The organism is Cryobacterium cheniae (assembly GCF_004403395.1).
In the GTDB taxonomy this organism is placed as follows: domain Bacteria; phylum Actinomycetota; class Actinomycetes; order Actinomycetales; family Microbacteriaceae; genus Cryobacterium; species Cryobacterium cheniae.
In genome coordinates, this window is record NZ_SOGN01000058.1 from 1 (window position 1) to 49,080 (window position 49,080).

Sequence of the window (49,080 nt, forward strand, 5' to 3'; positions counted from 1 at the left end):
CAGGCGTCGCAGGCACCGCCGGGGTCGCCGCCGGGCGGCCGACCGGGCCGCCACCCGGGCGCGACTCCTGGCGCGACCACCGCCCCGGCGCCGGCTTCAGCGCGATCGTTCTCGGGTTGGCGCTGCTCTTGGGCGCCGTGGCCGCCGGAGTGTGGTCGGGCGGCGACTGGTCGGATGCCGCGCTGCTGGTCGGCCTGGCCGTGACGTTGGGCGTTCTGGCCCTCGGCATCATCGTGTCGGGCGTCCGCGGTAAGCAGAGCGGCGCCCTGGGTGGGTTCGCTTTCCTCGCGGCGGTGGCCCTGGTGTTTCTGGGCCTGTTCCCGAGCGGCACCGTGTTCTTTCCGGTCGGGGTCCCGGTCTGGACGGTCAGCGCCGACGCCGCCGCTGCCGCCGCTCCGGGCTACGCCGTGCTCTCCGGCCGGGCGACCATCGATCTCAGGGAACTCGACGCTGCGGCGGCTGAGGACCGCGCGATCGACGTCTGGATGGGCGTGGGCGTCACCGAGCTGATCCTGCCCGGCGACCGGCCGGTGCAGGTGGAGACGAACGCGCTGGCCGGCGGGATCGATTACGTGGGCGGTGCGGCCGCCGTGCAACAGGGCGGCGTCTTCTTCCACGATTCGCGCACCTTCAACGCCGACGGCGACACCCGCGCCGTGGCCCGCATCCGCGTCTGGACGGTGCTCGGCCAGGTTACCGTCGTCGGCCCCTCCCGTCTGGAACCCTCATGACAGAGACCCCCGATCCGAACCCGCCGACGGACCGGCCGCCGCACCAGCCACTCGCCGAACCGCACCGGCTGTCAGGCAATCAGCCGGTCGACTCTCCGCCCACGGATGCCGTCACCGCGGTCACCTCCGCCACCTCCGTCACTGCGGCACCCGACCCCCCGCCCGCCGAGGCCGCGGCACCCGGGGCCGATGGTCCCGAGGTGGAGGTCGAGACCACCGATGCCGCCACGGCGCACATCGTCGCCAATCCGAGTCCCATCCCCGACTACGCGATGGAGCCGCCCATCCAGCGGCCCGACGCGGAAGCGGGATCCGACACCGCAGACCCGGCAGCGAACCGGCGATACCTGGTCGACGCCGGCCTCACGGTTCCCTTCACTCCGGAACCGACGCATCCGCTCGCCCCGGAACCGACGCATCCGCTCGCGCCCGTAACCGCGTACCCGGTCGCGCCCGTGCCCGGGCACCCGGCGGCATCCGTGCGGCCCCGCCGCCGCCCCCTGTTCGGCACGATCGCCTGGGGCATCATCCTGCTCGCCCTGGCCGGATACGTGCTGCTCGGGGTGCTGGTGCCGGCTCCCGCCGATCCCACGCTCTGGCTGCTCGGCGGCGTGGTCGTGATCGGGCTCCTGCTGATCGTCGTCGGCGTCATCGCGGCGCTCCGCCGAGCCGACTGACGCGCCCACCCGAGGCCGCACCCCCGTGGGAGGGCTCAGCCAAGCTCGCGAGAGCGGGTGAATCGTCGGTCTGGACACCCCAAACCGACGATTCACCCGCTCTCGCGAAAAGAAAGGGGGCGGCGCGGCGAGACGAGGGGCGGGCGATCGGGCCTAGGCGTCGAGGCCGACGAGCACGGGCTCGGGCTGCAGGATGACCCCGAACTCGGACTGTACGAGAGCCCCCACCAGCCGCGCGAGCTGAGCGACCTCGTCGGCGGTGGCCCCGCCGGTGTTGGTCAGCGCAAGAGTGTGCTTGCTGGAGATCGCGGCGCGGGAACCCGGCAGCCGGAAGCCGCGCGCGATCCCGGAGTGCTCGATCAGCCAGGCGGCGCTCAGCTTCACGAGCAGCGCGGGCCGCTCCCCAGGGATCGGGCCGACGCCGGCGTACTCCTCCAGCGGGATCACCCGGTCGGGCAGCTCCTGGTCGCCGAGCGGCCAGCGGGGCACGGCGTCCGGCAGGGTGCGCGAGAACGCCAGCGACACGATCGGGTTGGTGAAGAAGGAGCCGGCGCTGCGGGTGTCGGCGTCGGTTGGGTCGAGCACCATGCCCTTCGCGGCACGGAGGGCCAGCACGGCGTCCCGCAGTTGCGTGAGCGGCACCCGGTCGCCCAGCCGCACGCCGAGCGCGGTCGCGAGCTGCGGGTAGGCCACCGGCCGGCTGAGCGCGCCGCCGGGAACGGATGCCTCGCTCCGCGTGTCGTGCAGGTTCAGTTCGACCGCGATCACCAGGCCGCGGAGCCCCTGTTTCAGGGCCGAAGTGCGGTAGCCCAGCTCGAGCTCGCCGGCCTCCATCCGTCGCCGTTCGCCGGTCTCGTAATCGAGGAAGTCGATGGCCGCCAGGCTGTTGCCGAGCTCCTGGCCGTAGGCGCCGATGTTCTGCACCGGGGATGCCCCGGTCGAACCGGGGATTCCGGACAGCGCCTCGATGCCGGACCAGCCCTGAGCCACGGTATGGGCCACCAGCTCGTCCCAGGGCTCACCGGCCTGCACCCGCAGCACCAACGGGTCCGGGTCAGACGAAGGGCCGGAGGAGGCAGACGGAGAGACGATGCTCATCCCGCGGGTCAGCACCCGGATCACCGTGCCGTCGAAGCCCTCGTCGGCCACGATCGTGTTGGAGCCGCCGCCGAGCAGGAGCCACTCGTCACCCGACGCCCAGACGGACAGGGTCTGGTCGACCAGGTCCTGCTCGGTGGTAGGCGACACCATCCGGGCGGCGGGACCGCCCACGCCCATCGTGGTCAGGTCGGCGAAGGTCGGTGCGGGGGTGGTGGGGCTCGTCATCGGGAATCGCCGTTCAGGCCAGGTGCACGCGGGCCTGTGCCTTGCCCAGCACAGTCACCTCGCCCGACGAAACGGTGAGGTCGATGCGGGCGACGCCGGCATCCGTGTCGATCGCCCCGACCCGGGCGACCACGGTCACGACCGCTTCCCCGTCGGCCGGAACCAGCACGGGGCGGGTGAACCGCACCTGGAAGTCCACGATGCGGCCGGGGTCGCCGGCCCAGTCGACGACCGGCTGCACGGCGAAGCCCATAGTCAGCATGCCGTGCGCGAGCACGCCGGGCAGTCCCACCGACACGGCCACGTCGTCGCGGTAGTGGATGGGGTTGAAGTCCCCGGATGCCCCGGCGTAGTGCACGAGGGAATCGCGCGTGAGCGGGAAAGCGCCCTCCGCGACGACGTCCCCGACGGTCAGGTCGGCGAGGCGCGGCGCGGGTGCGGGCGTGGCGATGACGGTCATTCGTCTCCCCTGACGACGAGGGTGGAGGTCGCGGTCACGACGTGCGCGCCGGAGGCGTCGACGATGGTCGACACGGCCGTCACCATGGAGTGACCGCCGAGGCTCTTCACACCGGCCACGGCCAGCGTGGCGGTGAGCTCGTCACCGGCCACGATCGGGCGGGTGAAGCTGAACCGCTGGTCGCCGTGCACGACCCGGGTGAAGTCGATGCCGGCATCCGGTTCGGCCAGCAGTTGCGCCAGGGTGGCCTCCTGAACGACCACGGCGAATGTGGGCGGGGCGACGACGTCGGCGTAGCCTGCGGCGCGCGCGGCCTCCGGGTCGAGGTTGATCGGGTTCGTGGCGAAGACCGCGCGGGAGAACTCGCGCACCTTCTCCCGGCCGACGAGGTAGGGGGCGACGGGCGGGAAGACCCGGCCCTGCAGTTCGGGGTTGACAGACACAGGCCGAGTTTACCGGCCCGGGCCGGGGGCGGCGCTATCGGGCAGACTGGCCGGTGTGAAGATCAAGCGCGTGCGTCTGGGTGACCCTGAGGTGGCCCCGCTCCTGACCGACCTGGCGCGGGAGTACGAGGAGCGCTACGGGGACGGCGACTCCGTGCTCGACGTGCCGGCGGATGCCTTCGACTCGCCGGGCGGCGCCTTCCTCGTGCTCCTCGACGGGGGCGTGACCGTGGCCGGCGGCGGCATCCGTCGCCTGAATGAGACGACCGGGGAGGTGAAACGGATGTGGACCAACCCGGCCTACCGCCGGCAGGGCCACGCCGTGGCCCTGCTCGCCGCCCTCGAGGAGGTGGCGCAGCAACTCGGCTACCGGCATCTCCGCCTGGAGACGGGCCACGCGCAACCGGAGGCGCTCGCCCTCTATCGCCGCCTCGGCTACCGGGAGATCGGCAACTATGGGATCTACCCGAACGCGACCGGGTTCGAGCGCACTCTCGCCGCCCCGGAGCGCCTCTCCTGACAGCCCGGCATTGGCCTGCGACACGCCCGCTTGCTAGCGTAGAGACGTCATGCCTAACAAATTAGAGCCACACCCCGACCTTCCCATCGACCTGCCCACGGCCGAACGCATCCATGCGGCCGTCGCACACTATGGCGAACAGGCCGTCATCGACAATTCCGTGGCGCTGCTGCGCGCCAAGAACGCCGGCAAGGACTTCCTCCTCTACGCCGGTGGACGCCACGCCCTCGGCATCCTCGAAGGTGCCCCTGCCCTTTACTGGCCCGAGCTGTGGGGCGCCCGCGCCCTGCTCTACGTCTGGGGCGAATCGGCCGCGCCGTACATCGTCGTCGGCCTGAACAACCAGGCCTGGCGGGTGCGGGAGATGTGCGCCAAGGTCGTGCTGCTGCGCGGCCTCGAGGTGGCGCCCAAGCTGGTGCGCCTGACCACCGACGAGGTTCCGCGCGTGCGCGCCGCGGCCCTGCACGCGCTGGCAGCCCAGGGCACCGCGGACCATCTCGCCACCATCGTGCAGCGACTGCGCGACCCCGACAAAGAGGTGCGCCGCGCGGCCCAGCAGGCCCGCGACCTGCTCAACGAGCGCTGGAACCTTGTTGTCGATAAGGGTCAGGGCATCGAGCAGACCCACGGCACCCGGCACACCCACCCGAGCGAATAACCGAGGCCCGGCACCAAGACATACACACGCGGCATCGATACGGGGGGTCCGGATGTTCCATCGCTTTGTGGCCATGGGCGACAGCTTCACCGAAGGCCTCGGCGACGACCTGCCGGGCGGCCAGGTGCGCGGCTGGGCCGACCTGGTCGCGCTGGGCCTCGCCGCGGCATCCGCCCACCCGGTCTCCTACGCCAACCTCGCCGTGCGCGGCCGGCTGCTCGGCCCGATCGTGGCGGAGCAGCTGGAGCCCGCGCTCGCGCTCGGCCCCGACCTGCTCAGCATCTGCGGCGGCGGCAACGACCTGATGCGGCCGCGGGTCGAGATCCCCTACGTCGTCGGCCTGATGCGGCAGGTCGTCGACCGGGCCGAGGAGCAGGGCGTGCACGTGCTGGTGCTCAGCGGCGGCAATCCGTCGCACCACCTGCCGCTCGGCAACCTGATGCGCCGGCGTGGCGACCAGCTGGCCGATGCCGCGCTCGCCGCCTTCGACCGGCCGGGCGTCACCCTCGTCGACAACTGGGCCGACTCCGAGCTGGAGCACAAGCGGTTCTGGTCGGTCGACAAGCTGCACCTCAACGCCCTCGGGCACACCCGCGTGGCCACCAACGTGCTGTCCGACCTGGGGGTGCCGGTTCCGGTCGAGTGGCTGGATGCGCCCGCCGCGGCCGACGAGCAGGTGCAGGGCACGGCCGCCTACTACCGCGAGTTCGTGCTGCCGTGGATCGGCCGCCGGCTCACCGGACGCTCCTCCGGCGACGGCCGCGCGCCGAAGCGGCCCGATCTCGAGCCCGTCGACGCCGCCTGATTTGAGACCCCTCAGGGCACGGATTGACGGCGATCGATAGCCGAAGGTAGATTACATCGACAGTCATCAATGTATTTAGGTCTCAGTCGAGGGAGAACGCCATGAGCGAGAACAGCAACCCGGTGCGTGAAGAGGTGCGGGCCCGCTACGCGAGCGCGGCCCTCTCGGTCACGAACGAGGGGCGCCGGTCGCTGCTGGCTGATGTGCCTGCCGCAGCCAGCAGCTACTGCTGCGGCACAGATGCCACAAGCGGCGCCACCGGTGCCTCGTCGTCCGCCTGTTGCGGCACCGACGACACCGCCCCAGCCGCGGCGTTGGCCACGGATGCCTCCCGCGACTGCTGCGCACCGGCTCCCCTCGACGAGAGCCTGGTCTTCGGCTCCGCCCTCTACGACGACGCGTCGACCGCGGGCCTCCCGGGCGCGGCCCTGCTGGCCAGCCTCGGCTGCGGCAACCCCACTGCGGTCGCCGACCTGCAGGCCGGAGAGACCGTGCTCGACCTCGGCTCGGGCGGAGGCATCGACGTGCTCCTCTCCGCCCGCCGGGTCGGCCCCACCGGGTTCGCCTACGGCCTCGACATGACCGACGAGATGCTCGACCTGGCCCGGCACAATGCGGGCGCCGCTCAGGCGGAGAACGTCGAGTTCCTGAAGGGCACAATCGAGGAGATCCCGCTGCCCTCCGGCAGTGTCGACGTCGTCATCTCCAACTGCGTGATCAACCTGTCGACCGACAAACCGGCCGTCTTCGGGGAAATGTTCCGCGTGCTTCGGCGCGGCGGCCGCGCCGGGGTGTCCGACGTCGTGGCCGAGAACCACCTCGCGCCCGCCCAGCGGGCCGAGCGCGGCTCCCACGTCGGCTGCATCGCCGGCGCCCTGTCGATCGCGGAGTACGAGGTCCTCCTCGGCGACGCGGGCTTCGAGCAGGTGAGCGTCACCCTGACCCACGAGGTGACCGACGGGATGCACGGCGCCATCGTGCGGGCGGTCAAGCCGGCGCAGGCCGACTAGTCAGTCGTCGGCACGCGCAGCAGGGCGCCCTCCTGCCGGCAGGTCGCGGCCGCGATCAGCATGGCGTCGGCCAGCAGGGCCTGCCAGCCCGCGGCATCCGTGGGCACGCCCCGCGTCAGCATGGTCTGCACGGTCGATGCGAGAGTGGCATCGCCCGCACCCATGGTGTCGACGACGGCGCCGGGAAGCACCGCGATCGGCTCTCCGACCAGCAGGTCGGCACCTTGGGCGACGGATGCCCCCGCGCGCCCGGCCGTGGCCAGCACCGTCTGCGTGCCGGCGGCCAGCAGCCGCTCCCGCAGGTCCTCGAGGGTGCTGCGGTAGAGCAGCTCGGCGTCCTCGTCTCCGACCTTCGTGAGCAGGCTCCGGGCAGCGAGACGTTCGAAGTTCCGCGCGAACAGGTCGCCGTCGGCGAGCATGCCCGAGCGGGGGTTCGGGTCGATCACGAGGCGTCGTTCCGGGTCCGCGACCGCGGCGATGAAGGCATCCGTCTGGGCCGTGTCGTCGAACGGGAAGCAGCTCACGACCACGAGGCGGGCGTCGTCGAGGGCCGCCCGCTCGGCCGGGCCGAACTCGATCCGGCGCTTCTTCGCGGCCTCGTTGAACGCGTAGGTGGGCTCGCCGTCGGTGCGGTCGGAGGTGGCGCGCGAGCTGCCGAACGGGCCGGGAGTGGCCACCAGGGTCACATCGTGGGCGGCAAGGAATTCGCGCAGGACCAGCCCGTCGGCGTCGTCGCCGACCATGGCGATCAGAGTGGTCGGCACGCCGAGCACGGCCAGTCCGACGGCCACATTGAGGGCGGCTCCGCCGGGGAACTCCAGGCGCGACCCGGGGCTCAGCATCTCGTCGATGAGTGCGTCGCCGACCACGACCACGCGGTACTGCTCCGTCACGTTCTGCTCCGTCATGCGGCCTGACTCCCTTGTGCCTGCCAACAACCCCGTCGCACCAAGCCTAGGGCGCGGGCGCCAGTGTTCGCCCGTCCGCGCCCGCCATCGCCCCGCTTTCCCCCCCGGATCAGACGCCAGGGCATTTGTCCAGCCCCTTCCTCCCGGCGCGGGGCGGTCGTATGCTACCCCACAGGCGGGGCAGCTCCCCGAACACCAGTCCTTAGTCCCTGATTGCAGGGTCCGTATGAGACCGGAGCGAAGCACCCCTCGTCGGGGGCAGGACATCATCGGGGTGGCCTGCCCCCACACCCCGGCACGTACAGTCGGATCATGGATGCCAACGCACCGCCCCCGTGGATCTCCGCCGACGAGATCTTCGCCCGCGTCGGCTTCGAGGCCGCGGCCCGCGCCATCCAGGCCGCCGTGCGGGCCGGACTCGACCCGGCGGGTGACTGGCCCCGCGGCATCCTGCCCCTCGACCAGGGCCAGCTGCTGCTCATGCCGTCCCGGTCTGCGGAGTTCGTGGGCGTCAAGGTCGCCACCGTCGCACCGGGCAACCCGCAGCTCGGCCGCCAGCGCATCCAGGGCATCTACCTGCTGATGGATGCCGCCACGCTCAGCCCGGTCGCCCTGCTCGACGGCATCGCACTGACGACCCTGCGCACCCCGGCGGTGTCGGCGGCCGTCGCCGACCTGCTCGCGCCCGCCGACGTGGAGCACCTCGTGGTGTTCGGCTCGGGACCCCAGGCGTGGGGCCATGTCGCGGCGATGCGCGCCATCCGCCGGATCCGCCGGGTCACAGTGGTCGGCCGGCACCCGGGCCGCGCCGAGGCGCTTGCTGAGCGGGTGCGGGCCGCCGGGCAGCCCGCGCAGACCGGTACCCCCGACGCCGTGCGCGACGCGCAGCTCATCGTCTGCGCCACCACCGCTCGCACCCCGCTGTTCGACGGATCCCTGGTCCCTCGGGACTCCTGCACGGTGGCAGTCGGTTCGCATGAGCCCGACGCCCGGGAGCTTCCCGGCGCGCTGATCGGGCGCGCGCAGGTCGTCGTCGAAGACAGCCAGGTTGTGCTGCGGGAGGGCGGCGACGTGCTGATCCCGATCCGGGAGGGCGTGATCGACGCCGGTTCCCTGGTGACGATGCGGGACATCCTCACCGGCACGGTCGCCGTCGACAACACCCGCCCCCGCGTGTTCACCAGCTCCGGCATGTCCTGGCAGGACCTGGTGGTCGCCACCGCTGTCTTCCGCCCGGAGGGCCGCGGGTAGCGTCGAACCAAATCGACGGTGATTTTCTGCTGAAGGCGGTTTTTCAGAGGGTTTGGCACCGTTACGGGCAAAATCTCCGTCGAATTCGTTCAGGACTCGGCAAGCCCGGGCTCGCCGAACCGCGGGCAGACCGGGCTCAGTCGACGACGGCGGGCGACGGATGCGCCGGGGCCGGCGCCGCAGGCACGGCCGTCACCGCCTGCAGCCGGTGCCCTTGCTCCACCCGCTGCCCCCACGAGGTGCCGGCGATGATCAGCCCGGCCCCGAGCACCGCCACCAGGCCGAGGCTCTCGCTGCCGAGGCTCACCCCCACGAGCACCGCCCAGACCGGCTCGGTGCCCATCAGCAGGCTGGCCCGAGCGGCGGACGTGTGCCGGATCGCCCAGGTCTGGGCCAGGAACGCGAAAACGCTGCAGGCCAGCCCGAGATAGAGCACCCCGAGCCAGGCCGCCGGGCCGAAGGCGCCGATCGCTCGCAGCGTGCCCGGCGCATCCGCTGCCAGGAAGACGACGGCACCCACGGCGGCCTGCACCAGCGTGATCGTGAGCGTGCCGGGCCGGCGGCCGGCGCCGTCAGCGCGGGTCAGGCGGCCGACCATGGTGACGTGCAGGGCGCGCACGAGCGCCGCCGCGAGCATGAGCAGGTCGCCCGGATTCGGGGCGCGGAAACCGTTGCCGGAGACGAGCAGCGCCACTCCGACGACCGCGAGCACCGCAGCCACGAAGAATGAGCGCGGCAGCCAGTTGCGTGCCGCGACCGACTCGAGAATCGGGGTGAGGATGATCGTCAGGCTGATGATCAGGCCGGCGTTCGTTGCCGAGGTCACGGCCACGCCGGCCGTCTCCAGCCAGAGGATCGCCGCCTGCGTGAGCCCGAGCAGGCCACCCACGGCCAGCTCGGCGCGGGTCGGCCGCCGGGGCCGGCTCAGCGCCCAGATCAGCAGCAGCGCGAGCGCGGCCACGAGGAAGCGCAGCGCCAGCACGGCGCCCACGCTCGCCTGCTCGGTGAGCACCTTGGCGGCGAGGTAGCTGCCGCCCCAGACCAGCGCGACGAGCAGCAGGACGGCGTCGATGCGGTAGCGTCCGAGCCGCGGGAGAAAGGTCATGGGCCCATGCTGCCGGGCGGCATCCGTGAAGTCCAAATCACGTCGCAACAGGGCGTGATCCTCCCCAAGCCCTCCTCCGCCAGGCATCCCCCACCGCGAGAGCGGGTGAATCGTCGTTATGAGGTGCTCGAACCGACGATTCACCCGCGCTCGCTCAGAGCACGCTCTTGGGGAGCCGGTGCACCGTCACTGCCCCGACGGCGGTGAACGGATGCAGCGGGTCGGGCGCGACGGCACCCGTCGGTCCACCGAGACGCGAGTGTCCCACAGCGCTCATGACCGCATAGGCATCACCGGCCTCCCACCCCTGGTCCTCGACGAGGAACGCAAACATGTCCTCATAGCCGCGCATGATGCTCTCCTGCACCGGGTCACCCAGCCCCACGAAGATCCACTCCTCGCCGGTTTCAACCCGCGGCGCCCTGAGCGCCATTCCTTTCACCAGGTCGATGCTGACCACGGCGATCCCCTCCGCCTCGATCGCCACGAAGGAGGACTCCCCCTCGGCCATGATCGCGTGGATGTCACCGATGGACAGGTAGGCGCCCTTGACCATCACCGGCAGGTAGACCGTCGAACCAGGACGGCAATCCGTGACATCCATGTTTCCGCCCTGGGGGTAGGACGGCATGATCGTCGAATTCGTGCCCGCTGCGGGCGCCGTGCCGATGCACCCGATCATCGGCAGCGGCGCGAAGACGTGGCGGTCCGTGACGTGCACGCCGGCCGAGTCGATGGGCACCCGCCGGGTGAACATGCCTTTCCCCATGACGTTCTGCAGGGCGCCCGATCCCGGCAGACTCACCGACCAGCCCCAGTCCTTCAGCTGGATCTCGTGGATCGTGACCGCGAGGGCGTCACCGGGCTCGGCCCCTTCGACATAGACCGGGCCCGTCACCGGGTTGATCTGCACCGTGAGCCGGTCCATGTCGTGATGCGCGTGCAGCTGCTCGTACACCTCGTCGCTGGTTTCGAAGCCGATCCGCTCACCGGTGCCCGGAGAGATGCGCAGGGCCGGCGGACGGTCGGCCGAGAAGCCCGGCTGGCCATGGCTCTTGTCCAGAAAGTGGTCCATGGTCTACAGCCCCGCCCGCTCGCCGGTGGCAGGTACCGCGAGCGGGACGGCGGCAGATTCGCCGTCCAGAGCGGTCTTGCGTCCTGTGTGCCGGTAGTAGAGGAAGACGGCGGCCCCGAGCACGAGCCAGATCAGGCCACCGATCTTGGCCAGCGGACTCGCGTTGAGCAGCACGTAACCGATGATCAGGAAGCCGATGACCGGCACCACCAGGTGCAGCAGGTAGTTCGTCGACTTCTTGCGCACGATGTAGTGCACGATCACAGAGAGGTGCAGCAGCATGAAGCCGAAGAGGGCACCGAAGTTGACCAGCGCCGCGATGAGGTCGATCTGGCCCACGAAGAACAGCACGAGAACGGCGGAGAGACCGGAGACGAGGAGGACCGCGTTCCGGGGAACCTGTCGGCTGCTGATCTCGCTGAGGAACTTCGGCAGCTGGCGGTCCCGGCTCATCGAGAACAGCAACCGGGACGTCGCGGCCTGAGCGGCCATGGCGTTCGCGATTCCGATGGCCAGCACGTTCACCACGAAGAAGGCTGTGGCCCACCCGCTGTTGGAGGCAGCCTCGACGACGGTGAAGAACGCGTTGCCGGCCTCACTGTCGCTGAAGGATGCTCGCCCCGCCGAGAGGGCGCTCGCCAGCCAGGTCTGCACAATGAAGAGCAGTGCGACGATGAGAAGAGCCGTGATCATGGCCTTCCCCGCGGAGTTGCGTCCACCGGTCGATTCCTCGGCCATCGTGGAGATGCCGTCGAAGCCGAGGAAACTCAGCACGGCGATCGAGAGAGCGGATGCGATCAGTGGCCCGGTCACCGCGCTTGCGTCCCAGAGCGGGAGGATGGTGAATTCAGCGCCGGGGACCGAGCCGTTGGTCAGCGCGGTGACGGCGATGATCACGAAGATCACGACGAACGTGAGCTCGATCGCGAGGAAAACCCGGTTCATCCGCTTGATGGAGGTGATCCCGAGCAGGTTGATCGCGGTGTTGATCCCGACGAAGAGGAGTGCCCACACCCAGCGCGGGGAGTCAGGGAAGATCCCGATCATCGACTCGGCGGCGAACACATAGAGCAAGGTGGGAACGAGCAGGTAGTCGAGCAGGATGGCCCAGCCGGCGAAGAATCCCGCCGTGGGATGGATGCCCCGGCCGACGTAGGAGAAGACCGAACCGGCCAGGGGAATCGATTTCGCCATCTGGGCGTAAGCCAGCGCCGTGAAGATCATGGCAATCAGGCCGATCAGGTAGACCAGCGGCACCATGCCCGCCGACGCGTTGTAGACCGTTCCGAAGATGGCCCAGGGGGCGATCGGAACCATGAAGATCAAACCGTAGATCAACAGGTCGGTGGTGGAGACGGAACGTTTCAGCTGCTGCTTGTAGCCGAAGGACTCCAGCTGCTCCTGCGCGTTGAGTTCGGGCGAGCTCGGGGATGCGGTCATCGGGGTGCTCTTTCTCTTGGAGAAGGGATAGTGGGCGTCAGAGGGAGGGTGAAGAGTCGTGCCGGGCCAGGAACGCGGCGATGACGGAGCGAAACGCCTCGGGCTGCTCCAGATGGGTGCAGTGGCTGGCACCGGCGAAGACGTGGCTGGCCACTGTGGGAATGCGGTCGAGAAAAGGTCTCCAGGTGGCCGGGGTTGCCTCATCGAATTCGCCGGCCACCACGAGCGTCGGCGCCTCGATCTGATCGAGCCGGTCGATGATGCTCCAGGAGCGGAGTGTGCCGACCACGTGGAACTCGTTGGGCCCGTTCATGGTGTGGTAGACCGTGGGTTCGGCCTCCATCTGGGCGACGCTGCGCTGGAAGTCATCCGGTACCGGTGTGACGCGGCAGACGTGGCGCTCGTAGAAGACCTCGGCCGCAGCGAGATAGTCGGGGTGCGTCACGGTGCCCTGAGTCTCATGCCGGCTGAGCGTCGCCTGCACTTCCACCGGCAGCAGTGCACGCAGTCCAGCAGCGCCCTCGGCCCACAGAGCCATAGAGGCCGGAGAGTTGCAGATGGACAGGCTACGCAGACCTGCGGGCCGGTGCGTGGCGATCTCAGCGCCGAGCATCCCACCCCAGGACTGGCCAAGGAGGTGGTAGTCGGCCAGTCCCAGTGCGGCGACGAGATTCTCGAACTCGTCGACGAACAGCTGGGGTGTCCAGAAGTCCTCTGCGGCGTCGGGCAGGTGCGTGCTGTTGCCACAGCCGAGCTGGTCGTAGTGGATGACGGTGCGTCCGCTGTCGGCGAGCTCGTCGAGGTTGAGCAGGTAGTCGTGGGCCATTCCCGGCCCTCCGTGCAGCACGATCAGGGGCAGGGCTCCGGCCCGCGGCTCGTCGGGTGCGGTGATACGAACCCAGGTTTCCCACGCGCAGAATGGCACGGACCGGGTACTGATTTCAGGCATTGGTCTCTCTCCCGATTCACGACCGCGTATAGACGGTGACCAATAGCATGGCGGAGTAAAGGTCTCGCAACAAGACCATTTTTTGTGTCTTAATATAGGCGTTACAAGCCGGACACGTTCTTCCCACCCGTGTGGGGGCCAGCGGCAAGGAGAGAACGGACCATCATGGGCGATCCACGGCAAGCCCCAGCGGCCGGCCGACCGCTTCCCAGGCCGACATCGGGACCGGACCCCGTGGGTTCTTTGGCTACCCCGCTTGCCGCGGTCTCGCGGGCAGACGAAATCACCGACCGCCTGATCACGGCCATTGCGATCGGTGAGTACCTGCCGGGCGCCCGGTTGCCGTCCGAGCGGGAGCTGGCAGCCTCTCTCCGCGTCGGCCGCATGACGGTTCGCGCCGCAATCGCCACATTGGTCAGCCAGGGACTGTTGGAGACCCAGCGCGGCCGCGGCGGCGGTTCATTCGTCCGTGAGCAGTGGACCTCGTCGTCGAAAGCGTCAGTTCACCGCACTCTGTCGGCGCGCTGGGAAGTCCTCCGCGATACCTGCGAGGCGGTGAGCCATCTCCAGGGCACAATCGCGCGAGCTGCCGCAGAGAAACGCACCGATGCGGATGTCACGTTGCTGCAGCAGCGTCTGGCCGCATTCCGGGAGGCCGAGTCGGGCCCGCAGTCCCAGCGGGCGGATGAGCTGTTACATATCGCGATCTGCGCGGCCGCTCACAATGACACCCTGCAGTCCGTGTTGTTCGAGTTGGAATCCCGGGTCAGTATCGCTGCCCCGGCGCACCTCTGGGGCTCGACCGCGGGAATGCGGGCGATGGAGCTGCGGGCCCTCGCTGACCACGAGAACCTCATCGATGCGATCTGCTCTCGGCGGCCCGACGATGCCAGCGCGATCGCCCTGGAGCACGCCCGCATCGACCTCGAGCTTCTCGAAGAGGCCCTGCAGCGAGCCGGCGCCCCCGACGCCTGAATGCGAGCGGGCGTGAGCGACGGATGCGACGAAGCCGCCACCTCACTGCTCGACGAGCTGCTCCCACTCCCGCTGCACATCGCGCGTGAACAACAACTGCTTGACCATGACGGGAATCTCCCACACCAACCAGATCGGGACCAGCAGGAACGGCCACGGGCCGGCGGGGGTCTGCAACAGACCGACCACGGCGATGAAGATCGCCAGCGGAATTTTGACCACGGCATCGACCCCCTGAGTGCCGCTCGGTGGAAGGAATTGATTATCGACCGTTGACGCTCCGGGGGCACGCATCCGCAACGGCGACGACCCAGGAAACAGCAGAGAAAGTGCCTACCCGCGATCTCGGGCCGCGATCCGCTCGAGCTCGTCCCCGATGCCGATGTCGGCCACGACGATCCGCCCGGTCAGGTTCGCCGCGGGTTCCCGGAGCAGGCCGGGCTTGCAGCCGCCGAACGTCACCGTCAGGTCCGCGGGCAGCACGGTGGGGTCCGGCACGGCGCCGTCGTCGACACCGATCCCACTGGGCAGGTCCACCGCGATTACCCGGGGCACGGCATCGCCGTGCAGCACGGGCAGGATGGCGGCCACCACCTCCCGGGCACGCCCACGGAGTGCCGGGCTGGCGCTCGTGCCGGTGCCGAGGATGCCGTCCAGGATCACAGCGGATGCCCGGGCGGCGCCGGCGAGTGCGGCATCCGTCACATCGAGGGGCAGCAGCGCCGCCCCTGCCGCCAGGGCGGCGAGGAGTCCGCCCTCATACAACCGGGCCGCCGTGGGCACGATGGCCACCCGGGCACCCTGCGCGGCGAGCAGCGCCGCCGCGTGCAGGGCGTCGCCGCCGTTGTTCCCCGCGCCGGCCAGCACCAGCACCCGCGCGCCCGGCACTCCCCCGCGCTCCTCGAGCAGCGCCGCGGTCTCCCCGGCGAGCGCGACCGACGCCCGCTCCATCAGCGGCACGCCGGCCGCCAGGAAGGGAGCTTCGGCCTCGCGCATCTGGGCGGCGGTGTAGGTCTTCACGTCGTCAGGGTACGCCCGCGGCACCCCTCCCGGAGGCGCCGTCGACCCGAGCCGGAAGCCACCTGGTACCCGGCTCCCCGTTCCAAAGCGCCCGACAGGGATTTCCGAGAGTCCCTGTCGGGCGTGCTCGGACAGGCGTAGCATCCGCTAGGACCCCGCTCCAACCCGACTCCACACAGAGGAGACCCACATGAACGGACGCATCACCAGCGGCATTGTCGCCGCCATTCTCGTCGCAACCGGCATCGTCGCCGTCGCCGCCCCGGCCCAGGCGAACGCCACCTGCACGTACACGATCGGCTTCTACAAGAACAAGGGTGCCGCCCTCGTGCCGACCGGCATGTTCTACGACTCGGGCCTGACCCGGGCCCATATCCTCAGCAGTCCCAGTCTCGGCAACGAGTACACCATCGCCGCGAAGCAGTTCATCGCCGCCGGCCTCAACGGCACGCCCGGCGAGACCGGCTTCAACGTTCCCGGCGTGAGCGCTGAGGTCGCCGCGGCCTACCACACGCTCGAGTGGTACTTCGAGGGTACGCCCACGTCCCGCGAGGCGGTCCTCGCGGCTGCCACCGTGCTGGACGAGTACAACAACGGACTGCGGGACCTGCCGCACTGCTAATCGCCCTTCGTCAGCCGGGCCTGCCCTCAAGTGGCGGGCCCGGCTGTTCGCTGTCCTGAGGCCACCACGACGGCAGAGAGTCGAGACGCGGGTCCGACGTACTGGCCGACAGGCACCTCGGAAAAAACGAAAGGCCCCGTGACCGGTAAAATTCCTGGTCAAAGGGCCTTTATGTGTAGCGGGAGCGGGAATTGAACCCGCGACACCACGATTATGAGCCGTGTGCTCTAACCAACTGAGCTACCCCGCCACGACCTGTCGGCTGCAAGAGCTTCCAAGCCAGAGCCCCCTGTGGGAATCGGACCCACTACCTCTTCCTTACCAAGGAAGTGCTCTACCAATGAGCTAAGGGGGCGAAGCATCCGCTTGAACGGAAACTAAGCCAAATTTCGGCAACCGGTAAATATTATCACCAAGTTGGCCTGCCCGATGACCGTGGGGCGCGATCGGGCACCACAATCCCCGGCAGCGACCAGGCGGTGAAGCTCGGGCCATCCGTTTCCAGACGGATGCGTCCGCCCGCCACACTCAGGGCGGCGTCCCCCAGGAGCAGGGCCGGCATCCCCGCCACGGCCCCGGCCGGCAGGGTCACCGTGCCTGCGGTACGGGCCGCGACCAGCAGCACCGACTCGTCCGCGCACTCGCGCACGTAGACGAGCACATCCGCGCCCACGTGCACCCAGCGCATCCCGCCGCCGTTCAGGGCAGGGTGGGCGGTGCGCAGGTGGATCAGTGCGGCATACAGGTCGATCGTGGCTGCCACCTCCGGGTCGCCGGCCGTGTCCCAGGGCATGGGTGTGCGCGAGCCCTCGCCGTCGTCGCCGACCAGACCGAATTCGTCGCCGGCGAAGACGACCGGGATGCCCGGCAGGGTGGCGCTCAGCCCGAAGCCCACGCCCACTCCCCCGTTGATCGCGTGGGTTCGAAACCTCGGCGTGTCGTGCGTGTCGAGGGCGTTCATCGTGGCCAGGCGGGTTCGCCAGGGGTAGCCGGCCGTGAACCGGAGGTGGGCGTCCACGAACGCCCGCCCGTCACACTGCGGGATGGTGCCGTAGGGCAGCCCGAAGAACGAGGAGGGGCTCTCCGACTTCGAGAGCCAGCTCCACACCGGGCGGGTGAAGGTCGTATACGTCATCGCGCCGTGCCAGCCGTCGCCCTGGAAATCGCCCGAGGCGTCGTTGGTCGATTCGCCGAGCAGGATCGTGTCAGGATTCTCCGCGATCATGGTGCGACGGATGGTCTGCCGCACCTCCGCATTCAGGTCCTCCCCCTGCAGGCGGCCGGTCATGTTCGCCACATCGATGCGCCAGCCGTCGAGGTGGTACGGGGCCCGCAGCCACTTCGCGACCACCGAGTCCGGTCCCTCGATGAACCGGCGGCGCAGCTCCGGCGAGGTCCAGTTGAACTTAGGCAGGCTGGGCACGTCGAGCCAGGACTCGTAGTGTTCGTGCTGTTCGTCGAGCCAGTAATAGAAGGCGCTCTCGGCCGCGGCCGGGTTATGCCGCGCGGCCCGGAACCACTCGTGCCGGTCGCCGGAGTGGTTCGCGGTGAGGTCGCCGATCACCTTGAAGCCCCGCTCGTGGGCGGCTTCGACCAGCCGGACCAGTGCCGCGTCGCCGCCCAGCGCGGGGTCGACCTCGTCGAAGCTCTGCGCGTCGTAGCGGTGGCTCGAGCCGGCCGGGAAAACGGGTGTCAGGTACAGCATGGTGACGCCGAGCCGTTCGAGGTGGTCCAGGTGCAGCCCGATGCCGTCGAGGTCACCACCGTAGAACTGGTGCGAGCGGGCCGGCTGGACCGTCTCCACCGGGTCGCCCCATGCCGCGGGGATGCCCCAGGCCGGTTTCTCGCGCAGCGCGGCGGCCGGGGAGCGCCCGAAGCGGTCCGGGAAGATCTGGTACATCACGGTCGCGGCGGCCCAGTCCGGCGGTGCCGGGTAGCTGAGCAGCTTGAAGTCCTCCGCGTCGAGGGTCTCGAAGTCATGCGCCCCCGCGGCGTTCAGCCACCAGTGGCCGCCGTCGGCCCGGCTGATCAGGAACCGGTAGCCGTTGACCGGGTTCAGGATCTCGACCTCGGCCTCCCACCACTGCCAGCCGTCCGCCGTGCCGAGCAGTTGGGCCAGTCGAAAGCGGGGTTCCCGGTCGGGCGTCGAGCGCACGTGCACGGATGCGACGGCGCCCCACGCCTCCGGCACCCGTACCCGCACGCGCACCGTGTCGCCCGGCCGCGGCGCCTGGTCGGAGACGTACAGGGCCGATCCGTCGTGGTGCGGGAGCATGCGCGCCTTACTTCACCGATCCGGCGGTCAGGCCGCCGACGATGTACTTCTGCAGCCACAGGAACAGGGCCATCACGGGCAGGGCCGCGAGCACGGCGCCGGCCGCGAAGACCGAGTAGTTAGTGGAGAATTTCTGAGACACGAACTGGTAGAGGCCCACCGCGAGGGTCTGATTCTCCGGGCTGATCAGCACGATGCTCGCGATGACGAACTCGTTCGTCGTGCCGATGAAGGAGAGGAGGCCGACGACCGCCAAAATGGGTGCGACCAGTCGAAGGATGATCGTGAAGAAGATGCGAGCGTGTCCAGCACCGTCCAACTTGGCGGCCTCGTCGATCGAAGCGGGAATCGTGTTGAAAAATCCGTACATCAGGTAGGTGTTCACCCCAAGAGCCCCGCCGAGGTAGACCATGATCAGGCCGACCTGCGAGTCCAGTCCGATCGCCGGGAAAATATCGGAGATGCCGTTCAGCAGCAGGAAGATGGCCACGACAGCGAGCAGCTGCGGAAACATCTGCAACAGTACGAGCGTGAGCAGTCCCCCCCGGCGACCGAAAAAACGCATCCGGGAGAAGGAATATGCCGCAAGGGCCCCCAAGAACACCGTGCCGATCGAGGTGATCACTCCGATGATCAGGGTATTGCCGTACCAGGCGGCGTATGGCTGTTGGGGCAGGTTGAAGAGCGTCACAAAGCTGCCGAGGCTCACCTTACTGAAGAGCCCATTTGCCGTGATCAGGGTGCCACCGGGTTGCAACGCTGCCGAGAGCACGTAGACAAGGGGGAACGCCGAGAACACGGCCATGACCACGCCGATCAGGTGGCGCCATCCCGTTGCTTTGAACCAGCGCTTGAACTGGAATGACGACTTTCGCGCCACGATGCGGTCGCTTGTCTCCCGATTGTTGACCTGCATGTCAGTTCAGCTCCTCTAGTGCCTTGGTCTGCCTAAAGCTGATGATCGACACGACCGCGACCAGCAGGAAAATGATGATGGAGAACGCACTCGCCAATCCGTAGTCGCGGTTCGCACCGACGAAGGCGACCTTGTAGACCATCGAGATGAGGATGTCGGTCGCACCGACATTCACTCCCGCGGTAACGTCTCTCGGCCCGCCATTGGTGAGCATGTAGATGAGGTTGAAGTTGTTGAAGTTGAACGCGAACGACGAGATGAGCAGCGGGGCCACCGACACGAGCAGCAGCGGCAGCTTGATCAGCCGGAACACCTGCCAGGGCCGCGCCCCGTCGACCGTTGCCGCCTCCTGCAACTCGCCGGGAATCGACTGAAGAGCACCCGTGCAGACCAGGAACATGTAGGGGAAGCCGAGCCACAGGTTCACGAAGATGATGCTGAATTTTGCCAGCCATTCGTTTGTGAGCCAGGGTATTTCCGCCCCGCCGAACAGCACCTGGTTGACGAAGCCGAACTGCGGGTTGAGCAGCCCCGCCCAGACCAGCGCGGACAGGAATGCCGGGAACGCGTAGGGAAGAATCAAGATGACGCGGTAGACGTTGCGTCCGCGCATCCGCAGGTCATTGAAGACCAGCGCCAGGAAGAGCCCGAGCGCGAACGTGGTGGCGACAGAAAGGAAAGCGAAGGCGAAGGTCCACAGGGTCACGTTGATCAGCGGTCCCCGAATGGAATCCGTGCCGAACGCACGGGCAAAGTTATCGAATCCGACCTCAACCTTCCAGCCGGGGCGCAGTTCGGTACCGTCCTCTGCGGCGAACGCCCCGACCGTACGGTCCTCGGCGTAGACGACGTTCGTCGTGGTGTTCGTCATCGTTCTCGCGGCCTCGTCGTAGACCAGATCGGACAGGTAGAGATAGGCCTTTGAGCCGTCCGGGGTGCGGAGCACCCCCTCGTTCGGGTCGTCGGTGAGCGGCACCGAGAGGGCCGCGATGACCTCTTGATTGGCAGCGATGTCGCTGAACTTGAGCGAGGTGTAGCCGGGAAGTGCGGTGGCGACGCCGTCGGCATCCGTCTCGGCATCGGTGACTTCACGCAGGGGCGCGTCGGCACTGCCGACGCTGATCCGGCCGTCAGGGTCGGTGACGAGGAGACTGTAGGCACCCAGTTGCTCGATCACGGTGATGTCATACGCGACCGAGTCCGGCACTCGCTGTTGCGCGGAGGCGATGAGTGATGCGACCGCGTCCTCCCTGGTGCTGTTGTGCCCGGTGCCGTAGTTCGTGAAAGCGATGTAGCCGGAATAGCCCACAACAAAGATTTGGAAGATCACAAGGAAGATCAGGCCGGGGGTGAGGTACTTGGCCGGCAGGGCGTTTTTACTGAAGTAGATCCAGTTGACGATCAGAGTGACTGCCAGAACGAGTCCGAAGACGACCCAGTCCTGCTTCAGGAAGAGCACGAAGAGGGCGTAGACGCTGATCGCGTCGACAATACCGAGGAGCAGAATTTTCACCAGGAGAATCTTGATCCCGACGGACGCCGCCTCGGCAATTCGTCCCGCCCGCTTGGATTGCCTCAACTGGGTGACCAGCGAGTTGTCGCGCGCGGTGCGATCGCGACCTGTTCGTGGGGTGGGCATCTTCGTCCGATCTCTGGCGCCTGCCGGCAACCTTGCCTGATGTGTGGTGAGGGAGCACGCTGTGCCCGGCTCCCTGATGGAGCCGGGCACACGGTGTTACTTCGCGATGGCGCCCTGGATTTCGCCAGTCATCTTCTGCCACAGCGCTGCCGGGTCACCCTCGCCCGCGATGATCGCGGCCTCGGTGACGCCCCAGAACTGCCAGACCTTACCCATTTGCGGGATGTTCGGCATCGGCACGGCGGTTGCTCCGACCGTACCGAAACCGGCGGTGATCGGGTCGGCGGCAGCTGCCTCGAAGGCGCTGGTCAGCGCGGGCGGGCGCCCGCCGACCTCGTAGAGCGCGGTCTGCACCTCTTCGGAGCCGATGTAGTTCACCAGGAACTCATTGGCAGCGAGAGCGTTCTTGGTCTTCGCACTCACGAAGAAGCCCTGCACGCCGACAAACGGCTGGGCAGGGTTGGCGCTGGCAGTCGGGATCGGGTCGATCGCAACGTCGATGCCGGCCTTCTGGGCATCCGGGACATTCCACGGACCGGAGAGGAAGAACGGCGATGCGCCGGCGTTGAACTTCTCTTTGGCGATGTCGTTGGTGATGTTCACGCTGAGGTGCCCTGCGGCGCCTTCGGATGCGAGCCACGCCGCGTAGGCCTCTCCACCGGCGTTGCCGATCGAGAGGTCTTCGGCGTTATAGCTGCCGTCGGAGTTGGTGCCGAACACGGGGGCGCCGAACGAGGTCTGGAACGGGTACAGGTGATACGGGTCCGATTCCGGTCCAACGGGCACGAGGAACGGGAACTCAGTGCCGGCGGCGGTGCCGGCGGCGACCATGTCCGCGTACGTCGCCGGCGCGGTCGGCGCCAGGGCCGTGTTGCGGAGGAGGGCGATGTTCTCGATCGAGTAGGGGACACCGTAGGTCTTGCCCTCGAAGGTCATCGCCGTGACGGCGACCGGCTGGAAGTCAGCGGTCGTATCACCGAGTTCGACGGGCTTGAGCACGCCGTTCGAGACGAGGTTCCCGATCCAGTCGTGGGCGCCGATCGTGATGTCGGGGCCCTTGCCGGTCGGAACCTGTGCAATGAACTCTTCCTGGATCTTGGGGAAGTCCTTCTGGATGAGCTTTACCTTGACGCCGGATTCCTTCGTGAATGCCGCTGCCGCGTCTTTGAGGACCGTGCCGCGGTCGGCATCGACCCAAACCGTCAAGGTGTTGGCGGCGGCTTTATCGCCGGCGCCCTCCTTCGGGGAGGCCCCGCCGGAGCATCCGGACAATGCGAGGGACGCTGCGACCACTACTGCGCCGGCAGCGACGAGACCTTTCATGTTCACCATCATTGGTGTGCCTTTCTCAGGACATTGAATTTTATGCAAGCGTTTACATGTATAGCAAGTATCGGAACCATTGACAACTGAAATAGTCGGATCTGCATCCGGGGCAGGTGGTGCGCGCAGCCCACCGGCCTGCAAGCGCTTCCATCGTCATGAAAATGCCGTAGGGTTTCTTTTCATGACAGGCTCAGAGTGGTGGCGAACCGCAGTGATATATCAGATCTATCCGCGGTCCTTTTCGGACGCCAACGGTGACGGGATGGGCGATCTAACCGGCATCACCAATCGTCTCCCTGCCCTCCGGGCTCTCGGGATCGACGCCATCTGGCTCTCGCCGTTCTACACGTCACCGCAGAATGATGCTGGTTACGACGTGGCCGATTATTGCGATGTCGACCCGCTGTTCGGCACGCTCGCTGACTTCGACACCCTGCAGCACACGGCACACGAGCTGGGCATCCGCGTGATCGTCGACCTCGTGCCGAACCACTCCTCAAGTGAGCATCCGTGGTTCGAAGCTGCACTCGCCGCCGCCGAGGGCAGTGAGGAGCGCGCGCATTACATCTTCCGTGATGGCCAGGGCGAAAACGGCGATCTTCCCCCGAACAACTGGGATTCCGTCTTCGGCGGCAATGCCTGGACCCGCGTCACGAACCCGGACGGCACTCCCGGCCAGTGGTACCTGCACCTCTTCGACACCACCCAACCCGACTTCGACTGGGACAACGAATGGGTGAAGGCGCAATTCCGTGATGTGCTCCGGTTCTGGCTCGACCGCGGGGCGGACGGTTTTCGGGTGGACGTCGCGCACGGAATGATCAAAGCGGCCGGTCTTCCCGACTACATGCCTCCGATCGCGGGCGGCAGCATGGGCGGCGCCTCGACGGAGGGGCCAGGCATCATCACCGAGCGGCCCGAAACCGCACCCTACTGGGCCCAGGACGGTGTGCACGAGATCTACCGCGACTGGCGCCTCATCCTCGACGAGTACCCGGGCGACCGCATCCTCGCGGCCGAGGCCTGGGTCGACCCGCTCAGCCACGTCGCCGAGTGGGTGCGCCCCGACGAGATGCACCAGGCCTTCAACTTCGCCTACCTCGAAACGGCCTGGGCCGGGCCGGCCCTCCGCCGCGTCATCGACGACTCCCTCGCCGCGTTCGGCGCGGTGGGCGCCCCGAGCACCTGGGTGCTCTCGAACCACGACGTCGTGCGCCACGCCTCCCGCCTCGCGCTCAACCACGAGAACCTGCAGGGCCACGGTATCGGGCCGAAGACGCCCGACCTGCCCGACACCGTGCTCGGTCTGCACCGGGCCCGGGCCGCCTCGGCGCTCATGCTCGCCCTGCCGGGCTCCAGCTATCTCTACCAGGGCGAGGAACTGGGTCTGCCCGAGGTCATCGACCTGCCCGACTCCGCCCGCGAGGACCCGACCTGGTTCCGCACCAACGGGGAGCGCTACGGCCGTGACGGATGCCGCGTACCGATCCCCTGGGAAGCCGCCGCACCCTCCTACGGCTTCGGCCCCTCGGCCGAGAGCTGGTTGCCGCAGCCGGACGAGTGGGCCGGACTCGCCCGCGACGCGCAGGCCGGCGTCGCCGGCTCCACCCTCGAGTTGTACACGCTCGCACTGCGCCTGCGCCGGGAGCACGCGCTCGGGCTGGGTTCGGTGGAGTGGCTGGACGGCCACGCTGACGAGATCGTCGCGTTCACGAACGGCGCGGTGACGGTCGTCGCGAACACGGGCAGCGCATCCGTACCGCTGCCGGCCGGCGAGCTCCTCCTCGCCAGCGGCCCGCTGCCGGGCAACACGCTGCCCGGTGACACCACCGTCTGGCTGCGCGCCTAACCGCCCGCGCCCCGGCCGCCCGCGGCTCGTCACCGGGCGCCCGTCGCCCGGCCGTCGCGGCGCACCGCGTGGAAGCGGGCGCACCTTCTAACGTGCGCCCGCTTCCACAACCTGAGCCGCGACGCCCGCAGCAGACGGATGCCGCGCTCCGGCAACACGGTCAGCGACCCCGCAGTCCCTTCATGGGACAATCGAGGGGCGTCGCCCGTTCTGTGCGCGCGTAGAAGGAGCAGCAGTGACCGGCACGGGGATCGACGGCGGAACCGAACACGGACCCGGCCACGGGACGGACACCGCATCCGATCCGGCGGCCCCGACGCGCGGGGACCTCGCCGAACTTCGCGAGCTCACGACAGAGCTCACCCGGTTCATGCTGGCGTACAAGTTCGCGACCGACGAGATGATGACGAAGATCAACATCTTGAAGGAGGAGTTCGCCTCCATCCACGACTACAGCCCGATCGAGCACGTCAACTCTCGGCTGAAGACACCCGAGGGGATCCTGAAGAAGGCCGTCCGCAAGGGCTGCCCGCTCGTCCTCGACGACATTCGCGCCCAGATCCAGGACATCGCCGGCATCCGGATCACCTGCAGCTTCATCTCTGACACCTACCGCATCCTCGACATGCTCACCAGCCAGCTCGACGTCACGGTGCTCGAGGTCAAGGACTACATTGCCGCCCCGAAGCCGAACGGCTACAAGAGCCTGCACCTGATCGTCGACATCCCCGTCTTCCTGTCGGACCGGGTCGACGAGGTCACGGTCGAAATCCAGATCCGCACGGTGGCGATGGACTTCTGGGCCAGCCTCGAGCACAAGATCTACTACAAGTACCGCGGGGCGGTCCCGGTCGATCTGGTGGCCGACCTCAAGCAGGCGGCGGATGTCGCCAACCGCCTGGACCTGAAAATGGAGGGCCTGCACGACCAGGTCCTGGCCATGGAGCCCGATGGGCACAGTGAGACGGACCTGCTCGAGATCGCCGGGCTCTCGCAACTCGCACTGCCTGAGGGTCTCCTCGCGGCCATCAGCCGCACCCGGGCCTCCGCACCCCCGGAAGGATAGGTCGGTCCGCTTGGTTCGGAGCGCCTAGTTCGTGTTGGCGTACAGCCAGAGGAGCGGGTTCACCTTCGTGCCGCCCTTGCCGCCCTCGCGGATCTCGAAGTGCAGGTGGGGGCCGGTGGACATTCCGGTGTTGCCGACCTGGCCGATGATCTGGCCGACCGTGATCACGTCACCGGCCTTGAAGAGCATCGAGTCGTGGATCATGTGCGCGTAGACGCTGGAGACGAGTTCGCCGTCGATCATGTGGTCGATGATCATGTGCACGCCGAGGCTGCCCTCGCCGTCTTCGGCGTAGCGCACGACGCCATCTGCAATCGACTGGATCGGTGCGCCGAGGCCCGGGTTGAAGTCCTGGCCGCCGTGGTTGGAGGAGCAGCCCGCACAGTCGCGGAAGCCGAACTCGTCACCGATATGCACGCCCACCGAGAAGGGCCACTGCACGGTGCCGTTCGGGTTGTTCGTGAAGGTGGCTTCCATCCGGATGCCACTGGCGGCGGCAACCTCGGCGATGGTCTTCGACTCGTAGCCGTCGCGTTCGACCGAGATGGTATCCGTTCCGCCGATCATGGACAGCGTCTGGGCAGGTTCGCCCTTCACGCCTAGCTTCGTGGCGTGGGCGGCGGCCTGCACATCGGCGGAGGACAGCAGCGCCTCAGCCGGCACAGACGTGGCCACGGCCATCAGGGCGACGAAGGCCATGGCAGCCATGGTGACGCCCGTCGCGGCGAACTTGCGGACGCGGTTTCCCGGGGCCGTGTTGGCGATGCGGCGCCGGGGCGACGGCGACGGGGCGGCTGCCGGGCTGATGGTGGGCGCCAGGCGTTCCCGGGCCGACGCCCGGCGGGGGCGGACCGGGCGTGCGGCGGGCTGTTCCGCGCGGCGCTGGGCCCGGGTGGGAAACGGGATTTCCGTGGACGTCGTGACGGCGGAGATGGTGGTCTGCAGGCGCTCCACGTCGGAGACCGGCGCGTCAACGGCGGCCGGTGCGGCGATGAGGCGGTCCGAGTCGGAGATCGTCACGGACTCGAGCTCGGGAACAGCCAGGCTCGCGACGACCAGAAGCGCCGCGTCCGGCGTCAGCGTCACGGCGCCCGCGGGTCCGGCTGCGAGGGCCGCTCCAGCGTCGGGGGTCTGGACGGCGGGGGTCTGGACGTCGACGATGTCCAGCGGTGGGAGGTCCAGCGCCGGCGCGGACATCCGCTCGCGCTCGCGTACTTCGCGACGCGTGAGGGGCCTCGCCGCGGGGTCACTCGCACCCGGCAGCGAGGCAGCCGGGCTGGCAGAGTGAGGGAGCAAGGGAGAGGTTCTTTCGGCGCGTCGGACAGGGTGACGGACAGTCGTCTTGGCCACGGCCAAAGTAACGAATCACTACAGGCTACCGTCTGCGACCCCGGAATTGCACGGATCGACGCCGAATGACACCCGAAAGCGGGGCACCGGCCTCCGCTTCCGACCGGGGACGCCGGCCACCCCGACCGCCTCGGTTGCCGCTGTTTCCGGGGCATCCGTCTCGTTCGAAACGGTTCAGGCGCCTACGCTTTCGCGTCGATCATAAATTCGACGAAAAGTTTCGCCAGGACGGGCTCGCAGGCCCGATAGAGATCGGGGGCTCCGGCCATGAGCAGGTCGACGCCCTCCAGGTCGCTCCCGAAGCCGCCGACCCGGGCGCCGGCCTCGCGTGCCACCAGCGCGCCGGCCGCGTGGTCCCAGGGGTTCAGCCCGCGCTCGTAATAGAGGTCCAGCCGTCCGGCGGCGACCGAACACAGGTCGAGGGCGGCCGACCCGATGCGACGGATGTCGCGCACCCGGCCGATCAGACCCCGCACCACGTCAGCCTGCCGCTCACGCTCGGCCGCGCGATAGGAGAAACCGGTGCCCAACAACGCCAGCGACAGCGGCGCGGCCGCGGGCACCTGAAGCCGGCGTTCGCCCAGCCACGACCCCTCGCCGACAGCCGCGGTGAACAGTTCGCCGCCGGTCGGGCTGTAGACCGCACCGGCCAGGGTGGTCCAGGTGGCCGGATCGGGGTCCCCCTCGACCACGGCGATGCTGACCGCCCAGGCCGGGAAACCGTAGAGATAGTTGACGGTGCCGTCGATCGGGTCGACGACCCAGGTCAGGCCGGATGTGCCGCGCGTGGTCGCCGATTCCTCGCCGAAGAAACCGTCATCGGGCCGGGCGTCGGCCAGCAGACCCCGAATCAGCGACTCGGTTTCCCGGTCGGCCAGGGTCACCACATCCTCCGGAGAGGACTTCGTTGCGGCGACCTGTACCCCCTCGGCGCGCCGACGGGCCGCGAGGTCCCCCGCGGCGAGCGCGGTGTCCTGGGCGAGGCGAAGCAGTCCGGCTGAGGCGCGTGTGGTCATGGCTCAACGCTAGGGGCTGCAGAAGAAACAGTGGCAAGTGAGGGATTCGAACCCCCGAAGTCTAAGACGGCTGATTTACAGTCAGATCCCTTTGGCCACTTGGGTAACTTGCCAATACGCACCCGACCATATGCAGAACACGTGACCGGAGACGCTCAGACAGAATACAAGGTTTGGACCCCAGTGAGAAATCGGCGCACGTCCGGCGCGTACCGGCGGGTGGATATGATCGAAGCTGACTCACCTTCATTCTCGATAGGAACTTCATGGTCGGCATCGATGACGTCGCCCGTCACGCGGGCGTCTCCACCGCCACGGTTTCGCGCGCCCTGAGCGGCAACGGCCACGTGTCGCCGGCCACCCGGCTGAAGGTCGAGGCGTCGGCTGGGGAACTCGGCTATGTCGTCTCCTCCACAGCATCGAGCCTCGCGTCTGGCCGGATGAAGAACATCGGCGTCGTCGTTCCGTTCCTGGACCGGTGGTTCTTTTCCAGCGTTGTCGAGGGTGCTCAGAAATCCCTATTGAAAAACGGCTACGACCTCACCCTGTTCAGCCTGACCGGCGGTGGAGGAGAGCGTCGCAGCGTGTTCGAGCACTTCCTGTTGCGTCAGAGGGTGGATGCTGTCATCGCAATTTCTTTAGAACTGACCGCAACCGAAGTCGCCACCCTGCACGCACTTCACAAGCCACTGGTCGGCGTCGGCGGCCCGATCGAGGGTGTGCGCACCCTAACGATCGATGACGTCTCCGTGGCCCGACTCGCAACGGAACATCTCCTCGCGCTGGGCCACACTCGGATCGCGCACATCGGTGGAAACGAGGATGTCGATCGGGACTTCCACCTACCCACCAACCGCCGGGTCGGCTATGAGCTAGCCCTAAGGGCAGCAGGGATCACTCCCGCAGCGGAATTGTTCATGCCGGCGGACTTCACCATGGGGAGCGGCTACCAGGCCGCCAAACAACTCCTGAGCAGTGTGCACGATCGGCCGACCGCGGTCTTCGCGGCATCCGACGAGATGGCGATCGGAGTCATCCTTGCCGCCCGGGACCTGGGACTCGTCGTGCCGCGGGACGTCTCCGTGATCGGAATCGACGACCACGAACTCGCCGATTTCTTCGGCCTCACCACGATCGCGCAGTTCCCTCAGGCGCAGGGCGAGAAGGCCGTCGAGATTCTACTGGACCAGCTGCGCCCCGGCCAGAACGAGCTGACCGACCTCAACACGCCCATGCCGTTCGAGCTCCTCGTGCGCTCCACCACGGCCCGGCCCGGCGAATAGCGCTGCCACTGGGTAGCATGGCAGGCATGGCAGACTCAACGTTCGACATCGTCAGCAAGGTCGACCCGATGGAGGTCGACAACGCCCTCAACCAGGCCCATAAAGAGGTCGCGCAGCGCTACGACTTCAAGAATGTCGGCGCTTCGATCGAGATGAGCGGCGAAAAGGTGCTCATGAAGGCCAACTCAGAGGAACGCGTCAAGGCCATCCTCGAGGTTTTCGAATCGAAGCTGATCAAACGCGGCATCTCCCTGCGCAGCCTCGACGCGGGCGATCCCTTCGCCTCGGGCAAGGAATTCCGGATCGAAGCCTCGATGAAGGCCGGGATCGACCAGGAGAACGCGAAGAAGATCAACAAGATCATCCGCGACGAGGGCCCCAAGGGCGTCAAGAGCCAGATCCAGGGCGACGAGCTGCGGGTCAGCTCGAAGAGCCGCGACGACCTGCAGGCCACCATGTCCCTGCTCAAGGGCAAGGACCTCGACGTGGCCCTGCAGTTCGTCAACTTCCGCTAGGCGAACGCTTCGATCATGCTCAGCACGGCCGGGGTGAGCAGCACGATGAACAGCACCGGCAGGATGCAGAAGATGAGCGGGAAGAGCACCTTGACCGGGATCTTCATCGCCTTCTCTTCGGCGCGCTGACGGCGTCGCAGACGCATTTCCCCGGCCTGCACCCGGAGCACGTCCGCGATCGCGATGCCATAGGTGTCCGCCTGGATGACCGACCGGGTGAACCGGCGCAGGTCCCCTGACGAGGTTCGGTCACTCAGTGCCTGGTAGGCGTGCGTGCGGGAGCGTCCGATGCTCATGTCCTGCAGGGTGCGGATGAATTCCTCGGCGAGTGGCCCCTTGCCGTTCGTCGCCGCCTTGGCCATCGCCGCCTCGAAGCCGAGACCGGCCTCCACGGCGATCGTCATCTGGTCGAGGGTGTCGGCCAGGGCGTTCTGGATCTTCTCCTGTCGTTCCTGTCCTCGGCTGACCAGCAGCAGGTCCGGCACGAAAAAGCACAACAGCACGAGCAGGCCGCCGAGCAGGAAGCGCGTCGGGACCGGGTCCCCGCTGATCCACAGGAGCGCGAGGAGCGCACCGGCCGTGCCGGCGAGGGGCTTGGCGATGAGGATCTTGTCGATGGTCCAGGCCGGTGGCCGACCGGCGAGCGCCAGCCTGCGGTCGAGCATCCCGAGGTACCCTCGCGGGGCCAGCTCGCGCATCCCCCGGGTGCGCCATGCACGTGCGCCGCCGGCTCCCGGCGCTCCGAGGTTTGGAACTGCGTCCCCGATGTCGGCGATCGGCTTGGCGGCACGGCCGCCGACGAGGATGCCGATCAGGGCCGCGAACCCGCCGGCGACGGCGAGCGAGGCGAGGATTGCAATGAGTGAGGGCATCGGAATCTCCTAGAACTTCACCTTGACGACGACCATCATCCACAATGAGCCGACGATGAGCAGGATGGCGGCGACGACCAGGGCGGCGATACCCCAGATGCTGCCGAAGAAGCCGGCGAAGTAGTTCGGCTGCGTGAGCAGCAGAAACGTGAACACCCCGACCGGCAAGAGGATCAGCACCCACGCGGACATCTTCCCCTCGGCGGCGAGTGACTTCACCTGGCGACGGATCTCGTTGCGTTCCCGGATGGTGTGGCCCACCTGGTCGAGCACCTCGGAGAGGTTGCCGCCGACCTCGCGGTTGATGGCGATCGCCTGCGCCACCCACTGGAAATCCTCGCTCTTCATCCGGGTGGCGGTGTTGTCGAGAGCATCACCGAGGTCCCGGCCGATGCGGGTCTCGTTCACGACCCGGGCCAGCTCGTCGGCCGACGGCGACGGTGTCTCCTGAGACGCCGCGTCGACCGCCCGCAGCAGGCTGTGGCCGGCTCGCAGGCCACCGGCGAGAAGCGACAGGGTTTCGTCGAGTTGCTCCGCGAATTTCGCACGGCGCTGCCCGGCACGCACACTCAGGAGCACCTTGGCACCGATCGGGCCCAGCACCGCGAAGGTGAGCATGAGCGGTATTGCCCAGAGAGTCCCGGTGCCCAGGAGCAGGCCGGTCAGCGCCAGCACCGTAGACGCCGAGAGCACCATGAGCACGAACCCGGACGGCTGCATCCGGATGCCGGCCTGCTCCAATTCTTCCGCCGTGAACGGCGCCCGTCCGCGACGATGAATCGCCCCTTCGATCGCTTCGACCGTGCGGTCGGTGACCCGGGTGAGGGTCGAGGTGTCCACGGCGCCGGGCGCCCGACGGCGTTCCAGCGGCACCCGGGGCCGCGGCGGTGCGATCACCAGGAAGACGGCCACGAACAGGGCGATCAGCGCGGCGGCGATGCCACCGTAGAGGGCCAGGTCGTTCATCGCTGGGACCGGGTGACGAGGTTGGCCTGGAACACGCTCGGGGACAACGGGATCCCGAGGTCCCGGAATTTGTCGGCGAACCGGGGCCGCACCCCGGTCGCCACCGCGTGGCCGAGCAGGCGTCCGGCCTCGTCGACGCCGGCACTGTAGTCGAAGACGAAGGCGTCCTGCAGGGTGACGATATCACCCTCCATGCCCTGCACCTCCGTCACGTGCGTGACCCGGCGCGTGCCGTCCTTGAGCCTGGTGATCTGGATGATTACATCGATCGCCGACGAGATCTGCTCTCGGATGGCGCGCAGCGGCAGGTCCATTCCGGCCATCAGCACGAGGGTTTCCAGCCGGGCGATCGCGTCGCGCGGCGAGTTCGAGTGCACGGTGGAGATCGAACCCTCGTGCCCGGTGTTCATCGCCTGCAGCATGTCCAGGCTCTCGCCGCCGCGGCACTCGCCGATCACGATCCGGTCTGGTCGCATCCGGAGGGAGTTGCGCACGAGGTCGCGGATGGTGACCTCGCCTTTGCCCTCGATGTTGGCCGGCCGGGATTCCAGCCGGATGACGTGGTCCTGCTGCAGTTGTAGCTCCACCGCGTCCTCGATGGTGATGATGCGCTCATCGGAGGGGATATAGGCGGACAGCACGTTGAGCAGCGTCGTCTTCCCGGTTCCGGTTCCGCCCGAGACGATGATGTTGAGCTTGGCCTTCACGCAGGCATCCAGCACCTGGGCCATCTCGGCGCTCAGCGTGCCGAAGCCGACCAGGTCGTTCACCGTGAAGGGTTCGCGCGCGAACTTGCGGATCGTGAGAGAGGAGCCGTCGACCGCGAGCGGCGGGATGATCGCGTTCACCCGCGAGCCGTCGGCGAGGCGCGCGTCCACCAGCGGCGACGATTCGTCGATGCGGCGCCCGACCTTCGACACGATGCGCTCGATCACCCGGCGCAGCTGGGCCTCGCTGGTGAAGCGGGCCGCGCTGCGACTGAGGCGGCCGTCACGCTCGACGAAGATCTGCTCGTGGCCGTTGACCATGATCTCGGTCACGGCGACGTCGTCGAGCAAAGCCTCCAGCGGGCCGAATCCGAGCACGTCAGCACCGATCTCGGCGATCAGCCGGGTGCGCTCCTCCGGGCTGAGCGGAACCTGTTCCGCCGAGACAATGCTGCCGAGTTCGGCCCTGGCATACGTGTGCAGCTGTTCTTCGCTCAGGCTCGGGTCGTTCAGGCGCGTGCCGATTCGACCGAAGAGTTCCTGCGCCGCCCGCTCCTTGAGTTCGGCCAGCGGGTCCACCGGCGGGGCCGGGATGGGCGCGGGTTCCGGGGTGGGTGCCTGAGCCTCCGGTTCAGCTGATGCGTTAGTGGAAGGCTGAAGGACAACGTCCGTCACCGCCTTCGATGCAGAGACGATGCCGTTGCCGGCCTTCTTGTCGAGCTTGTGCAGTGGACCATCGCGGCGTGCCGCCTCCACTCGGTCGGTTAGTTTCATGCGACAACCACCCTTCGATGCAAGCGACCGCGTTTGAGTGACGCGCTGGGGTCGAATCGGCGCACCAGCTCCGTCAGGGCAGCCGACGCGGGATTCTTCTTTCTGTTCTGGAGCAGCGGAATGCCACGATTCGTGGACAGCGTCACCAGGCTCGAACGGGGTACGGCGACGTCCACCGGCACACCGATCGTTGCCTCGACGTCCTTCACGCTCAGCCCACTCACCCGGTCGGCGAAGTTCAACACAACATGACGGGCCGGCGGCAGGATGCCGATGGTGGCGAGAACGGCGAGCTCCTTGCGCAGGCCGCGCGCACCCGGCACGGACATGTCACAGAGGAACACGGCGTCGGTGGCGGCCTCGAGGGCGGCCAGGGCGTGCTCGCCCAGGCCGGGCGCCGTGTCGATGATCACGAACCGAAAGATCACGGCGAGTTGGCGAATGAGGTGTCCGAGCTGCTCGCCGGTGACCCGGTCCCCGTCGGCCGGGGACTCCGCGCCGCACACGACGTAGTAGCCGTCCGAATGCGGAGTGAGATAGGCCTTGAGCACCAGGGCGTCGCCCGCCGCGGCAGCGGTGACAACATCCGGCAGGGCGCGCCCAGGAGTCAGCGACAGGGCCATGGCCACGTCCCCGAACTGCACGTCGGCGTCGATGAGCACCACCGATAGCGGAGCCTGCCGGGCGAGGCCCACGGCCAGGTTGGTCGCGACGGTTGTCTTGCCGACACCACCCTTGGCTGCTGCCACCGCGATGATCTGATGCGGGATGACCTCCGGTTGGGGGGTCACCTCGATTGTGGGCGGGTCGACGGTGGGGGGTTCCCACCGCTCATCGACGGCCGGCCCGTCACCCCGTGCGGAGTCATCCTCAAACTCGAACTCGGCCTTGACCGCGTCTGGTGGCTGGTCCTGGTCTTCGTCGCCGGTTTCGACGTCAACGGACGTCTGCGCTACCGACCCCAGCACCCCGTCACGCCAGGGGCTCAGTCGGGGGCGGCTCATTCGAACACCGTGCTGCCACCGATGACCGCTGAACCCGTTTCGTCAGCGGTCGCAGGTTCGATGGTGAGCCAGACGCTGCCGAATTCCTGGCCCCAGACCAGCTTCTGAATGTCTGCGGTCGACCGGGCCAGGGTGACCATGACCGCGTCGAACGGCTCGGCTGCCGCGTCCGCTCCCTCGGCAGGAGGAGTCTTGTTTCCCTCCCGTACCGCGGTGACAAGCACCTTGTGGAAGACCTGGCGGCTGATCGGCGTGTCCTCGGCGCCGTCAGTGCCCTTGATCGTCGCGGAAATCACGACGCCGACGGTGTCGCCCGGCTTGACAGTGCCGCCGACCACCTGCTCGACGGGAAGCGCGATGCTGACCGCCTGCATCCCCTCCGGCAGGGCAACGTCTCCGCTGGCTGCCCGCTCGGCGGGCGTCACCCAGCGCGACTCGAGCAGTTGCTCGCCGGGCATCAGCGCGGTGTCTGCCACCAGGCCCTTCAGGTCGCTCAGTTTCGTCACGCGTCCAGGAACGGCGGCGAGGGTCGGAATCTGCTTCGCAGTGATGAGGTCGCTGATCGCGCTCGCCTCGGTGCCGGCTGGGATCTCAGCCGCTACCAGGTAGACCTCCACGAATTCGGCCCCGTTGGCCGCTCGCGCGTCAGCACTGTTCACGTAGCCGGTAAGCACGACGGTGCCAACAACGGCCAGGACGATCGCGAGGATCGCGCCAATGAGTCGAGTTTTCATGAAATCTCCTAGTTTGAAAGTCTGACGAGGTCTACGCCGAGGTCGGGGCCACCGATAGCCGCACCTGCCGCGTCAACGGACACCCAACGATCGAAGTACCCCTGAATTCCACGGCAATTGCCGGTGCACCTCGGGGCGGCGGGATCGGTGTTGGTCAGTGCCGGACCCCCGGAGAACTTCCACCCGGTGATGGTGAAGGCAGCGAACGCGTAGAGGTGGTACGAGGCCGCCTGGCCATTGGTCACTTCGTTTCCGCTCGGGTTGTAGGCCCGGTCGAAAATGGGCACCAGGATCGTCTGGCCTTCGAGATCGGTCAGCGTGGCGGCACAGATACCAGGGAACGAGTTGCCCGGTTCGCTCGGAGCGCGCGCCACGGTCAGGTCGATGGCGGCCTCGCACTCGTCCTCCACCCGGTCGAGCCAGCCGAATCCACCGGGAATGGGGTGGCCGTCCGGGGTCGTGCACGCCGGGTTCTGGTCGTAGCGAAGGAGCACGAGGGTTCCGTCCAGGGCCGGCTGGAATTCACACAGCGAGATGGCGAGCGGCAGGACGATCATGCTCTCCCGCGGCGGGCCCCACTCGGCGGTGGCGGCAGCGTGCACGGTCGTCGAATCGATGCCGATGAACCGGGCGAACGGGTGGCTGATGGCATCCGCATTGGTGCTGGCCACCCGAGTGCTCGAGGTGACGAGCACGCTGTTGCTGGTAGGGAAGGTGGGGGTGAGAACGTTGGCGGCGCCGTCGTTGGCATTAGCGTCGGCGAAGGCGGCGGCTTTGGCCGCGGAGCCGGTGCAGACGCCGTCCGTGGCGCAGCCCTGGGCGATGGCGAGCGCTGCGGCATCCGCTCCGTTCTGGAGCTGGCCGCGTTCGACGTACAGGGCACCGACGTCGACGGCGATTGCCGCGAACCCAAGGAGCGGCACCAGCAGCACCGCCACCAGGACGGCACTCGCGCCGCGCTCATTGCCCAGACGTGCAGTTATCCTCCGCATTGCATGACTCCTTTACCGGTGAGAGGCAGCGTCACACCGAAGTACCCGGTGAGCAGGTCTACCTCGTAGTCGATGGTGACGGTCACGGCCGATCCGGCGGCGCAATCGGCCGGACTGACGGTGATGTCACCCGTGGTGAGCGCGGGGTTGACCGACGGAGCTGCCAGGCTGGCGGCCGTCTTGGCCCGCGCGGGATCGTTGTGGATGGCCATCGTCCGGGCACCCTCACGGGCCGCATTGCTCAGAGAGATCTGCACGTTGTAGACCCGGCTGAACTCGATCACTCCGAGTACGAGCAGGAGGAGTAGGGGAAGGACGAGCGCGAACTCGACGGCAGCCGCTCCGCGCTCGCTTGTGACGGTGCGCCTGAAAATCATGGAATGGCCCCTTCGGGTAGGCCTGGCGTTGCGGGTAAAAGTCGGGGGTGAGTGCGGGCGGCGGCGGCTCGCCATGACGAGCCGCCGCCGGCGCACGGGGTCTGGCGGGTCATGTCCCGCCGGGCACACGTTGGTTAGAGGTTGCCTTCAACTCCGGTGAACAACGCCTGGAGGGCGAGGCCGACTGCGCCGACAGCACCGATGATGACGACGGCGATGAGCGAGACCATGAGGCCGTACTCCACCGCGGTGGCGCCTTCCTCGTCGGTGCGCATGCTGTTGATGGCGGCCTGGATCTTGGTGTAGAACTTCATCTCGGGTTGTCCGTTCTGTGTGGGCCGGCCAGGGCGGCCGAGCGAATGACCACAAGTTACGTCCGCAGAGAAAACCTCACTACGTCCCAGTGAGGGGGATCCCTGTCTGGGGGGTAGCTGATGCTTTGCTGGACAAATCCTGGAAGCGACACGACAATAACTCGCGACGTGGGCTTGTCGCGAGTGAGGCCGTCATTCGGGTTCGGGCCGGTCAGTTCGAGTGGCTCAGGGGATCGCGCGGGAGGTGTCTCCAGGCGCGGCGCGGGCAGGAAGAATCGGGTACACAGGTGCTCCTCGGGTGAAGCGAACTCGCCTCAGGGTCGGCGACAGCGCCACCGTAGCCCCGTCTCAGCGATCGTCCTGACCCCCCGCCGGGGGGAACTTCAGGCCAGCAGCACGCCCAGGAAGGCCCCGGCGAGCATGGACGGCCCGAACGGGATGGAACTCCGCAGCGTCACCCGGCGGAGCGCCAGTGCAACCAGCGAGACCAGGCCCCCGACCAGGAACGCCCCGAAAGCACCGACGAGAAACGGGGTCCACCCCAGGTAGCCGAGGGCGAAGCCGATCACCGCGGCCAGTTTCACGTCACCCATGCCGATGCCGCCGGGCGAGATCAGGGCGAGCACGAAATAGAACGCGAACAGCGCGGCGCCGCCGACGAGTGCTCCCAGCAGAGCGGGCCAGGCCCCGGATGCCACCGCCGCGAAGGCCAGCAGCACCGGAAGCACGATCATCGAGGGGTAGACGAGCGCGTTGGGCAGCCGCTTCTCGGCGATGTCGACGACGCTGAGCACCACCGTGATCAGCGCCAGATACAGATAGGCCGGGAGCTCCCACGCGACCCCGAATTTCCACACCACGAGCGCGATGAGAAGGCCGGTCGACGCGGTCACGGTCGCACGGACCGGCAACGCGAAGCGGCGGCGGATGCGCAGCATCCGTTCGGCAATCCCGGTGAGTGGCACCCCGAGTGCGGCGCCGATCAGGCCGGCGACAATCGGCAGCCAGGGCGCCACGCGCGGTCAGCTCTCGCCGCGGGAAATCGTCACCATCTCGTCGCGGGGTACGACCTTGACCCGGGTTCGGCCCGCGTCGGCGCCGAGCGCGAGCTCGTGCTGGTCGAGCCGGTGCCAGCCGTCGAGGTTCGTGTATCGCACCCCGCGCTCGTCGAGCAGGTCCACGATGCTCTGCTCCGACGACGACTGCGGGCGCCACCAGTTGCCGAGGTCGTTGATCAGGTGCCGCACGGTCTCCATGGCGTCGGACTTCGTGTGCCCGATCAGCCCGACCGGTCCGCGCTTGATCCACCCGGTCGCGTAGACGCCGTACATCTGCGTGTTGCCGCCCTTCGATCCGAACGACGGGTCACCCTTCCAGAGCACCTGCCCCTCCCGGTTGGGGATGACGCCGCGCTTCTTGTCGAACGGAACGCCCGGCAGCGGGGACCCGAAGTAGCCCACCGCGCGGTAGACGGCCTGGATCGGCAGCTCCCGGATCTCGCCGGTGCCGACGACGCCGCCCTGCCCGTTCGGGGTGGTGCGTTCGTAACGGATGGCGCCGACCCGGCCGGTGCCGTCGTCGACGATTTCGAGGGGCTTGGCGAAGAAGTGCAGGTGCAGTCGCCGGCTGGCCGCGCCGGCCGGGCGCTCCCGCCACTTGTTCAGCACCTTGTCGATCACGAAGACCTGTTTGTTGCTGGCCACCGCGTCTCGCGCGGCATCGTCGTAGTCGAAGTCCTCGTCGTAGACGACGATGTCCACATCGGGCAGGTCGCCGAGTTCCCGCAGCTCCAGCGGGGTGAACTTGACGGAGGTCGGGCCGCGGCGGCCGAACACATGCACATCCGTCACCGGCGAGGCCTTGAGCCCCTCGTAGACGTTCGCCGGGATCTCCGTGCTCAGCAGGTCGTCGGCGTGCTTGGCCAGCATGCGCGCGACATCCAGCGCCACGTTGCCGTTGCCGATGACGGCGACTTCCCGGGCGTCCAACGGCCAGGTGCGCGGCACGTCGGGGTGGCCGTCGAACCAGCTGACGAACCGGGCGGCCCCGTAGGACCCGGTCAGGTCGATGCCCGGGATGTCCAGGTCGGCGTCGTGCACGGCCCCGGTCGCGAAGATGACGGCGTTGTAGTGCTTCTTCAGGTCCTCGAGGGTGAGGTCGATGCCGAATCGCACATTGCCGAAGACCCGGATGTCGCCGCGGTCGAGCACGTCGCGCAGGGCCGTGATGATTCCCTTGATCCGGGGGTGGTCCGGGGCGACGCCGTAGCGCACGAGACCGTAGGGCGCCGGCAGTTGGTCGAACAGGTCGATCGAAACGTCGAAGTTCCGTTCCGCCTTGAGCAGGATGTCGGCGGCATAGATTCCCGCAGGTCCTGCGCCGACAATGGCCAATCGCAACTTGGTCATGGAAGCCTTTCTAACTTGATCGCTCAACGATCGTGTCGGCGAAACGGGTGAGGGCCTTCTTGACCGAACCATCCGGCAGCGGAGCCAGAGCCTCGACCGCGTCGCGAGCCCAGCTGTGCGCCTCGGCGAGAGTCTGCCCGGTCACGTCATGGTCGCGCAGCGCGGTGATCGCCGAGTCCGCCGCCGCGGTCGCGACACCGTTGCTGGCCATCACGTCGCGTTCGAGGCGTTCGAGCAGGGTGGCCGCGGTGTCGTCGTGCGGGGCCCGCTCGCGCAGACGCAGCAGCGGCAGGGTGGCCACGCCGGCGCGCAGGTCGGTGCCGGGCACCTTGCCTGTTTCCTCCGGTTGCGGGGAGAGGTCGAGCACGTCGTCGATGAGCTGGAAGGCGACGCCGACCTTCTCGCCGAAGGCGATCACGGGCTGTTCGAACTCAGGCGGCGCATTGGAGAAGATGATTCCGGCCTGGGCGGCCGCGGCGATCAGCGAGCCGGTCTTGTCGGCGAGCACCTGGATGTAGTGCTGCACGGGGTCCTGGCCGGGCTGCACACCGACCGTTTCGTGAAGTTGGCCGAGCACGAGCCGTTCGAAGGTGTCGGCCTGCAAACGGATGGCCCGCTCACCGAGGCGTGCCATCAGCTGGTTGGCGCGGGCGAAAAGCAGATCCCCGGTCAGGATCGCCACCGAGTTGCCCCACACGGTCTGGGCGCTCGGCACCCCGCGGCGCTTGTCCGAGTCGTCCATCACATCGTCGTGGTACAGCGAGGCCAGGTGGGTGATCTCGATCGCGGTGGCCGCGGTGATGACGTCGGTGTGGTTGCCGCTGCCGAGGTGGGCGGTGAGCAACGCCAGCATGGGGCGCACGCGCTTGCCCCCCGCTTTGAGCAGGTACCGGCTGGTGACGTTCGCGATCTCGTCGGCGAAGGTGACCTCGGCGAGCAGGCTGGCTTCGACCTGGTCGATGCCCGCGTCGATGCCCGCCGCGAGGCCACGGTCCTCGGCGGTTGAGAAAATGCGATCGCTGAGGCCGAGCTGGCTCGTCACGGAAGAGCCCCGACGGAACACGGGCATGCTCGGTTTCACTCTGTCAGCCTAACGATCGGATCTGGGAAGATTCAGGACGGTGCGGTTGACGCATCCGCCGGCTTGACGCCGCGGTGCAGGGCCACGATGCCCAGGCTCAGGTTGCGGTAGGCGACGGCGTCATAGCCCGCCTCCCGCAGCCAGGCACTGAGGGTCTGCTGGTTCGGCCAGGCGGCGATCGACTCGCCCAGGTAGTCGTACGCCTCCGCGTTCGAGGACGCCAGCTTCACGATCATCGGCATCACATGATTGAGGTAAGCGAAGTAGCCCATCCGAATCGGCGCGAACGGCGGCGTGGAGAACTCGCAGATCACGACGCGCCCGCCGGGCTTGGTCACCCGGTAGAACTCGGCCAGGGCCTTCCTGGGCTCGACCACGTTGCGCAGGCCGAACGAGATGGTCACGGCGTCGAACTCGTTGTCGGCGAACGGCAGGGCCGTGGCGTCGGCCTGCACGAACTCGAGCTGCGGGTTCCCGGCGTGGCGGGAACGGCCGACGGCGATCATGCCCTCGGAGAAGTCGGCGGCCACGACATGCGCGCCCGTTTTCGTCAGCGCGACGCTCGAGGTGCCCGTTCCGGCGGCGATGTCCAGGATGCGTTCGCCGCGCCGGGGGTTCACGGCGCGGGTCGCGGCCATCCGCCACAGGGCCGCGTTCCCGACCGAGAGCACGGCATTCGTGCGGTCGTAATGGGTGGAGACCTGATCGAACATGGCAGCGACCTGCTCGGGCTGCTTATTGAGGTCTGCTCTACTCACTCCCTCAGTCTAGATTGCCGGCGGACACGCGGGGCCCTCCAGAGCCGCTGGCATAGGCTGTGCAGGTGAATGCTCAGGCTCTAACGGTCGAAACCACCCCCCTCGCCGACATCCGCCAACTCATTCTTCTGCTCGACACCCGCGAACCGTTGCTCTGGATGCGCCGCAACCAGGGTCTGGCGGGCATCGGCACGGCACTCCGGCTCGAGTTCTCCGGCGCGACCCGGCTCACGGATGCCGCCACCGCCTGGCGCGAGGTCGCGGCCGCAGCCACCGTGTCCGACCCGATCGAACGCACCGGCACCGGCCTGCTCGCCTTCGGAGCCTTCGCCTTCGACGCCTCCTCCGATCAGACCAGCGTGCTGATCGTGCCGCAGGTCATCATCGGTCGCGACAACGGCCAGTGCTGGGTGACCCGGATCTGGCCGACCGGAACCACACCGCCGGAAATCCCCCTCGCCCTGCGTCCGCTCGGCACCGAATACCGCATTTCGCTGCTGCCCGGCGCTCTGCCTCCCGCCGGGTACCGCGACGCGGTCGGCGAGGCCGTCTCCCGCATCGCCTCGGGGGATCTCAACAAGGTCGTGCTGGCCCGGGACCTGGTCGGCCGGCTGCCGGCCGAATCAGACCTGCGCCGCGCCGTCAGCGAACTGGCGCTGGGCTACCCCGACTGCTGGACCTACGCGGTCGACGGCCTCGTCGGCTCCAGCCCGGAGACCCTCATCCGCGCCGACCACGGCGAGGTCAACGCCCGCGTGCTTGCCGGCACGGTGTCGCGAGGCTCGGATGCCGCCTCCGACCTGGAGGCGGCCCTCCAGCTGGCCACCTCCGCCAAGGACGGCGACGAACACGAGTTCGCGGTGCAGAGCGTGCTGGCCTCGCTCCATTCGCACACCTCGCACCTCACGACCAGCGAGATCCCGTTCACGGTGAAGCTGCCCAACCTCTGGCACCTGGCGACGGATGTCGAGGGCACCCTGAGCGACGGATCGAACTCCCTCGACCTGATCGCCGCCCTGCACCCGACGGCCGCGGTCGCCGGCACTCCCACCGAGACGGCGCTCGCCCTGATCCGCGAACTGGAGCCCTTCGACCGGGGCCGCTACGCGGGCCCGGTGGGCTGGGTCGGCGCCGACGGCGACGGCGAGTGGGCGATCGCCCTGCGCTGCGCCCAGGTCAGCCCTGCCGGCGCCGTCACGGCGTACGCGGGCTGCGGCATCGTGCTGGACTCCGAGCCGGAGCGCGAACTCGCCGAAACCCGGATGAAGTTCCGCCCCGTCGTGGAGGCCTTCGGCTGACCCCGCCCGGGCTCACCCGAACATCCGTCCCGCTCCCCTCCCGCTCCCGTCGGAGTGCTCGGGTCACTCCGGGCCGGAACGGGCACTCTCAGGTCGCGGCGAGGCGGGCCTTCTCGACCTCCACGTCGAAGGTCGCCGGCGGCCAGGACAGGTCCAGTCGCTGCAGGGCGTCGATGAGCAGATGCTGCACGACCAGGCGGGCGTACCACTTCTTCTCGGCGGGCACCACGAACCAGGGGGCGGCGTCGGTCGACGTGCGTTCGAGGGCGATCTGGTACGCCTCCTGGTAGGCGGCCCACCGCATCCGTTCGTCGATGTCGCCCGGGTTGTACTTCCAGTGCTTGTCCGGGCGTTCCAGCCGCTCGGCCAGGCGTTCCTTCTGGTCGTCCGAGCCGATGTGCAGCATGACCTTGACGATGGTCGTGTCAGCGTCGACGACTTCCTGCTCGAACGTCTTGATCAGGCCGTAGCGCTCCTCGATCTCTGCCGCCGGGGCCAGCGCGCGCACGCGACCGACCAGCACGTCCTCGTAGTGCGACCGGTCGAAGACCCCGATCAGGCCGGCGTCGGGCAGCCGTTTGCGTACCCGCCAGAGGAAGTCGTGAGCCCGCTCTTCCTCGGTGGGTGCCTTGAACGCGTACGGACGGATGCCCTGAGGGTCGACAGCGCCGACGACGTGGCGCACGATGCCGCCTTTGCCGGCCGTGTCCATGGCCTGCAGCACGAGGAGCACCCGACGGGGGTCGCCGGACCGGCTGTTGGCGAACAGCATCTCCTGCAGCTCCGCCAGCACGCCGACCCCGGCGGCGAGCGCTTCGTCCGCGTTGTCCTTCTCCACTCCGTCGAAGCCGGGCGTGGAACCGGGATCGACGTCAGCGAGCCGGAACCCCGGTCTCACCCGCAGCAACGCCGCCGGTTCCCCGGCCCAGAAATCCTGCTCACTGCGTTCAGCCATGGTGAACCTTCCGTTGTTGTGCCTACCGAACCAGCGGAACCTCGAGGATGCTCGGCCCCGCGTGCGGCGCGGTCAGCGCCCGTTCGAGGTCGCTCCGAGTGGCCACCTGACCGTAGGACCAGCCGTAGGCGGCGGCGAGGTTGGCCAGGTCCGCCCGTTGAGGGGTGAACAGAACCCGGTTGATGGCCTCGGCGCGAGCGGATGCCGCCACCTCCAGGCCGTCGAAAATGGTGCCGCCGCCGTCGTTGCCGACGATGATCTGCAACCGGGGGAGCGCCTCCCCCGGGGTGAGCAGGAGCGATCCGACATCGTGCAGCAGGGTGAGGTCGCCGACCACCAACCGGGTGACCCCGGTGGACTGCGGCGTCGGCCCGGTCTGACTGGCCAGGGCGATGCCGACAGCCGTGGCGACGGTGCCGTCGATGCCCGCCAGGCCACGGTTGGAGTGCACGGAGATCTTCTTGCCTGGCACGCGCCGGTCGGCCACCCGCACCAGCCGGGAGGCACCGAAAACGAGACGGTCGTGCGGCCAGGAGGCGCGCCAGACGGCATCCACGAGCATGGGCCGGGTGACCGGCGCGCGCATGGCGGCGAGCTCTTCGCGGGTGATCCCCCGGTCGCTGATCGGGATCGATTCCCGGGCAGCCCCCGCGGCCAGTAGGTGCCGGCTGGACATCACCCAGCGTCCCAGCCATTCCCGGCCTTCGGGGGTGTCGGCCGCGGAGACGGCCGCGTCATCCGGGGCGGCCGCACGGGCGAAGACGCGCACCCGGTGTCCGGGGTTGTACCATTCCGCGCCGGAGGGAGCCACCACGACGGTTTCCACGCCCTCGCGCTGGATCATGGCGGGCACCTCGCGACTGAGCGTGGGGTGACCGAACACGACCACGCGCTCGACCCGCCCGCCGAGGTCGGAGGCCAGCAGCAGCTCGCGGTAGGCGGACACGAGGTTCGGGCCGAACCGGGCGCCGCTGCACACCTCCGCCAGGAGCGGCCAGCCGCCGGCGCGCGCGAATTCCTCGGCCTCGGGGCCGGCGCCCGTGCCGGCGATGACCACGGTGCGCGGGCCGCCGGTGACCAGGAACACCGGTGCGGTGCCGGCAGCGGCCACGACGGGTGCGACAGGCACGGCGGCGGGCACGGCGGCGGACTCGGCGAGGCCGGCCGGGCCCGAGATCGCTTCGGGGGTCAGCGTCACGGGCGCCGACAACGGCTCCCGGAACGCGAGGTTGAGCTGCACCGGGCCCGGGTCGAGCGTGGTGGCGCCGGTAGCGGCATCCGTCGCCTGGCGGGCCAGCAGGATGGCGTCGCCCGGCTCGGCGGCCGCGCCTTCCGGCGCGGGCGCATCCACGCAGAGGCGCGTCGCCACCCCGAACAGGCCGGGCTGCAGGGTGGTCTGATTCGAACGGATGCCGCGCAGCTCGCTCGGCCGGTCGGCCGTCAGCAGGATCATGGGCACCCCGGAGTGGTTCGCTTCGAGCACCGCGGGGTGGAGGTTCGCGACGGCCGTGCCGGAGGTGCAGACGACCAGCGCCGGACGCCCGGACTCGACCGCCAGCCCGAGAGCGAGGAAGCCCGCGCCGCGCTCGTCGAGGCGCACGTGCAGCCGGATCAGCCCGATCCGTTCGAGTTCAGCGCACACCAGGGCGAGAGCCTGGGACCGGGCACCCGGGCTGAGAACCACGTCGCGCACCCCGAGTCGCACGAATTCACCCAGGAGAGAGACGCTGAAATCTGTGGCCGGGCTGCCGCTCGCTACGATGTCAGGCATCCCGCCGGCCAGGCAGATCGCCTTCGCCCGGCTCGGTCTTCTTCGGCTCGAAACCGGTCTGGCCGGTCTGGCCGCCCTGTTTTCCCTGACCGGTCGTGCCGGTCGGGTCAGCGGTGCCGGTGGAACCGAGATCCCGGGGATCCGGGGCGTCGAGGTCGGCTAGCTCCTGCTCGAGGGCGCGGAGTCGTTCCTGGTCCGACGTGGCCCGGTCCAGACCCTTGAGAAAGTCGATGTCGTCGTCCGGGGCGAACGACCGCACGACCTTGCCCGTGCTGGCGCGGCCACGACCGATCAGCAGCCAGAGCACCGGCCCGATCACGGGGATGAGCACGATCACGAACATCCACACCCACCGCGGAAGCCCGCGCACTCGGGATCGCTGCAGAAGCGCGCAATCCACCAGCGCATAGACGGTGAGGACGACGACGACGACTCCAAGAGCGAACCACAGGCGGACCATGTCCTCAGTGTATGGCTCCCAGCCGTGAGATCGGTGAGTGATTGCACAGCCCGGCAACCTAAGCTGTGAGCATGAAAGCTGTTCCCGTCTGGGTGTCCTACTCGGTCCTCCGTGTGCTCCTGTTCGCCGTCCCGCTCGCCGTGATGCTCGCTCTCCGGATCGAGTGGTGGATCGCCGCGATCGCCGCCGCGCTGATCGGAGCCTCGCTCTCCTTCATCTTCCTGCGGAAGCCCCGGGAGAAGGTCGCGCTGGGCCTCTACCAGGCGCGGCACCCCGACGCGGAACCGGTGCACCCCGATGCCGAGTCCGAGGACGCGGCCCTCGACCGTGCGGACGCGCGGGTGGCCGAAACCGATTTACAGGGCAAACGCGAGAGCCAGTAGCACCCCGTAGGCCAGCGCCGCGAAGCTGGTCAGTTTGAGGGCCAGCACCAGTTCAGCCGAGGTCTTCGCCGTCACCGTTATCAATCCGGCCGGCACCGCGAGCAGCAGCACGAAGAACGTCAACCAGGCCAGCGGGTAGAAGACCGCGAAGAAGGCGACGATCGCGAACGCCAGCAGCAGGAACAGACAGAAGACCACGCGCGACGCGGTGCTCCCGATCAGCACCGCGAGGGTGCGTTTGCCGGATGCGCGATCCGGCTCCAGGTCGCGCAGGTTGTTGACCATCAGCACGGCCATGGCGATCAGCCCGATCCCGACGCCGCTCAGCCAGCTTTCGGTGTTCACGGTGCCGACCTGCACATAGGTGGTGCCGGTCGTGGCCACGAGCCCGAAGAACACGAAGACGAAGACCTCGCCGAGACCGAAGTAGCCATACGGTTTGCGTCCCCCGGTGTAGAACCAGGCGGCGGCGATGGCGACGGCGCCCACCAGAAGCAGCCACCACTGCCCGGTCAGCACCACCAGGGTGAGGCCGGCGAGCGCCGCGAGGGCGAAGAACGCGGCGGCGACCGTCAGCACGGCGCGGGGCCGGGCGGCGCCGCTGCCGGTCAACCGGGCCGGACCGATCCGATTGGCGTCGGTGCCGCGGATGCCGTCGGAATAGTCGTTGGCGTAGTTCACGCCGATCTGCAGGCACAGGGCCACGATCAACGCCAGCACCGCTCGCACCGGGTGGAAGACGCCGGGTCCGCTCGCGACGATCGCGGCGCCCGTCCCGAGGGCCACCGGGGCGATCGCCAGCGGAAGCGTGCGCAGGCGCGCCCCGGAGACCCAGTCGCCCGCCGTGGCCGGCGCGGCCACGGCCGAGCCACGGCCCGCGGGGGCATTCCGCCGTGCCGGGTTGCCCGACTTCCGGTTCCGGGCCGCCGAATTCGTCGATGCCGAGGGGTTCAATCGCTGTTGTGAGGGCCTGACCGGCCGCGCTCCGTGTGCCACGCATTCATAGTACGTGCCGGTGGCTCGGTAGCTCGGCAGCTCGGCAACTCAGAGATCTGCGAGCATCCGGGCCAGCTCCCGGCGGTCGGGTTTACCCGTGGAAAGCTGCGGGATCGACGCGACCCGAACGAGGCGCGCGGGCCTGGCCGCCTTGCCCAGCACGGATGCGACGGCTTCCCCGATTCGCTCGAGGGTGTCCGCCGGAAGGCCGGCATCTCCGGGTGCCCCCGGCACGACCAGCACCGGGACCTGGCCCCAGGTGAGATCGGATCGAGCGACCACCAGGGACTGGCCGAGGCCCGGCAACGACCGCACGACCCGCTCGACCGCGTCGAGCGACACCTTCTCGCCGCCGGAGATGATCACATTGTCGGCGCGCCCGAGCACACGCAGGCCCGTCGCGGCATCCACTTCGCCCAGGTCGCCGGTGCGGTACCAGCGTTCTCCGTGCACGTCGATGAAGCGGTCCCTGGTGCGCACGGGGTCACCCAGATAGCCCTCGGCGAGCACCGAGCCCGCGATCTCCAGCTGCCCGTCGACCACGCGCACCCGGGTATTGCCGATCGGCGTGCCGTTGTAGACGCACCCGCCCGAGGTTTCCGACGAGCCGTAGGTGGCGACGATCCGCAGGTCGAGGGCGAAGGCCCGCTCGGCGAGCTGCGGCGGCAGCGCCTGGCCGCCGACGAGGATTCCGTCGAAGCGGCGCAGCAGGGCCAGCAGGTGACGGTCGTCCGCGGCGGCGGCGACCAGTCGGGCCAGCTGCACCGGGACCAGGGCGGTGAGCCGCAGCGGCTCGGTGAGGCGCTCGGCCCCGGTCGCGAACACGGCCGGGTCGAAGTGGCCGCCCGGCAGCACGACGGGGATGGTGTCGGCCGCGATCGAGCGCACGAGCACCTGCACCCCGGCGATGTAGTGCACGGGCAGGGCCAGCAGCCACTGCCCGGGGCCGCCGAGGCAGACGCTGGACGCGGCGGCGCTGCTGAGCAGGGCGTCGGTGCTGAGCATCACGCGCTTGGGCACATCCGTCGACCCGGACGTCTCGATCACCACGGCCACCTGCCGGGGCACGCGCGTCAGGCCGGGCCGCGGGGCCGCCCCCGGCTGGTCGGGCACGGGCCGGTCGGGCACGGGCAGCACGGCGTCGCCCGTGTTGGCCAGCGCGAGGCGCAACGGTGTCATCAGGTCGAGCGGGTCACCGACCGGCACCACCCTCAGCCGCCGGGTCATGGTCGCCTAGAACTGCCAGTCGTAGGGACCCCAGTCGGGGTCGCGCTTCTCCAGGAACGCGTCGCGCCCCTCGACCGCCTCGTCGGTGCCGTAGGCCAGTCGGGTGGCCTCCCCGGCGAACACCTGCTGGCCGACCAGACCGTCGTCCACGGCGTTGAAGGCGAATTTCAGCATCCGGATGGCGGTGGGCGACTTGGTCAGGATGGTGCGTGCCCAGTCCAGCGCCTCCACCTCGAGTTCGGCGTGCGGCACGACGGCATTCACGGCACCCATCTCGAGGGCGCGCTGAGCGGAGTACTCGCGGGCCAGGAAGAACACCTCCCGGGCGGTCTTCTGCCCCACCTGGCGGGCGAAGTAGGCGCTGCCGTAGCCGGCGTCGAAGGAGCCGACGTCGGCATCCGTCTGCTTGAACTTGCCGTGCTCGGCGCTGGCGATACTGAGGTCGCAGACCACATGCAGGGAGTGCCCGCCGCCGGCCGCCCAGCCCGGGATGACCGCGATGACGACCTTGGGCATGAACCGGATCAGCCGCTGCACTTCGAGGATGTGCAGTCGCCCGCCCCTGGCCTTGTCGATCCCGGACGCCGTCTCGCCCTCGGCGTACTTGTAGCCGTCCCGGCCACGGATGCGCTGGTCCCCGCCCGAGCAGAACGCCCAGCCGCCGTCTTTCGGGCTGGGCCCGTTGCCGGTCAGGAGCACCACCCCGATGCGCGGGTTGACGCGCGCGTCCTCGAGGGCGGCGTGGAGCTCGTCAACGGTGTGCGGGCGGAACGCGTTCCGCACCTCGGGCCGGTTGAACGCCACCCGGGCGATCCTCCCGGTCACGTCGTGGTGGTAGGTGACGTCGGTGAGGCGGTCGAAGCCCGCGACCTCCCGCCACTGGGTCGGGTCGAAGATTTCGGAAACCTGTTCGATCATGCACCCAGCCTACGCGGGCCCACGGCGGCGGAATGCGGCTCGCCCGGAGCCCCGCGGGGGCACTGGACCACCCCCCTTTCAAGCGGCAAAGTCAAGCCCCTTGAGGCCTTGGTTTTCACCCTGTGTACTGGTGTCTTGAGAAAGACTCGGAGGTTGTCATGGCCGACACCGGCACCCGAAAACCGATCCGCGAAGCCGGGCTACAGACTCAGTTCACGCAGAACCCTCCCCCACCCGGTCGAGACATCGGGATCAACGCCCTCTCCTCCACTGAATGGCGCATCAGCGACCGGATGATCGCTGACGGCGACCCGGCGGCCCTCGTCGGCTTCATCCAGCGCGTGGACGACGCCTTCGAAGTGACCGACTTCGGCCGGCCCCGCGAGCGGTCGTACTTCTCCTCCTTCGATCGCGCCGCGGCGAGTCTCGCCCTCCGCCCGGCACCCACCAGGGTGGCGCTGCGATGAGCACGGTCGAGCAAGAGACCCAGCCTCCGGAGCATGCGGGTTCAGGACCGGAATCCGCGTCTGGCCGGCCCCTGCCCCGAGCGGCATCCACCTCCGCCCCCTCGACCGCACCCGCGCGTTACAGCGCATCGACGGATGCCTTCGGCGACTACCTGCGTCGCATCGGCAGAGGCCCCCTGCTTCGCGCCGTCGACGAGGTGACCCTCGCCCAGCGCATCGAAGTCGGGCTCTTCGCCGCCGAGAAGTTGTCCCGCGGAGTCGACGACCCGTCCCTGGCCCGCGAGCTGGCCTGGCTCGCCCATGACGGCCGCCGCGCGAAGAATCACTTCATCGAAGCCAACCTGCGCCTCGTGGTGAGCATCGCCAAACACTACTCCGGCCGCGGAATGCCCATCATGGACCTCGTCC

The 49,080-nt window shown here is 68.5% G+C and carries 51 protein-coding genes and 3 tRNA genes; 17 read left to right on the forward strand and 37 right to left on the reverse strand.

Going from position 1 to position 49,080, the window contains the following annotated elements:
* Together E3T23_RS15315 and E3T23_RS13205 are read left to right on the forward strand one after the other, a co-directional pair.
* A partial coding sequence (locus E3T23_RS15315) for a hypothetical protein (protein ID WP_420898327.1) occupies positions 1 to 731 on the forward strand: 731 nt, incomplete at its 5' end.
* On the forward strand, positions 728 to 1,408 hold the full coding sequence (locus E3T23_RS13205) for a DUF2339 domain-containing protein (RefSeq protein ID WP_134370926.1): 681 nt from the start codon (positions 728 to 730) through the stop codon (positions 1,406 to 1,408). The genes E3T23_RS15315 and E3T23_RS13205, both read left to right, overlap by 4 nt.
* Positions 1,409 to 1,561: 153 nt before the next feature.
* Here the strand turns inward: E3T23_RS13205 and E3T23_RS13210 are convergent, their stop codons facing one another.
* Genes E3T23_RS13210 through E3T23_RS13220 form a run of 3 tightly spaced genes read right to left on the reverse strand, consistent with a single transcriptional unit; the run spans position 1,562 to position 3,637 of the window.
* Positions 1,562 to 2,734: a UDP-N-acetylmuramate dehydrogenase gene (locus tag E3T23_RS13210; protein ID WP_134370928.1), complete on the reverse strand. Its 1,173-nt coding sequence runs from the start codon at positions 2,732 to 2,734 to the stop codon at positions 1,562 to 1,564.
* A gap of 13 nt (positions 2,735 to 2,747) precedes the next feature.
* On the reverse strand, positions 2,748 to 3,194 hold the full coding sequence (locus E3T23_RS13215; RefSeq protein ID WP_134370930.1) for a MaoC family dehydratase: 447 nt from the start codon (positions 3,192 to 3,194) through the stop codon (positions 2,748 to 2,750).
* Positions 3,191 to 3,637 carry an FAS1-like dehydratase domain-containing protein gene (locus E3T23_RS13220; RefSeq protein WP_134370932.1) on the reverse strand — a complete coding sequence of 149 codons (447 nt, stop codon included), beginning with the start codon at positions 3,635 to 3,637 and terminating at the stop codon, positions 3,191 to 3,193. The genes E3T23_RS13215 and E3T23_RS13220 overlap by 4 nt, the downstream gene beginning before the upstream one ends.
* Before the next feature lie 55 nt (positions 3,638 to 3,692).
* On the opposite strand from E3T23_RS13220, the gene E3T23_RS13225 reads away from it, so the two are divergent.
* From E3T23_RS13225 to arsM, 4 genes are all read left to right on the forward strand, one after another.
* Positions 3,693 to 4,157 carry a GNAT family N-acetyltransferase gene (locus E3T23_RS13225; RefSeq protein WP_166806297.1) on the forward strand — a complete coding sequence of 155 codons (465 nt, stop codon included), beginning with the start codon at positions 3,693 to 3,695 and terminating at the stop codon, positions 4,155 to 4,157.
* A 49-nt stretch (positions 4,158 to 4,206) separates the two neighbouring features.
* Entirely contained in the window at positions 4,207 to 4,815 is a 609-nt protein-coding gene (locus E3T23_RS13230; RefSeq protein ID WP_134370935.1) for a HEAT repeat domain-containing protein, read from the forward strand.
* 52 nt (positions 4,816 to 4,867) lie between these two features.
* Positions 4,868 to 5,620 (forward strand): SGNH/GDSL hydrolase family protein, encoded by a 753-nt coding sequence (locus E3T23_RS13235; protein WP_134370937.1) that lies wholly within the window; start codon positions 4,868 to 4,870, stop codon positions 5,618 to 5,620.
* A 101-nt stretch (positions 5,621 to 5,721) separates the two neighbouring features.
* Complete coding sequence (arsM, locus tag E3T23_RS13240; protein WP_134370938.1) at positions 5,722 to 6,630, forward strand: arsenite methyltransferase; 909 nt, start codon at positions 5,722 to 5,724, stop codon at positions 6,628 to 6,630.
* On the opposite strand, the gene E3T23_RS13245 is transcribed toward arsM, so the two are convergent.
* Positions 6,627 to 7,538 (reverse strand): carbohydrate kinase family protein, encoded by a 912-nt coding sequence (locus E3T23_RS13245; RefSeq protein WP_134370940.1) that lies wholly within the window; start codon positions 7,536 to 7,538, stop codon positions 6,627 to 6,629. The two genes, arsM and E3T23_RS13245, sit on opposite strands and share 4 nt — an antisense overlap.
* Positions 7,539 to 7,850: 312 nt before the next feature.
* Here E3T23_RS13245 and E3T23_RS13250 point away from each other — a divergent pair, with 312 nt between their 5' ends.
* Positions 7,851 to 8,789 (forward strand): ornithine cyclodeaminase family protein, encoded by a 939-nt coding sequence (locus tag E3T23_RS13250; RefSeq protein WP_134370942.1) that lies wholly within the window; start codon positions 7,851 to 7,853, stop codon positions 8,787 to 8,789.
* 136 nt (positions 8,790 to 8,925) lie between these two features.
* On the opposite strand, the gene E3T23_RS13255 is transcribed toward E3T23_RS13250, so the two are convergent.
* The 4 genes from E3T23_RS13255 to E3T23_RS13270 form a co-directional block, all read right to left on the reverse strand.
* Positions 8,926 to 9,894 (reverse strand): DMT family transporter, encoded by a 969-nt coding sequence (locus E3T23_RS13255; protein WP_134370944.1) that lies wholly within the window; start codon positions 9,892 to 9,894, stop codon positions 8,926 to 8,928.
* A gap of 154 nt (positions 9,895 to 10,048) precedes the next feature.
* A complete protein-coding gene (locus tag E3T23_RS13260; RefSeq protein ID WP_134370946.1) occupies positions 10,049 to 10,969 on the reverse strand; it encodes an acetamidase/formamidase family protein in 921 nt (306 codons plus the stop codon).
* A 3-nt stretch (positions 10,970 to 10,972) separates the two neighbouring features.
* Positions 10,973 to 12,409, reverse strand: coding sequence for an APC family permease (locus E3T23_RS13265; protein ID WP_134370947.1), 1,437 nt, complete (start codon positions 12,407 to 12,409; stop codon positions 10,973 to 10,975).
* A 37-nt stretch (positions 12,410 to 12,446) separates the two neighbouring features.
* The gene (locus tag E3T23_RS13270; RefSeq protein WP_134370949.1) at positions 12,447 to 13,358 is read right to left on the reverse strand and encodes a proline iminopeptidase-family hydrolase; all 912 of its coding nucleotides are present in this window, start codon (positions 13,356 to 13,358) and stop codon (positions 12,447 to 12,449) included.
* Between the two features lie 243 nt (positions 13,359 to 13,601).
* Here E3T23_RS13270 and E3T23_RS13275 point away from each other — a divergent pair, with 243 nt between their 5' ends.
* Complete coding sequence (locus E3T23_RS13275) at positions 13,602 to 14,333, forward strand: FadR/GntR family transcriptional regulator (protein WP_241977936.1); 732 nt, start codon at positions 13,602 to 13,604, stop codon at positions 14,331 to 14,333.
* Between the two features lie 42 nt (positions 14,334 to 14,375).
* Here the strand turns inward: E3T23_RS13275 and E3T23_RS13280 are convergent, their stop codons facing one another.
* Positions 14,376 to 14,555, reverse strand: a complete 180-nt coding sequence (locus E3T23_RS13280; protein ID WP_134370952.1) for a hypothetical protein — start codon at positions 14,553 to 14,555, stop codon at positions 14,376 to 14,378.
* Positions 14,556 to 14,666: 111 nt separating this feature from the next.
* Positions 14,667 to 15,353, reverse strand: a complete 687-nt coding sequence (locus E3T23_RS13285; protein WP_241977938.1) for an NAD(P)H-hydrate epimerase — start codon at positions 15,351 to 15,353, stop codon at positions 14,667 to 14,669.
* 190 nt (positions 15,354 to 15,543) lie between these two features.
* Between E3T23_RS13285 and E3T23_RS13290 the strand changes: the two genes are divergently transcribed.
* Positions 15,544 to 15,975: a hypothetical protein gene (locus E3T23_RS13290; RefSeq protein ID WP_134370954.1), complete on the forward strand. Its 432-nt coding sequence runs from the start codon at positions 15,544 to 15,546 to the stop codon at positions 15,973 to 15,975.
* Between the two features lie 176 nt (positions 15,976 to 16,151).
* On the opposite strand, the gene E3T23_RS13295 is transcribed toward E3T23_RS13290, so the two are convergent.
* The 6 genes from E3T23_RS13295 to E3T23_RS13320 all read right to left on the reverse strand — a co-directional run bounded on the left by E3T23_RS13295 (position 16,152) and on the right by E3T23_RS13320 (position 22,140).
* Positions 16,152 to 16,225 (reverse strand) — tRNA-Met (locus E3T23_RS13295).
* 33 nt (positions 16,226 to 16,258) lie between these two features.
* A tRNA-Thr gene (locus E3T23_RS13300) sits at positions 16,259 to 16,330 on the reverse strand.
* A gap of 54 nt (positions 16,331 to 16,384) precedes the next feature.
* The gene (locus E3T23_RS13305) at positions 16,385 to 18,250 is read right to left on the reverse strand and encodes a glycoside hydrolase family 13 protein (protein ID WP_134370956.1); all 1,866 of its coding nucleotides are present in this window, start codon (positions 18,248 to 18,250) and stop codon (positions 16,385 to 16,387) included.
* Between the two features lie 7 nt (positions 18,251 to 18,257).
* Positions 18,258 to 19,166: a sugar ABC transporter permease gene (locus E3T23_RS13310; RefSeq protein ID WP_134370958.1), complete on the reverse strand. Its 909-nt coding sequence runs from the start codon at positions 19,164 to 19,166 to the stop codon at positions 18,258 to 18,260.
* A gap of 1 nt (position 19,167) precedes the next feature.
* On the reverse strand, positions 19,168 to 20,805 hold the full coding sequence (locus E3T23_RS13315; RefSeq protein WP_134370960.1) for an ABC transporter permease subunit: 1,638 nt from the start codon (positions 20,803 to 20,805) through the stop codon (positions 19,168 to 19,170).
* A 96-nt stretch (positions 20,806 to 20,901) separates the two neighbouring features.
* The gene (locus E3T23_RS13320; RefSeq protein ID WP_134370961.1) at positions 20,902 to 22,140 is read right to left on the reverse strand and encodes a sugar ABC transporter substrate-binding protein; all 1,239 of its coding nucleotides are present in this window, start codon (positions 22,138 to 22,140) and stop codon (positions 20,902 to 20,904) included.
* 172 nt (positions 22,141 to 22,312) lie between these two features.
* Here E3T23_RS13320 and E3T23_RS13325 point away from each other — a divergent pair, with 172 nt between their 5' ends.
* Complete coding sequence (locus tag E3T23_RS13325) at positions 22,313 to 23,980, forward strand: glycoside hydrolase family 13 protein (RefSeq protein WP_134370963.1); 1,668 nt, start codon at positions 22,313 to 22,315, stop codon at positions 23,978 to 23,980.
* Positions 23,981 to 24,215: 235 nt separating this feature from the next.
* Entirely contained in the window at positions 24,216 to 25,046 is an 831-nt protein-coding gene (locus tag E3T23_RS13330; protein WP_420898328.1) for a GTP pyrophosphokinase, read from the forward strand.
* 24 nt (positions 25,047 to 25,070) lie between these two features.
* Here the strand turns inward: E3T23_RS13330 and E3T23_RS13335 are convergent, their stop codons facing one another.
* The 3 genes from E3T23_RS13335 to E3T23_RS13345 all read right to left on the reverse strand — a co-directional run bounded on the left by E3T23_RS13335 (position 25,071) and on the right by E3T23_RS13345 (position 27,525).
* Positions 25,071 to 26,243, reverse strand: coding sequence for a M23 family metallopeptidase (locus E3T23_RS13335; protein ID WP_134370964.1), 1,173 nt, complete (start codon positions 26,241 to 26,243; stop codon positions 25,071 to 25,073).
* Between the two features lie 335 nt (positions 26,244 to 26,578).
* The gene (locus E3T23_RS13340; protein WP_134370965.1) at positions 26,579 to 27,412 is read right to left on the reverse strand and encodes an inositol monophosphatase family protein; all 834 of its coding nucleotides are present in this window, start codon (positions 27,410 to 27,412) and stop codon (positions 26,579 to 26,581) included.
* Positions 27,413 to 27,443: 31 nt separating this feature from the next.
* A tRNA-Tyr gene (locus tag E3T23_RS13345) sits at positions 27,444 to 27,525 on the reverse strand.
* A gap of 153 nt (positions 27,526 to 27,678) precedes the next feature.
* On the opposite strand from E3T23_RS13345, the gene E3T23_RS13350 reads away from it, so the two are divergent.
* Both E3T23_RS13350 and E3T23_RS13355 read left to right on the forward strand, forming a co-directional pair.
* Entirely contained in the window at positions 27,679 to 28,695 is a 1,017-nt protein-coding gene (locus E3T23_RS13350; protein ID WP_134370966.1) for a LacI family DNA-binding transcriptional regulator, read from the forward strand.
* A gap of 26 nt (positions 28,696 to 28,721) precedes the next feature.
* Positions 28,722 to 29,210 carry a YajQ family cyclic di-GMP-binding protein gene (locus E3T23_RS13355; protein WP_134363544.1) on the forward strand — a complete coding sequence of 163 codons (489 nt, stop codon included), beginning with the start codon at positions 28,722 to 28,724 and terminating at the stop codon, positions 29,208 to 29,210.
* On the opposite strand, the gene E3T23_RS13360 is transcribed toward E3T23_RS13355, so the two are convergent.
* The 12 genes from E3T23_RS13360 to ubiE form a co-directional block, all read right to left on the reverse strand.
* Positions 29,207 to 30,082 (reverse strand): type II secretion system F family protein, encoded by an 876-nt coding sequence (locus E3T23_RS13360; protein WP_134370967.1) that lies wholly within the window; start codon positions 30,080 to 30,082, stop codon positions 29,207 to 29,209. The genes E3T23_RS13355 and E3T23_RS13360 overlap by 4 nt on opposite strands.
* Before the next feature lie 9 nt (positions 30,083 to 30,091).
* On the reverse strand, positions 30,092 to 31,048 hold the full coding sequence (locus tag E3T23_RS13365; protein WP_134370968.1) for a type II secretion system F family protein: 957 nt from the start codon (positions 31,046 to 31,048) through the stop codon (positions 30,092 to 30,094).
* Positions 31,045 to 32,529, reverse strand: coding sequence for a TadA family conjugal transfer-associated ATPase (locus tag E3T23_RS13370; protein ID WP_134370969.1), 1,485 nt, complete (start codon positions 32,527 to 32,529; stop codon positions 31,045 to 31,047). Before E3T23_RS13370 ends, E3T23_RS13365 begins: the two co-directional genes overlap by 4 nt.
* Positions 32,526 to 33,533: a CpaE/TadZ family protein gene (locus tag E3T23_RS13375; protein WP_134370971.1), complete on the reverse strand. Its 1,008-nt coding sequence runs from the start codon at positions 33,531 to 33,533 to the stop codon at positions 32,526 to 32,528. The genes E3T23_RS13370 and E3T23_RS13375 overlap by 4 nt, the downstream gene beginning before the upstream one ends.
* On the reverse strand, positions 33,530 to 34,267 hold the full coding sequence (gene cpaB / locus E3T23_RS13380) for a Flp pilus assembly protein CpaB (protein ID WP_134370972.1): 738 nt from the start codon (positions 34,265 to 34,267) through the stop codon (positions 33,530 to 33,532). Before cpaB ends, E3T23_RS13375 begins: the two co-directional genes overlap by 4 nt.
* Before the next feature lie 8 nt (positions 34,268 to 34,275).
* Positions 34,276 to 35,259: a pilus assembly protein TadG-related protein gene (locus E3T23_RS13385; RefSeq protein ID WP_134370973.1), complete on the reverse strand. Its 984-nt coding sequence runs from the start codon at positions 35,257 to 35,259 to the stop codon at positions 34,276 to 34,278.
* Complete coding sequence (locus E3T23_RS13390; RefSeq protein ID WP_134370974.1) at positions 35,247 to 35,636, reverse strand: TadE/TadG family type IV pilus assembly protein; 390 nt, start codon at positions 35,634 to 35,636, stop codon at positions 35,247 to 35,249. The genes E3T23_RS13385 and E3T23_RS13390 overlap by 13 nt, the downstream gene beginning before the upstream one ends.
* Positions 35,637 to 35,770: 134 nt before the next feature.
* Positions 35,771 to 35,950: a Flp family type IVb pilin gene (locus tag E3T23_RS13395; RefSeq protein WP_166806298.1), complete on the reverse strand. Its 180-nt coding sequence runs from the start codon at positions 35,948 to 35,950 to the stop codon at positions 35,771 to 35,773.
* 383 nt (positions 35,951 to 36,333) lie between these two features.
* Positions 36,334 to 36,966, reverse strand: coding sequence for a prepilin peptidase (locus tag E3T23_RS13400; protein WP_241977942.1), 633 nt, complete (start codon positions 36,964 to 36,966; stop codon positions 36,334 to 36,336).
* A gap of 6 nt (positions 36,967 to 36,972) precedes the next feature.
* Entirely contained in the window at positions 36,973 to 38,358 is a 1,386-nt protein-coding gene (locus E3T23_RS13405) for an FAD-dependent oxidoreductase (protein ID WP_134370975.1), read from the reverse strand.
* A 10-nt stretch (positions 38,359 to 38,368) separates the two neighbouring features.
* Positions 38,369 to 39,439 carry a polyprenyl synthetase family protein gene (locus E3T23_RS13410; protein WP_420898329.1) on the reverse strand — a complete coding sequence of 357 codons (1,071 nt, stop codon included), beginning with the start codon at positions 39,437 to 39,439 and terminating at the stop codon, positions 38,369 to 38,371.
* A gap of 32 nt (positions 39,440 to 39,471) precedes the next feature.
* The gene (ubiE, locus tag E3T23_RS13415; RefSeq protein ID WP_134370976.1) at positions 39,472 to 40,197 is read right to left on the reverse strand and encodes a bifunctional demethylmenaquinone methyltransferase/2-methoxy-6-polyprenyl-1,4-benzoquinol methylase UbiE; all 726 of its coding nucleotides are present in this window, start codon (positions 40,195 to 40,197) and stop codon (positions 39,472 to 39,474) included.
* A gap of 65 nt (positions 40,198 to 40,262) precedes the next feature.
* Between ubiE and E3T23_RS13420 the strand changes: the two genes are divergently transcribed.
* Positions 40,263 to 41,495, forward strand: a complete 1,233-nt coding sequence (locus E3T23_RS13420; RefSeq protein ID WP_277612465.1) for an isochorismate synthase — start codon at positions 40,263 to 40,265, stop codon at positions 41,493 to 41,495.
* Positions 41,496 to 41,583: 88 nt separating this feature from the next.
* On the opposite strand, the gene E3T23_RS13425 is transcribed toward E3T23_RS13420, so the two are convergent.
* The 3 genes from E3T23_RS13425 to E3T23_RS13435 are packed head-to-tail and all read right to left on the reverse strand — an operon-like array spanning position 41,584 to position 44,681.
* The gene (locus tag E3T23_RS13425) at positions 41,584 to 42,450 is read right to left on the reverse strand and encodes a PPK2 family polyphosphate kinase (protein WP_134370977.1); all 867 of its coding nucleotides are present in this window, start codon (positions 42,448 to 42,450) and stop codon (positions 41,584 to 41,586) included.
* Between the two features lie 22 nt (positions 42,451 to 42,472).
* Positions 42,473 to 44,221 (reverse strand): 2-succinyl-5-enolpyruvyl-6-hydroxy-3-cyclohexene-1-carboxylic-acid synthase, encoded by a 1,749-nt coding sequence (menD, locus tag E3T23_RS13430; protein ID WP_134370978.1) that lies wholly within the window; start codon positions 44,219 to 44,221, stop codon positions 42,473 to 42,475.
* Positions 44,214 to 44,681, reverse strand: coding sequence for a PLD nuclease N-terminal domain-containing protein (locus E3T23_RS13435; RefSeq protein ID WP_134370979.1), 468 nt, complete (start codon positions 44,679 to 44,681; stop codon positions 44,214 to 44,216). Before E3T23_RS13435 ends, menD begins: the two co-directional genes overlap by 8 nt.
* Before the next feature lie 71 nt (positions 44,682 to 44,752).
* Here E3T23_RS13435 and E3T23_RS13440 point away from each other — a divergent pair, with 71 nt between their 5' ends.
* The gene (locus tag E3T23_RS13440; RefSeq protein WP_134370980.1) at positions 44,753 to 45,064 is read left to right on the forward strand and encodes a DUF4229 domain-containing protein; all 312 of its coding nucleotides are present in this window, start codon (positions 44,753 to 44,755) and stop codon (positions 45,062 to 45,064) included.
* On the opposite strand, the gene E3T23_RS13445 is transcribed toward E3T23_RS13440, so the two are convergent.
* From E3T23_RS13445 to E3T23_RS13455, 3 genes are all read right to left on the reverse strand, one after another.
* Positions 45,038 to 45,925, reverse strand: a complete 888-nt coding sequence (locus E3T23_RS13445) for a 1,4-dihydroxy-2-naphthoate polyprenyltransferase (protein ID WP_241977944.1) — start codon at positions 45,923 to 45,925, stop codon at positions 45,038 to 45,040. The two genes, E3T23_RS13440 and E3T23_RS13445, sit on opposite strands and share 27 nt — an antisense overlap.
* Before the next feature lie 183 nt (positions 45,926 to 46,108).
* Complete coding sequence (locus tag E3T23_RS13450; RefSeq protein ID WP_166806299.1) at positions 46,109 to 47,287, reverse strand: AMP-binding protein; 1,179 nt, start codon at positions 47,285 to 47,287, stop codon at positions 46,109 to 46,111.
* A 6-nt stretch (positions 47,288 to 47,293) separates the two neighbouring features.
* Positions 47,294 to 48,205: a 1,4-dihydroxy-2-naphthoyl-CoA synthase gene (locus E3T23_RS13455; protein ID WP_134370982.1), complete on the reverse strand. Its 912-nt coding sequence runs from the start codon at positions 48,203 to 48,205 to the stop codon at positions 47,294 to 47,296.
* 158 nt (positions 48,206 to 48,363) lie between these two features.
* On the opposite strand from E3T23_RS13455, the gene E3T23_RS13460 reads away from it, so the two are divergent.
* On the forward strand, positions 48,364 to 48,672 hold the full coding sequence (locus E3T23_RS13460; RefSeq protein WP_134370983.1) for a hypothetical protein: 309 nt from the start codon (positions 48,364 to 48,366) through the stop codon (positions 48,670 to 48,672).
* The coding region (locus tag E3T23_RS13465) for a sigma-70 factor domain-containing protein (protein ID WP_277612466.1) at positions 48,669 to 49,080 on the forward strand (412 nt) is incomplete at its 3' end. The genes E3T23_RS13460 and E3T23_RS13465, both read left to right, overlap by 4 nt.

What these genes read in the sequence shown, in the direction of transcription:
- E3T23_RS13205 (WP_134370926.1), top strand. Translation starts at nt 728, where the DNA reads ATGACAGAGACCCCCGATCCGAACCCGCCGACGGACCGGCCGCCGCAC.
- E3T23_RS13210 (WP_134370928.1), bottom strand. Translation starts at nt 2,734, where the DNA reads ATGACGAGCCCCACCACCCCCGCACCGACCTTCGCCGACCTGACCACG.
- E3T23_RS13215 (WP_134370930.1), bottom strand. Translation starts at nt 3,194, where the DNA reads ATGACCGTCATCGCCACGCCCGCACCCGCGCCGCGCCTCGCCGACCTG.
- E3T23_RS13230 (WP_134370935.1), top strand. Translation starts at nt 4,207, where the DNA reads ATGCCTAACAAATTAGAGCCACACCCCGACCTTCCCATCGACCTGCCC.
- E3T23_RS13235 (WP_134370937.1), top strand. Translation starts at nt 4,868, where the DNA reads ATGTTCCATCGCTTTGTGGCCATGGGCGACAGCTTCACCGAAGGCCTC.
- arsM (WP_134370938.1), top strand. Translation starts at nt 5,722, where the DNA reads ATGAGCGAGAACAGCAACCCGGTGCGTGAAGAGGTGCGGGCCCGCTAC.
- E3T23_RS13245 (WP_134370940.1), bottom strand. Translation starts at nt 7,538, where the DNA reads ATGACGGAGCAGAACGTGACGGAGCAGTACCGCGTGGTCGTGGTCGGC.
- E3T23_RS13250 (WP_134370942.1), top strand. Translation starts at nt 7,851, where the DNA reads ATGGATGCCAACGCACCGCCCCCGTGGATCTCCGCCGACGAGATCTTC.
- E3T23_RS13255 (WP_134370944.1), bottom strand. Translation starts at nt 9,894, where the DNA reads ATGACCTTTCTCCCGCGGCTCGGACGCTACCGCATCGACGCCGTCCTG.
- E3T23_RS13260 (WP_134370946.1), bottom strand. Translation starts at nt 10,969, where the DNA reads ATGGACCACTTTCTGGACAAGAGCCATGGCCAGCCGGGCTTCTCGGCC.
- E3T23_RS13265 (WP_134370947.1), bottom strand. Translation starts at nt 12,409, where the DNA reads ATGACCGCATCCCCGAGCTCGCCCGAACTCAACGCGCAGGAGCAGCTG.
- E3T23_RS13270 (WP_134370949.1), bottom strand. Translation starts at nt 13,358, where the DNA reads ATGCCTGAAATCAGTACCCGGTCCGTGCCATTCTGCGCGTGGGAAACC.
- E3T23_RS13290 (WP_134370954.1), top strand. Translation starts at nt 15,544, where the DNA reads ATGAACGGACGCATCACCAGCGGCATTGTCGCCGCCATTCTCGTCGCA.
- E3T23_RS13305 (WP_134370956.1), bottom strand. Translation starts at nt 18,250, where the DNA reads ATGCTCCCGCACCACGACGGATCGGCCCTGTACGTCTCCGACCAGGCG.
- E3T23_RS13310 (WP_134370958.1), bottom strand. Translation starts at nt 19,166, where the DNA reads ATGCAGGTCAACAATCGGGAGACAAGCGACCGCATCGTGGCGCGAAAG.
- E3T23_RS13315 (WP_134370960.1), bottom strand. Translation starts at nt 20,805, where the DNA reads ATGCCCACCCCACGAACAGGTCGCGATCGCACCGCGCGCGACAACTCG.
- E3T23_RS13320 (WP_134370961.1), bottom strand. Translation starts at nt 22,140, where the DNA reads ATGATGGTGAACATGAAAGGTCTCGTCGCTGCCGGCGCAGTAGTGGTC.
- E3T23_RS13325 (WP_134370963.1), top strand. Translation starts at nt 22,313, where the DNA reads ATGACAGGCTCAGAGTGGTGGCGAACCGCAGTGATATATCAGATCTAT.
- E3T23_RS13335 (WP_134370964.1), bottom strand. Translation starts at nt 26,243, where the DNA reads ATGTCCGCGCCGGCGCTGGACCTCCCACCGCTGGACATCGTCGACGTC.
- E3T23_RS13340 (WP_134370965.1), bottom strand. Translation starts at nt 27,412, where the DNA reads ATGACCACACGCGCCTCAGCCGGACTGCTTCGCCTCGCCCAGGACACC.
- E3T23_RS13350 (WP_134370966.1), top strand. Translation starts at nt 27,679, where the DNA reads ATGGTCGGCATCGATGACGTCGCCCGTCACGCGGGCGTCTCCACCGCC.
- E3T23_RS13355 (WP_134363544.1), top strand. Translation starts at nt 28,722, where the DNA reads ATGGCAGACTCAACGTTCGACATCGTCAGCAAGGTCGACCCGATGGAG.
- E3T23_RS13360 (WP_134370967.1), bottom strand. Translation starts at nt 30,082, where the DNA reads ATGCCCTCACTCATTGCAATCCTCGCCTCGCTCGCCGTCGCCGGCGGG.
- E3T23_RS13365 (WP_134370968.1), bottom strand. Translation starts at nt 31,048, where the DNA reads ATGAACGACCTGGCCCTCTACGGTGGCATCGCCGCCGCGCTGATCGCC.
- E3T23_RS13370 (WP_134370969.1), bottom strand. Translation starts at nt 32,529, where the DNA reads ATGAAACTAACCGACCGAGTGGAGGCGGCACGCCGCGATGGTCCACTG.
- E3T23_RS13375 (WP_134370971.1), bottom strand. Translation starts at nt 33,533, where the DNA reads ATGAGCCGCCCCCGACTGAGCCCCTGGCGTGACGGGGTGCTGGGGTCG.
- cpaB (WP_134370972.1), bottom strand. Translation starts at nt 34,267, where the DNA reads ATGAAAACTCGACTCATTGGCGCGATCCTCGCGATCGTCCTGGCCGTT.
- E3T23_RS13385 (WP_134370973.1), bottom strand. Translation starts at nt 35,259, where the DNA reads ATGCGGAGGATAACTGCACGTCTGGGCAATGAGCGCGGCGCGAGTGCC.
- E3T23_RS13390 (WP_134370974.1), bottom strand. Translation starts at nt 35,636, where the DNA reads ATGATTTTCAGGCGCACCGTCACAAGCGAGCGCGGAGCGGCTGCCGTC.
- E3T23_RS13395 (WP_166806298.1), bottom strand. Translation starts at nt 35,950, where the DNA reads ATGAAGTTCTACACCAAGATCCAGGCCGCCATCAACAGCATGCGCACC.
- E3T23_RS13405 (WP_134370975.1), bottom strand. Translation starts at nt 38,358, where the DNA reads ATGACCAAGTTGCGATTGGCCATTGTCGGCGCAGGACCTGCGGGAATC.
- E3T23_RS13425 (WP_134370977.1), bottom strand. Translation starts at nt 42,450, where the DNA reads ATGGCTGAACGCAGTGAGCAGGATTTCTGGGCCGGGGAACCGGCGGCG.
- menD (WP_134370978.1), bottom strand. Translation starts at nt 44,221, where the DNA reads ATGCCTGACATCGTAGCGAGCGGCAGCCCGGCCACAGATTTCAGCGTC.
- E3T23_RS13435 (WP_134370979.1), bottom strand. Translation starts at nt 44,681, where the DNA reads ATGGTCCGCCTGTGGTTCGCTCTTGGAGTCGTCGTCGTCGTCCTCACC.
- E3T23_RS13440 (WP_134370980.1), top strand. Translation starts at nt 44,753, where the DNA reads ATGAAAGCTGTTCCCGTCTGGGTGTCCTACTCGGTCCTCCGTGTGCTC.
- E3T23_RS13450 (WP_166806299.1), bottom strand. Translation starts at nt 47,287, where the DNA reads ATGACCCGGCGGCTGAGGGTGGTGCCGGTCGGTGACCCGCTCGACCTG.
- E3T23_RS13455 (WP_134370982.1), bottom strand. Translation starts at nt 48,205, where the DNA reads ATGATCGAACAGGTTTCCGAAATCTTCGACCCGACCCAGTGGCGGGAG.
- E3T23_RS13460 (WP_134370983.1), top strand. Translation starts at nt 48,364, where the DNA reads ATGGCCGACACCGGCACCCGAAAACCGATCCGCGAAGCCGGGCTACAG.